We start from the raw sequence: 46,366 nt of genomic DNA on the forward strand, positions 1-46,366 counted from the left end.
AATTGGTCTAGCGCGACGAACATCGCTAACATTGCAAGTTTCTAACCAGTGAATTTTTGTACTTCACTGGGCTGGGGGAAGTATACTCTCCTCACAATTAGAACTATCAATATTTTACGTATCACCTACTTGACTTCTGACCACAAGTCTTGAAAAGCTTTTAATGTCACCTCAAGAATACCACGGAAACGTTTTCAGCTGTCCGATTATGATCATAATCCAGAAGTTGCTTCATTGTGCGTTACAATTAAATCAACACTATTTTTGGAAAGAAGTCATTATATGCCAGCAAACAAGCTTCCCGATCACATTGAGGTGGTTGGCGGAAAAGTGAACAATTTGAAGAATATTAACGTCAATATTCCGTTACATAAATTTGTCGCCATCTCAGGCTTATCGGGTTCCGGTAAATCATCATTAGCGATGGGTATTTTGTATTCAGAAGGGGCCCGGCGTTACCTGGATTCTCTTGCCACGTACACCCGGCGACGGATTAGCCAGGTTGGACGCGCCAACGTGGATTCTGTGACCCACATTCCCTCGGCGTTGGCATTACGACAGCGGCCAACGGTTCCTGGTGCCAGATCAACTGTTGGGACCATGACCGAAATTTTCAACGTGTTGCGGTTAATGTATTCGCGTTTGGGGTCACCAAAGTGTCCCACCGGTCACCAAGTCCCGCCAACCATTAAGATTGCTGAAGCGATGGACGTCATGGGTGACCAAATGGGCGTGATTACCTGTCCAACCTGTGGGGTGAAATTTCACGCGTTTGGTGCGGAAGACTTTGCTTTTAACTCCGATGGTGCTTGTCCGCAATGTGAGGGCTTGGGCATTACTAAGTAGCTTGACCCGAATCAGTTGATTGGCGATGAGTCCAAAACCATTCGGGACGGCGCGGTGGCTGCTTGGCGGATCCCTGGACGGAACTTCATGCCAATTGTTGCCCAGGCAGCTGGTGTTCGAATTGATGTTCCTTATAACCAGTTGACCGATCATGAGAAGGAAATGGTCCTCCATGGGGAACAAAAGCACTATGCCATTGATATTCCCAGTAAAAACGGCCGTGTCTTTCACATGGATAATGCCCTTTACGAGAACGCTTATAATGCCGTCGAAGATAGTATGAGTACCACCAAAAGTGAAATTGCGCTTAAGCGGCTCAATCGATTTTACCGGTTCTTCACTTGCCCGATGTGCCATGGTACGCGAATGAACCCCAACCGGTTAAGTCAATTAATTGATGGGTTAAACATCGCTCAGGCCAGTCAGCTGCCGATTGGGAAATTGCCGGCCTTTGTTAAGCGAATCAAGAAATGGCTTCCTGATAATATGCAGAAGTTGGCCAATAATTTGACCACTGAATTGTTGAATCAAACCCAGCCGTTACTTGATCTTGGCTTGGATTATTTAACCATGGACCGGGCGGGGGCTTCCCTATCGACCGGTGAGCTTCAGAGAATCCAACTGGGTCGGACATTGCGAACACAAACGACAGGTGTTCTCTATGTTTTGGATGAGCCATCGGTTGGACTGCACCCCGATAATGTGTCCGGCTTGATCAAAATTTTTCACCAGCTTGTCGATCAGGGCAATTCCCTGGTGGTGGTTGATCACGAAACATCCATCATTAATGCGGCAGATTATATCATTGAAATTGGACCTGGGTCCGGCGTCAACGGCGGGCAGGTCATTGATCAAGGGTCCCCAGCCCAAATTCGCCAGAGTAAACAGTCATTGATTGGGCCATTTTTAACTGGGAAAGCGCAATTAATCACGCGTCAGGTTTCTGCCGGCGATGTATTTGCCAAAGGGGCGGTAAGGTTGACAATTAATCGCCGCTTTAATTTGAAACACGTCACCGCTGATTTTCCGGTCAATCGATTGATTGCGGTCACCGGCTTTTCAGGAGCGGGTAAAACAACGCTGGTGCTTGACGGTCTTTTAGATGCTTTTGAAGCTCAGCTACACCATCGTTCGCTGCCAACCTATATTGATCAATTCAATCCTGGTAAGATAAAACACATTGTCAGCGTTGATGCGACACCTGTCGGTAAGAACGCCCGCTCAACTGTAGCCACCTATACCAATATCATGGACAATCTTCGTAAAAAGTTTGCCCAGCTGCCCGAGGCCAAGCAACATCACTATACGCCGAGTTATTTTTCCTACAATAATAAACAGGGCGCCTGCCCAACTTGTGGTGGCACCGGTGAGATTTCCCTTGATATCCAATACTTGCCGGACATGGTCGAGACTTGCCCAACCTGTCAGGGTAAACGGTTCAATCAGGCTATTTTGAAGATTAAGTGGCAGGGGATGTCGATTGCGGATGTCTTGGAGGATGATGTTGATCATGCAATCAGCCTTTTTCAAGACGACGAGTCAATTTTAAAAACTCTTCAGGTCTTGCAGCAAATGGGGTTAGGATACCTGCACCTCGGTGAGGCGACCCCTAGTCTGTCTGGTGGTGAGGCTCAGCGTCTGAAACTGACTTCTCATATGAAGAGCCGGCAAAATGATACCCTGTTTATCTTTGATGAACCAACCGTGGGACTTCATCCACTTGATGTACACGTGCTGCTCAAAGTTTTCTCACAGTTGATTGACCAAGGGGCCACCGTTTTGATGATTACTCATGACTTAGACTTAATGGCGAATGGCGATTACTTGATTGATATGGGACCGCGTGGCGGCGATCAGGGTGGCAGGATTGTTGCTAAAGGGCGACCACAGGATTTAATTAAGTTGCCACAAAGTCTGACAACCAAGTATTTGGCAAAACATTTTCAGAATTTTGATCCGCAGCATTAAAAGTTATGAGATGGTGGAATATGCACTGAAATGATGGAGCGAAACTAAACGATCATCAGAAATAGTGGTAAACGTTATATCAGGTAGAATATTAGGTGAAATTGATTGTTCATTCATTATTTTAGGAGGAACCAATATGACTGATTGTGTATTAGGAATCGATCTTGGAACCAGCGCCGTTAAGGTAACGGCCGTCACCGCGAAAGGCGAGATTCTTGCTCAAGAGGGGATGGATTTTCCACTAAGTCATCCCCGGCCTGGATACGCTGGACAAGATCCCGAAGACTGGGTAAGCGCAACAACGATTTCGATTGTTCGATTGATTCTAAAGGACAAGCTTGTTCCTGACCAAATTATTGGTGTGAGCTACTCTGGCCAAATGCATGGATTGGTTTTATTAGATTCCAACAATCAAGTACTGAGACCGGCCATGTTATGGAATGACACGCGTGCCACTCAACAGCGAGACGAGATTATGGCTGCCATGGGTAATCGATTTATTGAAATTACTCATAATGCACCCCTTGAAGGCGTCGTCTTACCCAAATTATTGTGGGTAAAAGAGAATCAACCGGAAATTTTTCGCCAAGCCAAGACTTTCATACTGCCAAAGGACTACCTTCGATTTAAGATGACTGGCAGACTTGCACTTGATTATTCCGACGCGACTGGGACAGTAATGGTCGATATGGACCATCAGGAATGGAGTAATGAGATTCTCAATGCGTTTGGCATACCTGAAGAAATGTGCCCTCAACTCGTTCACTCAACGTCAGAAACGGGCAATATTTCTGCTTGGTACTCAGAATATTCCGGTTTATCGACTGCTACCAGAACATTTGCTGGTGGTGCCGATAATGCCTGTGGTGCGATTGGTGCCGGGATCGACCGCGCAACGAAGGTTCTTTCCAGTATCGGAACTTCCGGCGTCGTTCTGAAGTATGAGCCGAATAGGCACACTAATTATGATGGCGTCCTTCAGTTTGAAGACCATGCTGTTTCTGATGCCTACTACTCAATGGGCGTTACGTTAGCTGCTGGGTATTCCTTAAGCCGGTTTAAAAAGATATTTGCAGACAAAGAGGATTTTGCTGAGGTTGTAAAAAGTGCCGGCAAATCCGCAGTCGGTGCCAATGGTTTGCTGTTTGCACCATACATTGTCGGCGAGCGGGCACCATATCCGGATGCTGATATTCGGGGTAGTTTTATTGGAATAGACGGCAGTCATCAGCGAGCTGATTTTGTTCGGGCAGTTCTTGAAGGAATTGTCTTTTCATTTAGGGATATTTTCGATATCTATGAACGTCACGGAAATCGCTTTGACACAGTTGTTTCAATCGGTGGGGGTGCAAAAAGTCCACTTTGGCAGCAGATTCAAGCGGACATCTTTAACGTTAAAGTTGTTTCATTAACTAACGAACAGGGGCCCGGACTTGGTGCGGCGATGCTGGCAGCAGTGGGTGTTGGTTGGTTCAAAGATATTCAAGAGTGCACCAAGCAATTCGTAAGGTTTAGAGATGTTTATTTACCCCAGCCGCAAAATGTAAAAAAGTATCAACAACTTTATCATATCTATCGAAAAATTTATCCGAGCACTAAAGAAATCACTCATGAATTAATGGACTATCGGCGAATGCAGTATCAATAATAGTCAACCAAACAGCCTGCCAAGCCATCTTAAGATGGTCTAGCAGGCTGTTTGATTTATTATGATCGGAGAAGCTAATTATTTTCAGCATCAGCTGGTTCCAAGCTGCGTTGATGCAGATAGGTGACCCCACCAAAGACAACCGTCCAGATGATGGCACCAACAGCACCGATAATATCCTCTGGAATAAAGAACAGCGTCACGAAGATAATTGCAAAGAAAGCAATCGTCAGTGGACTGGTGAGGTTGTACCAAGGCATCTTGAAACCATCGGGTAAGAAGTCACTTGATTCACGGTATTTCCGGTGCGCGATCATTGCCAGCGCATAGACTAAAATGTACATGTCGTTAGAGGATCCGGCAACGATGGTGAAGACCGATGCAGTGGCATTTGTCAGACTCATCAATGGTGTGATGAGTAGGCAAATCGCAGAAAAGGTGATTGCGGCAGCCGGGACACCATTCTTTGAAATCTTGGCAAAGTGGCGGTTCATAAAACTATCCGTTGGGGTTTCGGTTGCCAACTGGTAGAAATGCCGGCCAGCTGAAAAGATGAAACTATTAAGTGATGAAGAGGCAGACGTTAAGACAACAAAATTAATGATTGCCGCTGCGGCTGGAAAACCGGCCAGTTTGAATACTTGAACAAAGGGACTGCTGGCGGCGTTTAAATGGGTCCAAGGGATGATGCCCATAATCACGATTAGCGCACCAAAGTAGAAGATTAAAATTTTTAATAACGTTTCATTGACGGCTTTTTTGATAATCCGATGCGGAGTTTCTGCTTCGCCGATGGTAATGCTGACAAATTCGATTCCCTGAAAGGCAAAGAAGACCATTGGAAAGGCGGAGATGAAGCTCATTGCACCGTGCGGGAACATTGAGAAGTTCTGGAAAATGTTTTGAATAGAAGCGTGGCCAAGCGGTGTTGTTGAATGACTGAACATCATAAAGACGCCGGTAGCAATTAAGGCAATAATGGCAATAATTTTGATGAGGGCAAACCAGAATTCCGCTTCGCCAAAGACTTTGGCAGCGATCAGGTTGACGGCGGCTAGTGTGCCTAAGAATACTAATTGAATGAGCCAAGATGGAATGTTGGGGAACCAGAACTGAACGTATGTAGAGATAGCGGTAATTTCAGCCATGGCGCAAAACGACAGCCCCAGCCAATAGGTCCAGCCGGTAAAGTGGCCGACCACTGGCCCCAAATAGCGGGTGATGAATGCAACAAATGTATGTTGTGATGGATCTGAATAAAGCATTTCACCAAGGGCCCGCATCATTAAGAAGAAAAAGATCCCTAACACTAAATAAACTAATAAAATGGATGGACCAGTCTTGCTAATTGTGGTCCCAGAACCTAGGAATAGCCCGGTTCCGATTGTGCCTCCGATAGCGATCATCTGAACGTTGCGGTTGCTCAAAGAGCGGCGGGTGCCGTCTGCGTTTTCGGTTACTTCTGTTTTTTGCATGAATAAACTTCCTCTCTGTTGGTAATGATGAATCAAATTAGAGGCCTCTAATTAATTTGTCATTATACTAACACTGCGGTGTCTAAATCGAGTGTTTTAGAGAGAAGGTTTTCAGATAATTTTGTGATTTTGATTATTTTTTCATGAAAATAAGGTAGAAATATCGATTTGCCTATGAAAACAAAAGATTATTTCAATGAGGGGTTATTGATCATCCTCAGGGAGTTGTAGCGGCCGGGGGCCAATGTTGGTTGTGAAGGCAACGTTGGTATGACTGTAGCCAAAGTCTTTGAGGGAGGCGTTAAATTGATTTAATTCAGTCATTGTTTTGTAGAAGACTTTTAGCTGAACTGAGGCGTCACCAGTGATGTAGTTGCATTCAACAACGTTGGGAATTTTAGAAATGAAGTCGACAAACCGTGGCATTTCCGTATAACTAACATCGATTCGGACGAACGCCTTGATGAGGTAGCCTAATTTCTCATAATTGACGTTGGCGGTGTAGCCATTAATAAAGCCGTGATTTTCAAGATTCTGCAGCCGAACGGACGCCGATGGAGCAGAGATAAAGCATTTCTCAGCAATGCTCTTAATCGATGTACGACCGTCTTCTTGGATGATATTTAAAATTTTCCGATCTAACTTGTCCATTCGAATTCTCCCCTAGAAATCTTTTCGTACATTATACCATTGTGGACTGACTGAAAATGAAATGAGTCTTTGATTATAATTGCCACATACAACAATAATCGCTATAATGAATTTTGTATCTAAAATTCGAATTTAGTAAGGATCTTGAAAAATCATGACAAACTCTGCAACACCACAATGGAAGAAAAACATGTGGGCACTTTGGTTCGGCAACTTTGCCACCGGTGCCGGAGCCAGCATGTCAATGCCATTTCTGCCGCTATTTATTAATACAATGGGGAACTTTCCGAAGTGGGAGTTGACGTTATACGCCGGGCTCGCATTTTCCGGCGTCTTTCTCAGTCAAGCCATCGTTTCACCCATGTGGGGAAATTTGGCTGATAAGACCGGTCGAAAACCGATGCTGCTGCGGGCAGCCATTGGGATGACGATTAGTGCCACCTTAACAGGATTGTCATCCAACGTTTGGTTTCTAATCATTATTCGATTCATTCAGGGAACTTTCTCTGGCTACATTAATAACGCTTACGCCTTGATTGCCAGTGAGGTGCCGACTGAAGACAGCGGGAAGACGATGGGGACTTTGACCACCGGAAATGTTGGTGGTCAATTGATCGGGCCGATCATTGGCGGTTACCTATCAGGTGTTTTTGGCTATCGGCTGCCGTTTTATATGTTCGGATTCATGATGTTTCTGGCTTCACTGTCCACTTGGTTCTTCGTCAAAGAAGACTTCACGCCAGTTAAGAAGGGTGCCAAGACTGGCATTAGGGATGCATTTAAGGGCATCGTTCACAAACGAGTGGTTTGGGCGATGATTATTTCATCAATGCTGGTCATGGCGGCAACAACGTCAATCAACCCAATTATTAGTTTGTTTGTTAAAGAGTTAATGCACAGTCACGGCAACATTGCCTTTACCAGTGGGGTGATCGCAGCTTTACCAGGAATTGCGACTATCTTTGCGGCGTCTTATCTGGGACGGTTAGGTGATCACATTGGACCAGAAAAGATTCTCCTGGCCGGATTGATCTTTTCTGCGGTCGTGTTCTTCCCGATGTTCTTTGTAACCACCGTTTTGATGTTAGGGGTGTTACGGTTCCTGATTGGAATTGCCAACGCGGCCCTGCTGCCGATTACCCAAACGGTGATGACACTGGAGACACCGTCACGATCGGTCAGCCGAATCTTTAGTTATAATCAGTCATTTCAAGCAATGGGTGCTGTAGTTGGTCCGATGCTGGCATCTGGGGTAGCTGGGATTTTGGATTATCGGTATGTATTTTTGATGACAACTTTGATTGTGATTGTGAATATTATTGTCGTTGTGGTTGCTTATAAAAAAGATCATGTGAGCGTGATTGACGTTTCTAATTCATAAATGAGTCCGCATCTCCTTGTGGGGGATGCTTTTTTTATGGAATCAATCACGAAATGGGCATAATCGGAAGGCTTTTGATATAATTGAATTGTAAATTATGCCAGTTGCGATTTGTTATATGAGGAGGGGTTTACATGATTAAAAGGTCAATTTGATTGGTTGGTATCTCCGTTTTGATGTTGTTGGCAGCGATGATTGGATTGAGATTTGGAAGCGTGCATGTGAGTGCCGATGCGATTATTTATAATGGGTCCGCGCCACGGTACACAACGCCAGCAACTTATGATTATCAACCTGGCTTGCAAAGGGGTGCTTATATTGCCATTAACGGTGAGCCATCCAACTATGGCGGCACCAGTCGCCAGACGTTAATTGATGCTAGAAAATGGAATGCAGCTGGCCGTCCAGATATTAGTGCTCACCTGTATTTGAAGAACAACAATCCGATTGGGGGTGAATCAATTTCATTAGGGCAGTTGTTACGTTTCCCAAAGGATTTTAACTCGGCTGCTCCATTTGTTCCTGATGGTGATTCAATTAATATTGCCAAGTTAACAGGGGATACTAATGGGATCAGCGTACAAAATGCATATTGGCCCAGTAACCTTCAAGTGGTTGGTAGACTGGCACCACAAAAATCCGTTGATGTTTCAGTACCACTGAAGTATGATGGGTCCGCCCCAATCACAACCGGGCAGTATTTTCAAGTTTGCGAAAATAACTGGCAGTGGAACGGAAATCAGGCAAACTATGATGGCACGTCAATCTATTTTCGTTTTGGCGTTCCAATGGACGAAAAGACATACCCCGATTTCATGAATGGGCAGTATCTCGTCACTTATAAAGATAAGGACGGATATTATCGTCAAGCAACAGATGTTCAAACATTGATGCCCCAATTTGACCTTGCCAACGATATTGAAATTGATAATGTGGACAAAGGTTTTGGAACAAATGATGGGAATACACTATACACCAATGCAACTTATCGGGTTCTAGGTGATAAGCAAACCGCCGCTAATGGACAGAAGTTTTGGGATATGCTTCAAACCAGAGGTTATGCACCAGTTTGGCGGAATAATCAATTGCTGACCTTTGAATCATTTACGGCGGGATATCCGGGTGCATCGAACCCCAGTAACCCAGATTACTTCAAGTATATGAAAGATATTTTGTCCCACAACGGCATCGGCGGCATTAACTGGCAGGTCGTAAAAGTTCTGGTCGCTGATAATGCCACCGTTAATCGTGGAGCAAAGTGGAATCCGCTTGACCACGTCACCTTGTATGATCCAAAACAGGAAAATAATAGTTCGGCCGCAGAAATTCCAGTCACCAAGGATAACGTTAAGGTAACCTCTGATAATGGCCATATCAATGCGGACGGGACCTTGGACACTCGGACGCCAGGTGTCTACAACGTCACTTACACGTACCAGGCGGTCTACTCGGATTCAGTTAAGCGGACGATTAGTAAGACCATCCAAGTAACCGTTCCTGGAAACGCCAATAACGGTGGCGGTTCATCTTCAAACGGCTCCTCAGGTAATAACGGGTCAAACGCCGGCAATGGGAACAGTTCTTGGAATCCGTCCACACCGACCAAGGGTGATGGTACTGGGCTGCCAAACTATGCCGCTATCAAGGGCTCTGCCGTCTATGCGACCAAAAAGATTTACCTATATAAGCATGCGACCTTCAAGAAATCACAAAGAACTGCTGTGTATCCAAAAGCCAAACGGACGCAGCGACCAATGTTTGTCGTGATCGGTCATGATCGTTCCAATGGCGGTGCCTTGAGGTATAAAGTTCGCGATGTTAATCACGGAAAGAAGACTGCCGGTAAAGTTGGTTACATTACTGCTAATCGGAAATACGTTGTGAATGTGTATTACAAAGCATCCAAGAAGAATCAGACTGTTACAGTGATCAATAAAAATGGGGTTCACGTTTATAAGACTAAAGATCTAACTGGCAAAGTTAAAACATATAAAAAGGGTGCTCATTTCAAAGCGAAACGTCTGGTTCGCCACAACCTGACCACCCGTTATGAATTAAAGAATGGCAACTACGTGACTGCCAATAAGAAATTGGTTATTCAGGGGAACTATTAATCAATCCTTTTGTATGATCTCAAGTAAGATGGTGCGATAAAAGAATTAGCGGCTCAGCTGTACTTTATCGTTTCAAATCTTACCTTGTTGAAGCGTGGGAAATAAAGCAGTTTCCAGAATATAAGCGCTTTATTTCCCACTGATTGAAATGTGCTCCACAAACCAGCTTTTTCCGCTTTATCCAATAATGGCGTTTAATGCAAAACCAGCATTAAACGCCATTATTAAATAAATGCTCGAAAACTGCCCAGTTTGTTCCGCACTCAGGTTCCTTTGCACGAGACAGCTATCACATTTACCCTGAAAATGGTAATATTTACTTAATGCAATGGAATCAATGGAAAATAATGAGGAGTGTGAAAACTATTATTGACAATATGCTCGAAAGTGTTCCGATGTGATATAATGTATACGAGGTGAGTATACATGAAACCAAAAGAACTGGCTGAACGGTTAGGGGTGTCGGTTAAAACCCTGCAAAAATGGGATCGTCAAGGAAAACTCCCCGCTAAGCGCACCGTCACGAATCGTCGGTACTACACTGAAACTGATTATTTAAAAGCAATTGGCAAACCCACAGCCAACCGTCAAAATGTTATTTATGCCCGGGTATCAACTGCCGCCCAAAAAGATGATTTACAGGATCAAGTCGAATTCCTGCGACAATATGTCAATGCAAAAGGAATCATCGTTGATCAAGTCATCACCGATATTGGCAGCGGTATGAATTATAAACGCAAAAAGTGGAACCGACTGCTTGATGAGGTCATGCAATCGGAAATTAATCAGATCTATATTGCCTACCCAGACCGATTTATCAGATTTGGCTTTGATTGGTTCCAGCAACTTTGTGCAAAATTCGGCACGGAAATCGTGGTGGTCAATAATGAGCAACTTTCCCCCGAAGCGGAAGTTGTTCAAGACTTAATTTCAATTATTCAGGTGTTTTCCAGTCGGGTATCCGAACTGCGAAAATACAAAAAGAAAGTGAGTGATGATCATGACCTTGATCACTTACAAAATTGAGATTAAACCGACCAGGAAGCAAGCATATCTAATTGATCGTCACTTGGGAGTTAGTCGCTGGGCTTACAATTTCTTCTTAGAAATGAATCAGCAACGGTACCAAGACGGTTATTGGTATATGGGAGCTTATGAGTTCTCGAAGTGGTTTAACAATGAATATTTACCCGCCAATCCCGATGACTTGTGGATCAAAGATTATTACGCTAAATCAACTAAACAGGCATTCATTGATGCCGATACGGCAATGAAGCGTTTCTTTAAGCAACAAAGCGGGTATCCCAAATGGCGATCCTATAAACGTCATCAAGGATCGTATTATTTTGTGAAAAACGGTGCCAAACAAGTCATTGCTTGTGAACGTCACCGAATTAAACTCCCGAAACTTGGTTGGGTTCGGTTCAAGGAGTATGGGTACCTTCCAACGGATACTAAATATTATGTGATTAAGTCCGGCAGGATCAAAGAGCAAGCGGGACGCTATTACCTAACGTGTTTAGTTGAACAACCCGAACAGCTTCATGAACTATTGTTAGGTGTCCCAATTGGGGTTGATCTCGGGTTAAAGAATTTTGCCGTTTCAGATAATGGCATCATTTACTCCAACCGAAATAAGGATTATCAAGTTAAACGTATTCGGAAACAATTAAGACGAACGCAAAGAAAGTTGTCCCGTCAGTATGTTGCATATAAAGCTCGCAAAATGAAAGAAGGGGAATCTGCTACTGATCTTAACCTAGCCAAAACAGAGCGGAAAGTGCAACGCCTGTATCAACGACTACACAACATTCAAGCCGATTATCAAAATCAAATTGTCGCTAACTTGGTGAGAACCAAACCGAATTGGGTGTCAATTGAGGATTTGAATGTTAAAGGTATGATTAAGAATCGCCATTTAGCTAAAGCTGTTAACCAACAGGGATTCTACACATTCAGAACCAAATTAGTCAATAAGTGCCAACAATTAGGAATCCCCGTTCACCTGGTCAATCGCTTTGAACCCACGTCTAAGATTTGCCATCAATGTGGGTATAAAAAAGTCGACTTATCGCTGGGTGAGCGCATTTATAAATGCCCGAATTGTGGCAATGTGGTTGATCGCGATATTAATGCCGCGTTGAATATTAGAGATACTGACAACTTTGTTTTAGCCTACTAACCAGGCAACAAAGGATGTACCGGTGGCTAGCCGGGAATTTACGCTTGTGGACTATCATATCAACCATAGTAGAGTACTTGTGTCGAGGTGGGATAGGATGAAGCAAGAAAAATCTGGATATACATTCAGGTATATTTTCAGTAGCAGTGAATCACATGATTTTAAATCTGCAAAAATCATTATCGTTTGGGCTTGCGACTATCGCCGCTGTTGCAACCATCGCGCTGGCAACCAACCATGTTTCAGCCAAATCATACGCCAGGATCACATCCAATCAAGTTTTGCGAACGGCACCACAGAACCGCAATGTGACCACCAACGGAACAAATGCTTTATATACCAAGGCGGGCACCGTCCGTGGTGCTCGAATCATTGCCTTTAAATACACACTCCAAAGATATGGTACGTCAAAAGAGTCAAGCCAGTATTTCCGTGCCTATCGGGTTGCCACGACTAATCGTGGTGCGGTGTATTATAAGGTGGTATCGTTTAATGGCATCTACCGTGGTTGGGTTTACGGTGGTCGAACATCAGGTACCTTTGCCGGCGGCCTGAATCCTGCCAACACCATGGCTAACACCAACTTGCCACTACAAAAGACGGGATACACATTAACCAATTCCCAAAAGTATACGCTCTGGGTGGATCCCAAATGGTCACAGTACAAGGCCAAACAAGTTGATATGAGCAGCTACAGCCCTAATGATACGTTTACAATTACGGATGCAGCTGTGAAGACTCGAGAGCAGTATACCTACTACAAAGTGGTCGATGATAAAAACTCAGCAATTGTTGGCTGGGTCTATTCAGGGGGGCTTGCTGCGCCAAATTCGCAAGCAGCCACTAAAGATAACAGCGTTAAGATCAACTATGTCAATCCTGACGGTCAATCCGTCGGGTCATATACGTGGGTCATTCAAAAAGCTGATTTAAAGGCTGGGGCAACGATGAACAATGGCGATAAGCTAGGTGATATTTTGCAAAATGGCACTCAGCTGACCGATGTGGTTACTAAAAATGTTCCCACCGGATTCAAGCTCAGCACTACCCAAAGTCCAACCAATCAACCTGAGAATGTCACAGTGGGATCAGATGATTATTTGATTTATGTGGATCCGGTTAAAGCTAACTTCGTATCACCAGTCGCCTACTATTTGACTAACACCGGCCAGCAGATTAGTCCGGCCCAACTGTCGGGAAATACGTATCCGATTTTGACAGATGCCCAAATGACGATTTTCTCGAGTCAAACTCAGGGAATAGTGCCGGCAAAAGTCTTCGACAATGCACTGTTCTCAGATCCCAATAAGCTGTCTGCACTAACCGGTGTCTCAGTGACAAATGCCGATGGGACGGTTACGACACCCACCTATTACTTTAATAAACAAGCAACGATCGCTGCTAATTCAGCTGCTAGGTATGGTGATACCTTGAAGCTGTATTATACGTTGCCGCAGAGATAAACAAACTAAAATGGTGCTCAAAGTTAACTTTGAACGCCATTTTAGTTTGTAAACCCATAAAAGTTGTTAAGTAACAAACAAATATAGGATATTTGTAGAAGATTAACTAGACTAAAGAAGCAGATATTTTGGTATTTCCACGTGTGATAAGTTAGATACAACATCCACGGAATTGAGCAGATTTCAGGAACTGAAATTAATGCAATACTGACAACAGAGAAGTGGCTAACATCGGTTGCAAGAATTCCTATAATTATCAACCCAACTAATATAAATGTTATCCAGACCTCAAGTGAGCTATCAATTTGGGTGTTGATAAATTTTCTATAGGCCGGCCTCCAAATTACCAAGTAGTTCATTAATAGCAATAGGAAAATGTTCCACGCAAAATTAAAAATGAGCGTTTTAGTGCCCGCAAATGATCCAGAAGGGACGGTGCGGTTGAATACTCGGTAAAAGGTTAGGCTGTTAATTAGAATCACAAGGAGGGGACTGGCAAGAAAAAATGTCCAATTCAGAATGATGGTTAACAAATGGCTGTTCTTCATATATATCACCTTTGGTTTAGAATAAATCAAAATTCGATATTCTTCAATGCTGGACTGAATCCGTTATTGATATTAACTACCCAACTATTTGGTTGGATTTTAAAGCACTTCGCTTACTTTTTCCGTCCAATTAGCCCATAATATAATTACTCGCAAAAGCAAAGGAGGCATTTTCAATGTCGATTCTAACTGATACCTATGAACTTCATAATGGCATTCAAATCCCCAAGGTGGGCTTTGGCACCTGGCAGATTCCCGGGGGTAAAGACACGTACGACGCTGTCAGCATGGCGCTTCAAGCCGGGTACCGACATATTGATACTGCCAAGGCGTATCGCAATGAAAAGAGTGTTGGTGAGGCAATCCTTGATTCCAACGTGGACCGGGAGAACGTCTTTGTGACCTCTAAGCTACCCGCTGCCACTAAATCGTATGACGGCGCGATTGCCGACTTTCGGTCAACTATGAAGGCCTTGAACCTCTCGTATTTGGATTTATATTTGATTCACGCTCCCTGGCCATGGGGTGAACGGGGATCCACCAACTATGACGCTGCCAATGTCGAAGTCTGGAAGGCAATGCAGGATATTTATGCCAGCGGTGAGGTTAAGGCAATTGGGGTGTCAAACTTTAATGATCACGATCTACAGAATATTCTGGATCATGCGGATGTTAAGCCCATGGTCGATCAGATCCGCTACTTTGTTGGTTACACCGAACCCCAGACAACCAAATTCGCTAAGGATAACGGTATCTTGGTGGAGGCTTATTCACCGTTAGCCACCGGCGGTATCTTGGAGAACCTGGATATTAAAAAAATAGCTGACAAGTATGGCGTAAGTGTTGCTCAGTTGGCACTGCGGTTTGTCCTTCAAAACGGCGTGCTCCCATTGCCAAAGGCAACTCATGAAGCTCATATTGCCGATAACACTAAATTAGATTTTGAAATCAGTGAGGCCGATATGGATATTTTGAATCACCTGACTTCAACTGATATTTAAACATTATGCGGATTGCCAAGCATTGGCGACCCGTTTTTTTGTTATTTTTGTTACAGTGGAGATAGCTACTAATGAAAAGGGGTATCTGTGTAATGGCAAATGTATTAATTTTAGGGGCTAACGGCAAGATCGCTCAGTTGGCTGAACAGCAGCTTTTGAGTGAAACCAAGCATCATTTAACGTTATTCTTGAGAAATGCCAGCCGATTGAAAGTGACTGACCCGAGCCGTGAAACGGTGATTGAAGGCGATGCGACCAACCAACAAGCACTCATAAAGGCACTTGATGGAATCGACATTGTCTATGCTAACTTGAGTGGTAAAAACATTGAAGATCAAGCCAAGGCAGTTGTGGGTGCCATCGATCGGACGAACATCCAACGCCTCATTTGGATCTCAACTTTGGGAATCTATGATGAAGTTCCAGGAAAGTTTGGTCAATGGAACCATCAGCAATTAGACGGCGGATATCTGCAGACCTACGCGGAGGCCGCAAAAGTCATTGAAGGTTCTGATTTGGATTACACCATCATCCGCCCAGCTTGGCTGTCGAATAAAGATATTGTCAGCTACGAAACCACACAAAAGGGTGAACCGTTTAAGGGCACCGAGGTTTCTCGAAAGAGTATTGCCGATTTTGTAGTTAAATTGATTAACGATCCAAGCCAAGAAATTGATCATTCGGTTGGGGTTAACCAGCCCAATACGGACGGGGATAGGCCGAGTTGGTATTAGTGAAGCAGAGCGCGACGGGCCCAGAACATAAGCGAAAGTTTCCAATGATGAACGTTTTTTTGTTCATCGTTGGAAGCTTTTGTTTATGTGGCCGGGCCCTGGGTCGTCGGAGCGTATTTTCAAGACAGAAGGGAACTCAAAATGGCATAACAAACGCGCCCGCGACGAGACCCAGTTAGGGTCCACCAAGTAGGCTAGGCCGTTTTCATACGGCCGTCGGAGCGTTTCAAAGCCGAAGGGAACTCAAAAGAATCTAACAAGCGTGCTTTCAAGGCAGAAGGCAGCTCAAAAGAGCATAACAAACGCACCAGAGCGCGAACAAGCTGGCTTGAGGAACACGTTTCAACCAGTAAAACGTAAAAGAGGTCGAGACATAACTGACAAATGGTTATGCCCCGGCCTCTTTTACGTGCAAATTTTGCGTTTTGATAAAAAGGTTTGCGATTTTGTTAAGGAAAGTGCGGTTTTGTGTCTTGGTTTCCGATTTTAAGTTGCGTTTAAGATGACGACGATAATCTAGTGACATTCAATAACGAAGGGAGCGATGCCAATGTCACATCAACCGTTCAAACGCAGGTGAATCATCAAGCACCATTTTAGCAAACATTTCAACTTAACAAAATCGAGTCAATCAAAAATAAAACTAAAAAGGAGATCATCAATATGAACTTAAAAACAATCTTATACGCAACCGGTGCCGCAATGGGAATCTTCGCAACCAGCGCAACAGCAGGGACAACTGCAAACGCAGCTGTCAGCCCAACACCACAATCTCAACAAGCCAACAAGACAAATACTGGCAATCAAACAGCTAATTCCAGTAAGAATCAGCAAACCAGCCAATCAAAGTCTAACACCGACAAAGCTGCTAAAGACAGTGCCGCAGCTAAAGGAGCAGATCAGAGCAAAGCTGCAACGACTACCCCGGCGAAGACGCAAACCACAGCTGGCAACAAAGCCACAACCCCAGCAAAGACCACTACAAACAACAATCAGCAGTCTAACAATTCTACCCCTAGCAAAGCAGCCGATAAAGCGGCCACAACAAGCACCACTTTTGATCGGCGGGCCCCAAGATTGACCGGCTCAGCCTACAAGAGTGAGAATGCCGGTTATAAGCCAACCGTTCAAAATACACATGCCAGCAAGAATGTGACTGTCAAATATTCAATCAACACCTATGAATCTGATGGTTCAGCCAGCTCCAAGCCGTTCCAAATCAAGATTTATAAGGATGGTAGCCTCTATAAGACAATCAACGCATCTTCAGGTACCGCAACCGGGTCATTCAGCGCTCCTAAGGGCACCTTTACCCTGCGCGTCTACACAAGCCAATCAACTCATTACACTGGCGGTTTATCAGTCGAATAAAAAAATCAAATTAATTTTCGCCATTTAAGCTTCGTTTAAGTTGGCTGAGGTAATCTATAGACAATCAAATAAGAGAGGAGGCAAACACCAAGCAAGCACATCAAACCAAGCCCCTAATATGATTTTTAATTCAGCTCTTAGATAACTGTCTATGCGAAAGGAAGGATTTACTGTACATGTCGAAACAAACTCATTCAAAACCCAAGTTTAAATACGCAAGTTACGGTTCCAACCAGCATCAAAGATTTGTGGTCTGGAGCTGCTACTAAAACCTTGTACCGAGTTAATTTAAGACCGTGCGCTGAAACTCACTAATCCATTGAAAGGACTGATGCCATGGAGAATAAGCGGACTCACAAATGTACCACAAAATATAATATTCACCCCTCAAATAATTACTAAGAAATACCCAACAAGATTGACAAGATTCTTAACTTCATGAAATACCCCTCAATATGAAATGAACAAGAATTACCCCTCAATATGAAATATAAAATTCCCTTAGAAAGTCCTGTATGCGAGCAGGGCTTTCTTTTTTTGATTTTTTACAAGCAATTAATTGTGACGAGCAGGGAAGTTGCGTACAATTAATTTGGATGTTTTCATTTAACCCAATTGGTGGTGAAAAAATTGGAATCAACGACTAAATGGTCGACTCGCTGGCCGGAGCGAATTAGTTATGGACTAAGTGATGCCGCCGATAATTTAATTTTCCAGATGATGACGACTTACCTGCTGTTCTTTTATACGGATGTGTATGGGCTGACACCAAGTGTCGTGGCCATTCTGTTTGTGGTTGCCAGGGTGGCTGATGTGGTAGAGAGCTTTGTTATTGGGGTGATGATCGACCATACGCACTCACGATTTGGAAAAAGCCGGCCGTTTTTCCTCTGGTATTCGGTTCCCTATGTCGTCTTTGCGATATTAACCTTTGTGACGCCCAACTTTTCTGCCGGCGGGAAGCTCGTTTGGGCGTATGTCACCTACCTTGGTTTGGGGTTCTTGTACACGGCGGTTAATTTACCGATTACCTCAATTTTGCCGACAATGTCTCAAAATACCCAGGAATTGACGCTGCTGGGTGTTATTCGGCAGTTCTTTGGTAGTTTTCTTTGGTAGTTCTGTTCAGATCGTTGTGGCCGTGTTCACGCTGCCGTTGGTTTGGCTGTTTGGTCATGGTGACCAGCAGAAAGGCTTTCTGGGGACGATCATTGTTTTCGGCGTCATCTCGTTATTTTTGATTCTAAACACGTTTATCCATGTCCGCGAACGGTTTTCGAATCCGCATATTGCCCACCAGCCATTCAAAGTGGTTCTGTCCATGCTGAGGCATAATCAGCCATGGATTGTCATGTCAATTGTCATTTTTATGTATTGGCTGGTGACGGCGATTAAAAATCAGACCACCATTTATTATTTCAAATACACCTTAGGTAATGAGGGACTGGTTCCTTTGGCGAACGGCTTTACATTGGCTGCCTTAACTGGGGTTTTGATGATTATTCGATTGACTGACCATCAAAGCAAGAAGCGGACCATGCTTCATGGAATCCTCATTGCACTTTTCGGTCAGGCAGTTATTGCAGCCGGGGTGTACGGAAAGTGGCTCTACCTTTTATTTGCCGGTGTCTTCATCAATTCAATCGGTAATGGGATTATTATTGGTTTGGTTTCGATTATGATTGCCGACACAATTCGTTACGGTGCCAGCATGGGTATCCAAGCAGAAGGCATCTTGGCCTCAACTGATGACTTTGGCGTTAACTTTGGCCTGGGGATCGGCGGATTGATTACGGCTGGTTTGTTTCATTTATCCGGATACGTGGCCAACCATTCCCAGAACGCCGCAACTTTGACGATGATCAATTGGAATTACGTTTGGATTCCGTTGATAATTTATGCGGGGATGTATTTTGTTTTGAGATTATATGATGAGAAACGGATATTGGATGCAGTAGAAAAGTGAAAGAGCCCGTTAGAAACGACCTTAATCAGTTTCTAACGGGCTCTTTTAAAATTCTGCGATAACTTGTTTATTCTTTAGCGCCAGCCATTTCAAACAATTGAGCCATCTTGGCTGAACCATCGGCGTGGAAGCTGAAAGCGACTTCGCTATAAGTTGCCCAGTTGTTTAATTCCGTGTCGCGGTGTTCAGCATCACAAGTTAATAATTCATGACTGGCGGTTTGAGCAGTTTTTTTATAAGAAACGTAACCATTTGGGTTATAAACAATCGTTGCGCCCTGGCCAGAATTATAAGTTGAGATTCCATACGAGGTGAAATAGGTTGGCAGAACAGCCATGACTTCAGCGTAGCCGCTGTTAAAAGCGTTGTACGATTGGCCATTTGGCCGAATATGGCTGAGCTTGGTCCAGAGTTCTTTGGATCGGACAACGGTTTTTGCTTTAAGTGACTGGTTGTGCTTGAATGCCTTTAGTCCTTTGGTTAGTCGATAGGCATTAATCTGTTTAAGATATTGTGTGTCCACTTTGCGCGCCAACGTTGATTCTTTTATGTACTTCACGGTTAATGTTGTTGGCATACTAGCGTAGGTGTAATTCTGTTGAATTTTGTGGGGCACATAACCCTTGATGGTCTTGACGTAACCCGATTGAGTGCTTGGATAACTATTTGTCGTATAGGTGTAACTATTTCCAAAAGCATTGATGCCGTTCACACTTCGCGTATAGGTGATTGGCGACCGCAGTTGTTGTCCGGTAGTCGAGACATAATTGACGGTCATCGTCTTGGCAGCTGATGCGTTGGGTGACAGCAATCCCGCTCCCAACAAGCCAATTGCCAGACTCAGAATGTTGATCAATTTATTTCTTAACTTCATTGAGATTCCCCCCCGTCCAGAAATGAAATTATTAAGAATTTCTTAAGCGTTTGCAAATTCATTATAGCAAATTATTTCGGCGGGGTTCATCAAAATTCAAATTATTTTTGGGTCTTACGGCTTTGTATCCGGTTGATCGCACGTGCCACTTGAGTGACGGCAGTTCTCAGCGCCAAGCCAATCCAAATGACAATTAAAAAATACTTTGGGGTGAAGTAAGCAAAAATTAAATAGATGATACTGACCCCCAGCATAACTTGAGCAGAACGATATTCCTCTCGGTCGTGGGCGGACATGTGCATGCCATCTTCTTCACCAATTTCGACGACTTCATGGAACATGATTGCTTGGGTAAAGTTCACCAGAATAATGATAATTGAGTAGGCCATTGACGGCAGCCGCTGCATAAAGGCATCGTTTAACCAGCCAGTCGCAAAGGGGGTCAGGCTGATGAAGACCAGATAGTAAATATTGGTAATCGTTAAAAGCGGGGTTGTCCGTTTGATGCCGCTTAGTAATTCCTGATGATAAACCCAGTATTCAGAGACGATGCCAAAACTAATAAAGTAGATCAATAAGTGCTTGATTAATTCAATCATTGGCCCCCGCGCCATGCTGATGGGTGATTTGATGTCCAATACCATAATTGTCAAAACAACGGCAAAAACGCCGTCCGAGATCCCGATTAGACGTGACTTTGAATAATGAAACATTGCGTTCATTTCCCCTTGTGTTAGTTAACTGGTTTGCTTATGGGTTTATTTTACTGCTGTTGGGGTGAGGGCGGATAAAAAAATTAAGTCTTTCTCGTCATATTGTTAATTGCACCATTTCGTCACCATGAAAGAATCCGCCAATTAAATTGAGAGGCTTCAAGCGTTGAAAATGAAAGCGCTTTAATTATCTGGTAGAATAATACTGTTAAGTAATCAATTTCTAAAGAGATATAGAAACTTTAGGGGGGCCTCTAATATGAAAACATATATAAAAGAGCACAGCCATTTAGGAACCATTACGCTTTGGCTGGTAATTATGTTCGTCACAATGATGACTGGTTTAGCCGGAGAATATCAAGGAGCTAAACAAAGTCAGGCCGTTTTAGCCCAATCTGAAGAGATCCCGTTTATTGATAGTATGGACATGGTCTACCAAGCAGGCCCCTATAACACCTATGAATTCGGTGTTTATTGGGACCCAGTAACATTTGGGCCCTCTACCGATATTGGGACACAGGGCCCAATTAAACATGGTACAATCGATCATCCTGTTGAAGTTCAGATGTCAAAAGATCAAGAAGACTTTCGTTATGTCATTACCGTCGCAAGTGTAAGCAGTGGGTTGAATCCACTTCCTATAAGCGTTGATAGTAAGTATGGATTATCAGTTTCCAAAAGTGACGAAGATGGGACAAGCAACTACACCGTAACCGGATTCGAAAAGTTAACATCTGCCACAGTGATTCCTTTTAAGGTGACATATGAGGATGGAAATTACAGTTTAATTTATATTCAATTTACACCACAAGATTCACCAGTAACCTCCAGTACAATCAACGTCAACTATGTAGATGATGACAATAATGGCGTAATTGTTAAAACAGATACAATCAAAGGAAATGTCAATGACACTGGCAGTTATGCTGTTACAGCCCCAGATAAGTATCAGTTGGCAAGCAGACAAGCAGATTCGATTAATTACAAGATTCAAAATACCAATCCTGATTTAACAGTTCATTTGAAACACCAAACTGAATCTGCTGAAACACTTACTAAAGTCATCATTAATTATGAAGGGGCTGGCAATTTAACGCCTAGTGCCAAATCAGTCGATATGCACTGGACTGGCACCAAGGATAAAGTTACCAATCAAACGACTAACTGGTCAACCAGTCATTTGCCCGTTACCATTAATACACCATCGGTCAACGGATATACGGCTGACCACAATAGCGTGATAATTGAGAAGGTAACCGGTCAGGCCACAGCGCCAACTGATAAGAATATCACGGTGAAGTTCACATCGGCCTCGGTTACACCATCCAACCCTGATGGCGGGACATTTACCGTCAACCCAGGAACACCAATCAGTAAAGGTGGAAATAGTGGTGCCAGCTGGAACCCAATGAGACCAATCGATCCAAATGGAACTGGTCTACCAAACTATGCAGTGGTTAAAGGTTCGGTAGTCTACGCAACTAAGAAGATTTATCTCTATCGGAATGCCAACTTCAAGTCATCTGAACGGATTGCCGCCTATTCCAAAGTTAAGCGGATTAATCGGCCGATGTTCGTTGTGATCGGTTATGAACGTTCCAGTGCCGGTGCTTTAAGGTATAAAGTTCGTGATGTCAATCATGGCAAGAAGACTGCAGGTAAGGGTGGTTACCTGACGGCCAACAAAAAATACGTCGTAAATGGCTACTATAAGACGCTGCCAAGTAACCACCGAATGACCGTGATTTCTACGAATGGAATTCACGCTTACAAGAATGCCAACCTAACTGGAAAAGCTAAGACCTATAAACGTGGTACACATATACGCGTCAAACGAATTGTTAAGCACAATTTAACAACCCGATATCAATTGACAAATGGCTACTATGTCACTGCAAATAAGAAACTGATTATTCAAGGCAATTACTAAAGAATATTAAAAAAGTTCCAGAGATGAAAGTATCTCTGGGACTTTTTTTGAGGAGGGACTTATTATTGTTGATTTGAATGCAAAGATAACTGTTAGGTTTTTTGGATTTCACTGTTAAACGATCGACCAGAAGCTAATCACTTATCGATCGACATTCCCTGAATGATCATCCTTTTCATGACCGTCTTGGGTAGAGTCGCTATTACCTGTTTCGGATTGGTGGTTCTGATTGGATTCTTGGGCTTTCGCCTGGAGCTTCTGTTGTTTAGCCTGGTGCTTGGCATCCCGCCGCTCAGTTCGTTGCTGGGTCTTTTGTTGGTGCTCACGGATTTTATCTTCCTCGTGAGCTGCTCGGCGCTTGGCTTTGGCTTGGCGCTCAATATCCTTGGCCGCTTGACGCGCTGATTCTTTGTTAGTTTCTTGTTGGCGTTCAGCTTCCTTTGCAGCTTGTTTTGATGCCTTTTCACGAGATTCACGTTGAACCTCAGCTTCTTTCGCTGCTACTTCAGCATCGTGCTTTCGCTGCTCCTGTTGCTGTTCGGCTTGACGGGATGCTTGTTTTACAGCATCCCGGTCAGCATTTCGCTGTTGCTTACGAATCTGTGCAGCGGCATCCCGGTACTTCTTGGAACCGTCGCGGATTTGTTTGGCAAATTCTTCCCATTGTGCTTGACGTTCTTTTCTAACTTCCACGCTATTGGGGTTATTGCTGGGATTGTGGGGATTTACCAGGTGTCCTGCGCTATCGGCTTCTACCGGTTGATCGAGCCAGCCGGTAAAGCCTCGTTGGAGATGATGGGCGTTAGCTGTATTCCCATCAGTTCCAGTTGCAGCTTGGTCTTGGACCATTTCTCTGAACTGATTAATGGCATTTTTGGGCAGCTGCAGGTATTCCTGTCGCTGGGCAGTTGTTAACTGGGAAGCATCGTACATCTGTTGGCGATCGCGGCTGCTTAAAACTAAATAGATCAATGGGTATGGTAAATAGAACCACAGCACAATTTGTGGGAAGAAATAGGCCAGGACAATCAAAATTGCGTTGAAGATTAAATAGTATTGATTGTGGCGTCCGTAAATTTTCCGATACAGCTGACGCATTTTGGATTTATCGGTATATTCAAAGTGCATGACCGACCGTGCCAATAGGCGAAATGATGCTGAAACTAGGAACAAGAGCAGTCCATAAGCCATCACCGGGATCCGAGTAGTATTGCTGGCCATCATGTTGGTTGCCAGTGGTGTTAGTGATAGCGGGATTAAGAATAAAAAATCATACAGCATGATTCGATAGCTCATGTCGTCAATATCATTAAATAGGGTGGCGTGCTGGTACCACATGTTGGCGACAAAGGCGAAACTAATAATGTAGATACCAACTTGTTTGCTTAAAAATAAATAATCATGCAGATTATCCCGTAGAACCGGTGTTAAATCCAGTACCATAATAGTCAAAATGATGGCGATTACCGCGTCGCTAAACGCGTCCAGCCGCGTCTTTAACTTTTTCATTTTCATTGCCCCCGGAATCGATTTTTAAATATGTATTCTAAATTAAATGTAGCACAGTGGCCGCCAATAAGGTGATAAATTGTTTAAGAATTTTACGGAATCTCACAAAGTTTGGCCTTGGCGATATAATAGTTTTAAAAATGATTTTGAAACGAGGTGTTTTCATGTTTCCCTATCTCGGACTAAAGGCAAGTACCAACTTGGCTCAAATTGACGAGCGACTTCGGTATCATCCGCAGGTCTTTGAATTTTTCACAACGGCAGATGATGTGACGACTCGCGGTTTGCAGCATCTGCATGACATGATCGATTATGTCAAAGCTGCAGGAGTCGACAAAATCGTCATGCATCATCCAATGAAGTTCGAAGGCCAACATAATGAGGTCGCAGTTGATCGAAACAGCAATCCTGACGGCTACCACTTTTTGATGACCAGTTCCGAAGACCTGATCAAGCTGGCCATTCAAACCAACACACAGGTTTTGATCCATGGTGCTTACAATTCGCCAGTCAGCGAGATTCTGAAAAAGAATGCTTCACTTCAAAGCGCCCGCCAAGTGGTGTTTGACCGTCTCGATCAGTTCAAAGCGCTCGGCGGCGATCACGTCATGTTTGAAAACTCAATCTCACCCTTGTTTGATTTTGGCGATCCGGCAATTGAGGATTTGGTGATTGAGCACGATTATCGACTCTGTTATGACACCAGTCATGGCTTTATTGTCTTACATGGGGATAATCGCCAGTTGCGGGCCAGCATGGCACATCTCCGCAACCAAATTGTGCATTATCATTTTGTCGACTCAATGGGCCAGTTTCATGATAGCTTGGAACTTGGTAAGGGTGCCATCGACTGGCGGGAATTACAATCCGTGGTCAATCCCAATGCGACAAATATTTTTGAAATTAACCTAAAAGATCAGATGGACAGCCGAGAAATGCGGGCTAGTTATCGGTATTTACAAATGGCTTGGCGAACAACACACTGATTTTGTTGTATGATAGAAGTAGTCGGGGTGAGGGGAATAACATGGTGAAATTTAAAAATGTTTTTGCGTTTATCATTGCTTCAGTCTTTATTATCATGGCTTTAGCGGCAGCTCAGCACTCATTTGCAGTCCGTAAGGCCACAGTGTCGACTAACAGTCAGTCGTCGCAGACTGACTACTGGCGGGCACCGTCAGAGGATAAAGCCTATCCAAAATGGTCCGAGATGAGCCATCCTTGGATTTACGTGAGTGTGAAGCAGCAGAAAGTCTTCATTCACGGTAATGGCAAGGTTCAATATATCATGAATTGCTCAACTGGAACGCCAAGCAGCCCCACACCACGGGGCACATTTCACATTCAAAAGGAACGGGGCTATTCGTTCTATAATAAGCGGTCCCACGAAGGCGCCCATTATTGGGTTTCCTGGTTGGATCATGGGGTCTATCTCTTCCACAGTGTACCGACAAATGCTCAAGGCAAGTATGTCGTTTCAGAGGCTGACAAGCTAGGCACACCGGCTTCACATGGCTGTGTCCGGCTATCGATTTCGGACGCCAAATGGATGTATCAAACAGTCCCATTTGGAACGAAAGTCGTGATTCACTAAAAATTAGCTAAGTCCCTTTTGATTGAGGGGCTTTTTTACTAGCTTGAAGTTTGGTCGCCAAGTCTTTAACCATTAAGGAAAAGAGGAATTTCATATGACACTACATACGATTCTCACACCGGAGTGGATCCATGAAGCTAAGTTAATATCGGCTGAAAATCCGCGTCTGGAAGGCTTCGTTCCCAGTGAGGGCGGGGAGGATCCCCGAATTTTGCTTCTTGGCGAGGCTCCCGGTGACAAAGAGGTCAAGATTGGCCGGCCGTTTATGGGGCCTTCTGGCAAAGAGCTGGACCGTTGGCTGGCATCGTTGGGGCTCACTCGTGAAGACATTTATATCACTGGAGTGGTTAATTCCCGGCCGTTTTCAATTGGTAAGACTGGGCGTAAGCGTGACCGGCGGCCAAATCAGGCTGAGGTGAAGCGATCAGCCCCAATGTTTGACTGGGAGTTAGCCCATTTTCCGGATGTGTTGTTGGTCCCAATGGGGAATGCCAGCCTCCAGCGTTTATTGGGCAATCATGCAAAAATTGGCGATTTACACGGTCAATTGTTGGAACAACCAATCCAGCAATATGATCAAGCGACGGATTCATTTGTACTGACCAAAAAGTCATATCGCATCTTCCCCCTGTATCATCCTTCCTACTCGAAACGGTTTAAGAACATGAAGGCCGTCGTCGATGCCGATTCGCAAAAACTAAAAGAGCTATTAACACGATAAACTGACAGTCGTTGGACCCCATTTAGCAATCAAATCGTGGTACGCTGAAGCCATAATCCTGAGGAGGGTGATAGTGATGGCAAAACCGTTAAATGGTGTTGATTTGTATCATTCTTTGTTTGGAACAGAAATCCATGATCCGCGAATCTTGTTTGAAATGCTGACAGTGAACGTTTTTCAGCCTGGTTTGAACTGGCGGGTGGCTGCCAGTAAAATTCCGGTATTTGACAAGGTGTTTAAGCACTTTGATGTTAACCAAATTGCTCAATTCGATGAATTAGATCTCGAAGCACTAGAAGAAGATCCAGAGATGATTCGCAATCCACGTAAGATTCGGGCGGTCGTTCAAAATGCCCAAGCAACTGTAAACCTGTCGCCTGAATTTAAGGACTTGGCGGATTATTTGTGGTCGTTTAAACCAAAGGATGACGTTGTTCATGGATCACTCCAACAAGACTCCCATGGATTGGGAGCCGTGTTAGCCAAGGACATGAAGCAACGGGGGTTCACGTTTGTCGGACCGACGACGATGGAGTTACTGCTGATTGGCAGTGGGATTTTGAAGCATGAATACAATTAAATAATTATGTAGGGGGAGACTGGGACAGTAGGCGTTTAGATCCCAGAGTTTAACGAGAAAATGCAATCATTCCTGGGTTTGGAATGGTTGTATTTTCTCGTTAAACGGCCGGGATCTGCCGTTTGTCGCAGCTTTTTGCAATATTAAAGTGGTCATCAAAGTCGCATTACAAATACAGAAAGAACTCAGTCCCAGCCTCTTTTTGGAACCAAATAATCTGATCCCGACTTAATATAATTCGACAATCCAGTCTTTGTCGTGGTCGGCATCATCTAGATATTCCGGATGGTCAAGCAAATCCGTGTTAATTTTAGCGACCTTACCAGCCTTGGGTGAATGGACTTCAGTAACCGCTTTAGCGCCCTCAAACGACAGAATGACGTCGCCCTCGACTACTTCACTCAGATTTTTGGAAAAAGCCGCAAACGATATTTCACCGATTTCGCTGCGTGCCAGATCGTTTAGTCCAATTCGAGTGTGGGTATCACTCACTGGTGCTTGCCAGAGATATTTTGAATCGTCAATTTTTTGTGCCATATTAATCTTCCTTTCCATTGTTAACGTTGAAGTGTCTAGCCTTGTATAATTTGAGAATTTGTTCCGTTTTTGAAATGGCGTTGTCAAGGTGGTCATTCGGGGTCATGACTCGATCAAGCTCAGCTTTGCTTAAGTATTTTGCAATCGTGGCATCGGCGTAAAACAAATCCCTTAAGGTTACTTGTTGATGATCGGCTTTGTCCCTTAGCTTAACCAACAGTCCATGCGCATTTTCTCTTCCCATGAACTTGGCAAGGGCCATCATCAGTGATCCAGAATATATTGTGCCATCGTCAGCGGATAAATTCTGCCGCATTCGTTGTGGATTGAATTGTCCGAACTTGAGAATATTAATGGCATAATTCAGTTGCCCGGATAAGTACATCGTCATTTCTGGCAGGGCAACGTATAGATCCCGCCAAACAGTGGTGTCCTTTTCCCCGTCAACAGTCATGGTGTCATACATCAAGCCCATTTCGTTTTTGATGACGGTCGCCAAATTGACGATTGCTTCGACCATATAAGGATTACAAACGGTGGGGACAACAGTGGATCCCTGCCGGCCGGGGGCGTATGCCTCCTGAAATTCACCGACAATGGTTTGACTCATATAGAGTAAATTCTTGCCAAGTCGTCCGAGAGCCTGGGCAATCATCGTTTCAACATGACAGTATTCTGTAAATCGTTCCCGCTGAGTGTGCCAATACATTTCGGGTTTTGATAGTCCTAAATGGGCACAGAAATCTGCTTCCACCTGTTGATAGTCAGCTCCAAGCATTGAAGAAGTCCCATCTGCCCCCGCCAAGCTGCCGGCGAATGTAAATGACCCAAGTGAATCAAGGCGACGCATCAAATAGTCCAGCTCATTCAAAATGATTCCCAGCTTAAAGCCAAGGGTTGTCGGGGCGGCATATGTTTTATGTGCAATGGCAGCGGTCGGCGTCCGTTGGTATTTTTCACAGAGCTGGTAAAGAATTTTGCCCAACTGATTCAAATAAGCTTTCAACACCCGATCAGATTCTTTGAGTTGAAGGACAAACGCGGTATCTTCAACGTCCTCACTGGCAGCACCATAGTGGACGTATTGGCCACTGTCATCATCGAATAATGGCTGGGCCACCGTGACGAATCCTGCCAGAAAGTGACCCGCTCTGGCTGATTCAATTTTCAGCTGGGTTGGATCGATGTTTTCCGGAACCAGTTTGGCCTGAATTTCTTGATAAGCTTTTTCAGGGATCTTTCCATTTTTTGCCATCGCATAAGCCACGGCAACTTCCACTTGGCAGATGACTTTGATCCGGTTTTTATCCGACCAGATATTGCGCATCCTGGCAGTTGAATAACCATTCTGGTTGTACAGCGACCCTAACATTTCACCACTCACGCTAATTCACCTCCTGAAAATTGGGATTAAGCATCAATTCCGCCATTTCAGTTGGAGAAATCTGACCGATATTAGCAGAGAGATTGGCGGTTCTAAAGGCTTCTTCCAAGTTGGCCTGTTTAAACGGGGTCCCAACAAGCTGATTTTCAACTGCCTGCAGGTCACCATTGGCCTGATTAAAATCACCAAAGATTCGTGCGTGGGTGACAATGCCGTCGTTTACCGAGAAGCTGACTTCAATTGTCCCTAAACCATCGAAATGGTTGCCGTGGAAGAAATCATCGTCGCGTTTGGTTCCCATGATAAACTTGGGATCGGTGAATTTACTATGAGCGATTTGTTCAACCTCCTGCCAATCTTCCTCAGACATTGTGTACGTCCGAATATGGGCCAGGTCGGTGGTTTGAAAGACTTCCTCAAGAAACAGCTGGCGAATCTCATCAAAGGTGATCTGACGATATTGTGGTAAGAAATATTGGCGAATGTTGGTGACTCGGCTATGAACGGATTTAATGCCCTTTGACGCTAACTTGGTTTTAGGCGGCGTCAAGGCTTTTGCAGCCTGGTCCAAATCGACGTCAATCATGAGCGTTCCACCACATGAAAATCGGTTGCCAATTTTGAGTGATGACATCCCCGAAAACTTCTTCCCATCGACAGTGAGGTCATTTCTGCCAGTCATTTCGGCATCAACTCCCAGCTTGTGTAAAACATGGATGGCTGGGGTCGCATATTTTTTGAAGTTGAGGTAATTTGTGCCGTTATCATTGTCAATAAAGGCGTAAGTCAAATTTCCCGAATCAACGTAAACGGCGCCGCCACCCGCACCACGACGAGCTAAATGAATATGATGGTTCTTGATGTAATCTAAATTAACTTCCGAGTAGGCATCTTGGTTGACTCCCAGAACGACTGATGCCGAAGCTGGTTGTGAAAAATGAAAGACTGTATCGGAAAATTTGGGCGACGTGATAAAAAATGTCGAGAGACTGCCGCTGACGCCCGGATCGCGCAAATGCCGTTGTGAATTAGAATCAGATAAGTCGACAAAAATAATTGTGCTCAACTCCCTTCGTAAAAAAAGTCCCACAATCCAAGTTTTACCCCGATTATCTTCGTTCAACAGTTCGGGGTGTTCAATTAAATCCGCGTTCATTTTGGCGATCTTGCCGCTTAATGGTGAATGAATTTCAGTCACTGCTTTGGCCCCTTCAAACGAGAGGATTGGATCACCGGCACTGACTTCAGTCATTTTGTCAGGAAATTCTGCGAAGGTCACTTGACCAATCTCACTTCGAGCCAAGTCGTTCAGGCCAATTCGGGTGTGCCCTTCACTGGTTTTGTCTTCCCATAAGTACTTCGAATCATCTGCTTTATCTGCCATGATAATCATCCTTTCATTATTTGAGATCGTACTTTTCTTTCAACATTAAGTCGGCCATGTCACCAGGAGCAACTTTTCCGATGTTTGCTTCAAGGTTGGTGACGCTAAAGGCCTCTTCCAAGCTGTCCTTAGCAAATGGCACGTTGGTAATGTGATTTTCGATTGCTGCCAGATCGCCATTAGGATTATTGAAATCGCCATAGATTTTCGCATGGGTCACGATGTCGTTTTTCGTTGAGAAGCTGATTTCAACCGTTCCAACGCCGTCAAAATGGCGCCCCCGGAAGTAACCATCATTGGGCTTTTCGCCCATCACAAAGTCGCCACCGGTGTAAGCCTCATCGGCGATTTTTAGGACATCCTTCCAATCATCGTCTGTCATGGTATAGGTCGGAACATCACGAATATCGGCGACTCTAAAGACCGTTAAAAAGATCCGTTTTTCAAGTTCCTCGAAGGTGATGTTTTGATACTTGGGATCGAAGTATTGGCGAATGTTGGTGACTCTGCTGTGAACAGATTTGATGCCCTTGGATTGCAACTTTGCTTTGGGTGGGGTGAGGGCTTTGGCAGCTGCGGCTAAATCGACATCAACCATTAACGTGCCACCACACAAGAAGCGATTCCCAATTTTTAAAGCCGACATTCCAGAAACCTTTTTGCCATCCACGGTTAGATCGTTTCGGCCTTTCATTTTGGCATCAACGCCTAACTTTTTCAAAGTTGACATCACAGGTTGTGCATAACGCGTAAAGTCGCCATAATTTGAACCGTCGTCATTATCAATAAAGACGTATGTCAAGTTGCCCGGATCAACAAACACGGCACCGCCACCGGCAAACCGTCTGGACAGTTGAATCTGTTGGTTGCGAATAAAGTTCAAATTAACCTCAGAATAAACATCCTGGTTCAATCCAATGACCACAGATGCCTGTGGTGGCCGCGAAAAGTAGAAAATGGGTTCAGTAAATTTGGGACTGGTGATGAAGAACTTTGAAAGACTGTCGGTGATGATCGGTCTGTTCAAATAATCTTTACCACTAGAAATATCAACGTAACGAATAATAATCAGCTCCTTTGGTCAAAGTAAGCGGTTACAAAATTGTCTAAAAATAATGCAACCAGACCTTGACTCTGTCTAATTGCATTGTAACCCATTCATGGGGGAGTTGCTCGAAAGTTAACCGCCTTGGCTCGCACTGTGGTTGAAATGTGCTCCCAAGCCCAGCCCCTAACGTATAAGAGAGAAGGACGGACCAATCAGCCCAAACCGCTGATTAATCCGTCCTTCTCTCTTATACACCGGAGCTAACCGGGCTGGTCGGCACTCTACCTCATGTCCAATGGTTGCTTACTCGTTGGTTTAGGAAATTGCACATCCAACTGTGCCAACTCATTATCAGTCAATGTAATATTTGCTGCCAACACATTATCAACGGTATGCTTGGGGTCGCTCGATTGTGGGATGGCGAGCGTATTGCCATCTCGGATTGCCCAAGCCAAAATGATTTGCCACGCTGTTGCTGAATGATTGTCGGCAATTTGGTTAACAACTGGGTCATGAGTTAAACGTCCTCTTGCATCGCCGGCTGCGACTGGTGTGTAAGCAATCAGTGGAATATGACGTTGTCTCATCCATGGCAGTAGGCTGTATTCAATTCCCCGACTGCCAAGATTGTAGAGGTCTTCATTAGCCGCAACCTGATTGGAATGGGGTAGATCCATTAGTTCTTCCATATCAGCAATATCGAAGTTTGAGACCCCCCAATGCTTTATTTTTCCCTTTTGTTGCAATTGCTGGAGTGTTTCAATCGTTTCGCTCAAAGGAACTGCGCCACGCCAATGGTATAGGTACAAATCAAAATAATCGGTCCCAACCAATTTCAGGCTGGTATCTAGACTATGTTCCATTTTAGAGGCTGAGGCGTTTGATGGCAAAACTTTATCGATGATAAATAAATCATCACGTTGCATGCCTTTGATGGCCTCACCAACCAGGCTTTCACTGCGGCCATTACCGTACATTTCAGCGGTGTCAATGACCCTGGCACCAGCAGCAATGCCATCTTGAATTGCTTTAATTTCCTCAGCTCGAGTACTGGCACTGTCTCCCATGTGCCAAGTTCCCAAACCAATTGCGGGTACTGTTGAATCCCCGATGTTCAATTCTCTCATAGACGTTTACCTCCTAAATTCATTAACTAATAGTATACGCTGATAGTGACATGACATCAGCGGATTTTTAACCAGTCGAAGATCTGTCGACCAACTGCTTCCGGTAAATAGCGGATTTCAATCAATTGATTGCCGTTTCCATGACGGACATTGACCCTGACATGTGCTAATTTGGTATGCGTCATCCAAATTGATTGCACAAAGAGAAATGACTGGATATTTTTGTGAGGAATAACGTACTGCGATCGGGTGAAAAAATGCCCATCCTGAAGAATGAGCTGGTCGTTCACAATTTTCCAGCCGGTATTGGCCGCCGAATACCACCCCATCAAAATGGTAATGATAACGACCAGTAGGCTGAGCAATCCCCATATTTTAAAGAAATACAGGCACGGCAACACAATCACCAGGCTGATCAAAGACGCGTTGCGAATGAAATACCAATAAGACCCCCTGGCTAACCGATTCAACTCACTGAATTGAGTCGGTGCCCAACTGACAAATGGCTGCAGTGTGGCAAATACCTGGTCGTTTTTTACCACAGGCAGAATCATTAAATCATTGCTTTTTTCGTCGTCACCCGCAGAAGAAGCCGCCAGTGCCTGCACAGTTGAAATGTGACACCACTGTCGAATCACATTTTGCTTAATTCGCAAAGCTTGAATCCGCGCAATCGGAATGGTGACTGAATTGCGCTGAAATAGGCCCTGCTCAGTATTGAGCTGGGTGTTTGTCGAGTTCAGCCGAAACTTGTAGTACTTTTGGATAATGGTTAAGTAAGAGCCGGCGATACTGATTATCACGATCAACAGGCCGATGACACCCAGAATAACTGCCGATTGATGAATCAGCTTGGCGGTCAGTGAATCAATCAATTTTTGTGGAATGGCCTCTTGGATTTTGCCGTAAACCGCAAATCCGGCTCCAATAATCGGGAACACGCCCAGTGAAGTCAGCGCGAAAACGGTCAATTCGTGGGAGTTGATTTCGTACTCAGCCTGCTGAACGCTTGGCTTTAGCTGTTTGGCCAAGTGATCGGTTGAATCGGCTGCGGGCGCGGAATCCCCGTTGCGCTGGTATTCAATTTCTGTTCGGATTCGTTCATTGACAATTGGCAAAACGGCTTCAGGGCTGTGGTCATCGTGACCAGCAGTTTCAATTTGAAGTTTTTCCAGATGAAACGGCACCAAAAAGAACCATTGGGTGTGTTGAATCGTTTGAATTCGGGTGTAAAGGATGTGGGAATGCCTTTTGACAAGAATGCCGCTGTTAATTGTCAGCATGTCTTTGCCAATTTCAAACGTAAGACATAGGTAGCGAATGGTGTGCCAGAGAATAATGAGCACGGCTAGAGCGCTAAAGCCAATAACTGGGTCAATCCCAATTGCGGTTGACCAACGGGTAATCGGGCCTGACCCGATAATCAGCAGCAGAATCGTATCCCAAAAATGACGGAAAATAAAATAAACGATCGACAGGGGGTTCAGGTGTTGCGGCTTAGACGTCATTGTTTCTCACCTCCACCGCCAATTTCATTATTTGTTTACGGAGCTGTTCGCCGACTTCAGGTTGTACGCCGTCAATTTTGTGGGAAGTGGACGCCGTGGTAATTCGGACCTCTTGAAGCTTTTGTGACTGTAAGATGGGACCGGCAGAAAGGGTGACGTCTTGAACACGGGCTATCGGGATTGAAATGAGCTTGCGAAAGATAAATCCCGATCGCAGTTCAACGGCGTCATCGGACAGGGTGTACAGCCAAAATGAATAACGGTAGGGTACTAAACTCATTTCGACAGCGAAATCAATGACCGCAACGACAAAAAAGAAACCGGCGGCATACAGCAGCCATTGGTAGTTGAAAAAGTAGTGGATGATGACGGCAGCTGCCCCGAAACCAACAGCTAACAGAGTGTTCAAAATTGCCGAGATCCGCCAAACGGTTTTGATTTGTTTCGGTAAATGGTTCGACTCATTCAAGTAAAGCACCTCCTCAATTGAGAATGAAGTATGTAAGTAGGTTAAGTTTACAAAAGAATGACGATAATTACCATCCGATGACTTTCAAAGAAGGAAATCAATTCGGTAGACATAAAGCGGTTTAAAGCGTTATACTTACTTTTATGCTTTTCACGAAAAAACGAAAGGGGGGCCATCAATTGTCGAAAAAAGTTAGAAACGCAATTATTGTCCTAATATTTGGAAACTTTCTGGTCTGTATTGGGATGAGTTTGATCTTCCCGGTCATGCCATTTATTAAGAACGAACTGCATTTGTCCGCCACCGATATGGGGATCATGAACTCACTGTTTGCCATTGCCCAGTTAGTTGCCTCGCCAATTGTTGGTCAAATTTCGGATAAAATTGGCCGCAAACCGATTCTGGTTGGCGGTTTGCTATTGTATATGTTCTCAGAAATTCTCTTCGCAATGACCAACTGGTTGTGGATGTTTGACATTTCCCGGACCATTGGTGGCTTGTCTGCCGCAATGGTGGTACCGACCACCAACGCATTGGCTGCCGATTTGACGACCCCACGCCAACGAGCCCGAGTGATTGGGTTGTTGTCTGCGGCCTTTAGTGGTGGCTTGATTCTGGGACCTGGAATCGGAGGGATCCTAGCCAAGTTTGATTATAAAACACCGTTCTGGTTTGCTGCTGGGTTAGGCTTTTTGAGTATGCTGTCATTGTGGCTAATGCTTCCTAATGAGAAAGAGATCGAGAAGATTGCGGCTAACCACCCAGTTCCCGCGCAAAGCAGACCACCCAAGCGGGCATCATGGACCCAGGCAAAGAAGTTGTTTGCTGGACCAATGGGATTGTTATTCCTGTTGATCCTAATTTCTTCGTTTGGGTTAGTCGGTTTTGAAAGTATCTATAGTTTGTATGTCAATGAAGTTTTTGGCTTCACAATGGGCAATATCGCCTTGGTGTTGACGTTAAACGGACTGACATCACTGACATTTCAAGCCTTGTTATTCGATAGGCTGGTTGTCTGGCTGACTGAAAAGCGTCTGATTCGCTACTGCTTCCTACTTTCATTTCTTGGAACCGGTTGAATTATCCTTGCCCATTCCAAACTAGAAGTAATCATTGCAACGTTGATTGTGTTCACGGCGTATGACTTGATTCGCCCGGCGATTACCACGTTGTTGACCAAGGCAAGTGCAACCAAGCAGGGACTGATTAATGGCGTCAACATGTCGCTCACCAGCGTGGGTAACATTGTTGGGCCAATTGTGTCGGGGGCGCTGCTGGATACCAGTTATCATCTGCCATACTTGGTAGTAATTGTCCTCTTGTTCATCTCATGGATCATGACGTATTGGATTCGTGATCATTTCTCAGTTGATTTGACGGAAACTAGCTAGGCTTTTCCTGCTGCGGTGGGAGAGGCCTTTTTGAAACTTTCATCACATTTTCCTATCATCGTTTTCAATAATCAGGTACAATGAACGCGTATACCAGATATATAAATGATGTTGCAAAAATGGAGGTAACAATTATGGCAAAGCAAGTTGCATTAGTTACTGGAGCAGGTCAAGGAATTGGTGAAGCCATCGCTACTCGTCTTCACGATGATGGGTTCAAAGTGGCCGTTGTTGATTTAAACATCGATAATGCCAACAAAGTAGCCAAGAAGCTGTCGCCGGATGGATCTGAAGCCATTGGCATCAAGGCTGACGTTTCTGATCGTGATTCAGTAATCGCTGCTGTCAATAAAGCCGTAGATGAATTCGGCGACTTCAATGTAATCGTTAATAACGCTGGTCTGGGGCCAACGACACCAATCGATACGATTACCCCCGATCAATTCAAACTCGTATATGGTGTCAACGTAGGTGGTGTTCTGTGGGGCATCCAAGCAGCACACCAGGCATTTAAGAAATTAGGTCATGGCGGCAAGATTATTAACGCAACTTCGCAAGCCGGCGTTGTCGGTAACCCGAACTTGGCATTATACTCAGGCACTAAGTTTGCGGTTCGAGGCATCACCCAAGTCGCTGCACGTGACCTGGCAGAGGAAGGCATTACAGCAAACGCCTATGCACCAGGAATCGTGAAGACCCCAATGATGTTTGATATCGCTCACCAGGTTGGTAAGAATGCCGGCAAGGACGATGAGTGGGGCATGCAGACATTCGCAAAGGATATTGCCCTCAAACGTTTGTCGGAGCCAGAAGATGTCGCAGCTGCTGTCTCATTCTTGGCAGGTAAGGATTCTAACTATGTTACTGGCCAAACATTGATTGTCGACGGGGGAATGCAATTTCAATAAGATCGCGACGAGCCCCGGGTGACCCCGGAGCGTATTTACGAGGCAGAAGGGAGCTGTGAATAAAATAAGAGCAACTCAATCAGTGGCCGTTTCGCCAAAAGATCAATGCAACTCAAAAACGGCCAATGATGAACGGCTTTTTCATCGTTGGCCGTTTTTTCTTGTACATTAGGTCCCTGGGTCGTTACACAGGTTGAGGTATTCTTCTAACCCTGCATCAAACGACCTGATTGATCATTGTAATTTTCCGTCAACAAATCATTTTCATTAGCCGAGAACGTTATGTTAAGCTAAAGAGGTACCAACATTAAAGATTGGAGATGTTTTTTCTTGGACGGATTACAATCAACGATTAAATTAAATAACGGTGTTGAGATGCCGCGTCTTGGCCTTGGGGTTTGGAAGACCAGTAATAATGATTCACGTGATGCCGTTGTAACGGCAATCAAGCATGGTTATCGCGCAATTGATACGGCGCGAGAATATGGTAACGAACCCGGAACTGGTGTTGGGATTCGTGAAGGCATGCAGCAAGAAGGCTTAAAGCGTGAGGACATATTTGTCACCACCAAGCTTTATAATGGTGAACAGGGAGACTACGATAAAGTTTCTAAAGTATTGGACAAGCAGCTGTCCGATCTAGGTCTTGACTATATTGACTTATACCTGATTCACTGGCCGGTTGATGCGACGTACTTGGAAAGCTACCACGCACTGGAACGCCTTTATAAAGAAGGCAAAGTTCGGGCAATCGGAGTCTCCAATTTCGATAACGATCGGATGAGCAAGTTGTTGGAAGAATCAGAAATCGTCCCAGCAATCAATCAAATGGAATTTAATCCGACTCAGCAAGAAAAAGAAATTTTGAGTTTCGACAGTAGTCATGGGATTCAACTTGAAGCATGGTCTCCGCTTGGCGCTGGTAAATCATTGAACAATCCGGTGATCGAAGCGCTTGCCAAGAAATATAGCCGCTCAGCTGCCCAAATTATTTTGCGTTGGGAATGGCAAAGAGACATTGTCACGGTTGTGAAGTCGGTTCATGAGAAGCGGATTGTTGAAAATAGTGATATTTTTGACTTTGAGATTAGCGATGAAGACATGCAACGGATCAACCAGCTTGATGAAAACAAACGTGATTTATGGTATGACGATTTCACTTGGCACAATCCAAATGGTCGTTATGGTAATGAAATTGAGAAAGTTCCAGACATTAAAAAGTAAGACAAAGAACCAGTTATCAGGAGTTTTCAGCTCCTGATTTTTTATTTGCCAATAATGACTGCATGGTTATTGACTACTCAGTCATTTATGCTATACTCAAGTCGAAATTGAGAAGTCAGTAAGGTAACTGCTCGAAGGGAGTGGGCATCATGACAGATAAAATGATATTGGATGTTTCAGGACTCAAAAAATCATTTGGTAAGGTTGAGGCATTAAAGGACGTTAATCTGCAGCTTCACGGAGGTGAGGTGCTGGGCTTCATCGGGCCAAATGGAGCCGGTAAATCAACGACAATCCGGGTGATTCTTGGCCTGATTAAGGAGTCTGGTGGTTCAGCAACGGTATTTGATGAAGACGCCTGGAAGGACTCAGTCAAAATTCACAAGGATCTGGCATATGTGCCGGGTGATGTTTATCTGTGGCCAAATCTAACCGGCGGGCAGACCATTGATATGATGCTGCACATGTCTGGGCAAAAGCACACTGCCAAAACGGATCAATTGATCTCAGAATTTAAGTTGGACACCAGCAAGAAAAATCGAACCTATTCAAAAGGAAACCGACAAAAGGTGGCCTTAATTGCAGCCTTTTCAACCGATGTGGATCTCTATATCTTTGATGAACCCACCTCTGGACTAGATCCGCTCAACGAACTGATTTTCCAGCAGCGGGTGGCTGAGTTGAAGGCTCATGGCAAGAGTGTCCTGCTTTCAAGTCATATCTTGTCCGAAGTAGAAAAAATGTGCGATACGATTTCAATTATTCGGGAAGGAAAAGTCATCGAGACCGGCTCATTGGAATCGATGCAGCACTTAACTCGTAACGTGGTGGCAATCACTACTGCTTCACCAATGGACGGGTTGGATAAAGCGAAAGGGATCCACCAATTGAACTTTAAGAACGACCAGCACACGATCGCTGAATTTACGGTGGATTCCGATGAAATTGGCGCGGTGATGGACCTGTTAACTCAGAGCACCATCGTTCAGTTAAAGACGACACCGCCGACTTTGGAGGATTTGTTCCTGCGGTACTATCATTCAGATGAAAGTCAAAAAGTAGGTGAGTAAGATGGCACAATACACACAGACTTTAACGTTATTAAAGGCTAACTTGAAGCGGGACTGGCTTAAAATCACCATTTGGCTCGCGGCTTTAGTCGGCGTGTTCGTGGCAGTGGCCGCTAAATTTGAAGGCATCTATGGGACCAGTAGACAAATTGCCGCCATTGGTTCCACATTACGTTCCAAAGCAATGGTCGCATTGATCGGCAGTGTCCCGGATGGCCGGTTAACAACAGCGCTAATCTTCGCGTCGGAAATGGCAGTGTTCTGGGGACTGTTTATCATCATTTTCAACTATTCATTAGCCGTGAGTGCCAGCCGGGGCCAAGAAGAATCAGGGTTAGTTGAAATGGTCCTGGGCGGTCACCCAGTTGGCCGCTTGGCACCATTAATGGCAGCAGCTTTGGAATTGCTGATTGCCAATGGCTTATTCGCACTGATTACCGGCCTCGGCACAATGATTGCCAACATGCCCGGCAGTGATACTAATGGAACTTGGCTGTCCGCGGTGGCAATTGCCGCTGTTGGCTGGGCATTTGGGATGATCGCACTGATCTTTTCTCAGTTGGTTGCTGACAGTCATAATGTTTCAATGTACAATTACGCTTTCTTAGGAATTGCTTACCTCATTAGAATGATGGCCGACGTTTCCAACCCGGATTACACGTGGCTTTCACCATTAGGTTGGCTGGAAAAAACGGAGATTTACACCCATAATAATTGGTGGCCGGTCGTGATGCTTCTGGTACTGGGAATTCTGGCATTCCTTGTCGCAGTTGTCTTAAACAGCAACCGGGATATTGATGCCGGCGTTATTCACGTCAATCCGGGTAGTCGGAAGAGCAATTTTCTTCGTGGGCCGGCAACTTTACTCTTCTGGAACCAAAAAGTACTCACAGTATTTTGGATTATTGGCATGGCAGTTCTGGGAGCCAGTTATGGATCCGTGTTTGATAGTATCAGCAAAATTTTCAACACCTCCCCGACCATCCAAAAAGTCCTCGGGCAAAGTGGTGTTCAACACATTGAACAAACACAGGTATTGTCGTTTGTCGGCTTGCTGGGAATCATCTTTAGTTTGTTGGCAGTGATTGCCGGCGTGATGATTGTGAACCATTTGATAACTGAGGAACGTCACGGCTACCTGCAAATGGTCATGACCAAGCCACAGAGCAGAAGTTACCTGTTGACGGTTTATATTGTCTTCGGCTTAATTTTAGCTGCAGTCCTGCTTTTGGTGGCCTTAATGAGTGCAATGGCGGTCGGAAATGTTGTGATGACCCATCCAATTGCGTTTAAATATTTCTGGCGGACATTCGTTGCCAATTTACCGTCAATTGTGTTGTTTATGGCGTTGATGGTTGGACTGGTCGGCCTGTATCCACGACTACGGACGATGGTCTGGGCTTATCTGGGAGTGTCATTTCTCATTACCTACTTTGGCAGTCTCATGAATCTGCCAAAGTGGGCGCTGAAGATTTCACCCTTTTATTGGACGAAAAAAGTGCCGGTTGACGCAATTAATACGACCCCGCTGATGTGGATGTTGGTCGTCGCTGTCATTTTGATTGTGATTGGGTTCGTCGGGTACAAGAACCGCGATTTGGAAGGCTAAGGAGGATTAGTATGGCAAAAAGACTGCCGCGTGATCCAAAGAAAGAACAGGCAATTTTGGAAGCTGCCGTGGTTCAATTCGGCAAAGATGGGTTTAATGCCAGCACCGATAAGATAGCTGAGCAGGCGAATGTTTCCAAAGGCTCAGTTTTTAGGTATTTTGATAATAAAAAGGAGTTATATGTAGCGGCCGTTAAGCAAGCAATGGCGACCTTGGTAGCGGTTGTCGATCTAAGCGTTTGGACGGATTCCGATGACTTGGTCACGATGATTATTAACGCAACCAAATATAAAACTGAGCTTTCGCATCAGTTTCCAAATGAATTTGCCCTGTTGACGCGCGTGTATGCTCAGGATAACCTAATTCCACAAAAGGTTCGCCAACAAGTGTTTGGCATGTTTACCAAGTGGCAGGCAGAGGTTGAAAATACAGTTGTTACCCGGGTGGTTGATAAGATGGCAATCCGGAAAGATCTGGATAAAGGTCAGGTGAAGAAATATTTGACACTGGTTCTCGGGACAATCTCTGCCGAAGTCCAAAAAGACCTTGAAGAACATCCTGAAATGAAGCGGATAGAGGACATGGGCGCGCTCATTTCGACCGTTAAGAATTATTTGAAAATGGCAGAATTTGGTATTGTGGAATCTAGATGAAATTGAATTGCTTTAAGAGACAATTTCATTCACGCAAGACACGGTAGCAAACGTGCGTCAAGTGATCAGAAGATGACATGTGCTTACTTTGGTGATTTCAACGTTGTCTGCCAGACACTCACCACGACCCAGCAGGCAAATGGCATAGCACTGAGGAACAGTCCAATAAATATCAGGCCAGGAGCGTCGCCGGATTTAGCCCAAATGTACGCAAACGTCAGGCTCATGGTGGCGATGATCACCGTTATTATACCCAGCAGCCATCGAAGACGGTGGACGGCAAGAGATACTTGCTGGGGCCGTTGAATGAGTCGCCAGAGAATCACGAGGCCGGCGCCAATGCAGAAAAGGACAGCCCAACCGCCACCTAGGACAAGGATTAACGCCACACTGATCTTGGTGGTTAAGACTAATAGGATCGTTGCCCAGATGCCCACGGCGAAGAGTGTCAGTCCCAGCAGCGCCAGACTGGCCCGCAGTACTTGATGGTGTTGGTTAACTTGGTTAGATTTTACTGTCAATTTGAAGACCTCCTATATGTGTTGAGTTTAGCTCATTTCTTGTTGCTGAGGTTGACTGTTGGAGGGATCTTTGGAGAAATGTAAGAAGCATATGTATGAAAAATACCAGCAGGGCTCCTTTGGGGATGCTCTGCTGGTATTTGTTTGGTTGTTGTTTTGTTGAAACGTGCTCCACAAGCCAGCTTTCTCCGATTAGTTCAATAAAATAATCCAAGATTAGAATCAGGGTGGGAAAAGTAACTACATTCTCACACGTACTGATAATTTTGAATATTACCTTGCTGAAACGTGGGAAATAAAGCAGTTTCCGGCCATATAAGCACGCAATCCAAATATCCAAGCCCTGGATATTCGGATTGCGTGCTTATATTCTGGAAACTAACCGCTTTATTGCCCACTCTACGGCATTACCAAGTCATAATGATTTCCCACGATCGCCGTACCGCGGTCATGGACCACGCCTTCGCCAAGTGGTGTTTGGACATGGGTGCCAAATGGGACATCTGATGGGGCTGCCACAATTAAGTAGCCGTCTGCATCATAGCCGCCATGGTTAGTGGTGCCGTCGGCAAACGCTGCACCTGTGTAGTACGTCCACTTCTTACCATCTTGGTAAATTACCCCTTGAGACTGAAAAGCTTCCGGGGTTGTGGTTGCACTGCTGGTGGCGTCATTAGTCGAATCGTCCGACCCTGATTGGGAAGTGACGACAGCTGCGTGAGCCGAACCCTTTTTGATTGAAGTTGATGTCTTAAAGTGTTGTTTGTTCACTTTTTTAGTAGTCGTTTTTTTAGACGCTTTGCCAATTTCGAGCTTTTGGCCGACCATAATTAAATTCTTGTCCGCAATGTTATTTTGCTTAACGAGATTGTCGATGCTGGCATGATGCGTGGCAGCAATTTCAGCCAACGTATCGCCGGATTTCACGGTATAAGTACTTGCACTGGCAGCGACTCCGGTAAACCCTAAGACACCGGCGACGACGGATAATGTTAATAAACTCTTTTCGATTGTAATAACCACCTTTTAGATTACTGTGTCTAGAATTACGTTCACGATTGAAGCGATAACTTGACTTCCAAAACCAATGAAATGATTGCTTGACGTTTAATGTGTGTTCCGGAACACAATTTAGAAATGGTAACTGGATTTTGGAAGATGATTGATTAGAAATGTGAACGCGGAACAATCAACCACGCAGATATAATATCAGATCTGAACTGGGCGTCAACCGAGTTTACAAATAAGACAAAAGTGTGACAATGAACGTCGGTGATAATTCAATAAAAGCTGAGGCATGTTACAAACACGTTAAAGTTAAAGAAGACCATTTCCCATTAAATGAGTGCTATGGCTGTGTAAATGGCGATTGAATACCTGTATATGCCAATTAATATGTCTAGAGTGGTAGGCAATCTCAAATTTTGATCAAAAGAGAGTGGGAAATAAAATGGTTCGTTTCCAGAATATAAGCCAGTAATCTAGATATCCTGGGCTTGGATATTTGGATTGCTGGCTTATATTCTGGAAATTGCTTTATTTCCCACGTTTTTGCAAGATAATAGTCAAATACAGGTGAGACGACAACTGCTGTCTCACATTCACTCGCTACATGACGATTTTGAGTGGGATATTATTCATCTTTATCGTAATCGTCGACTTTATGATCCATAACATTAGTTTTCATTTTGTATGCTGATCCAGACTTTTGGATGATTGAATTATATTCAAAAATTTGAACATGATCATGATCCTCATCGTCAAATTTATATTTCACATCATAAGTGACCATCGTTTGCCCCGTGTCATAAGGAACAACTTTTTTGATTGAAGGAGTCATTTCGTAATCAATAATGTTGTCGTCTTTTTGATAACCATCAACCATTTTTATCATTTGCTGATAAATATTTGATGCGCTTCCACCAACAAAATAGGTATCGTAATCATCATCGTTTGCAGAATCACTATCAGTAACCGTTCCGTCGCTTAAATCGCCCCAAACAGAATTAATCAAGTCTTCAGCATCACTATTTGTAGCGAATCCTGGATACTGTGGTGTAATTGTTGTATCATTCATCGACATATCAACTTTTGTATTTTCAGAACTAACAACTTTTCCTGACTGCGTCTTCATTGATAATTGGATCGTCATGTTCTGGCTGAAGGGGTAATCTTTAATATCATAGAAGCCACTTTTATCAATTTTACCAATTTTCTTGCTGCTTAAATAGACCGTCGAATTAGGCTGTCCTTTAATTGTATACGAAATGGTTTGCAGAATTGACTGAACGTCCAGGTCATAACCAGAGGGGTCTATCCATGAATAGTCGCCATTATTGACTAATTTATGACCATGAACAGTGGCAGCGGTTTGAATCTGGTAGTCACCTGGCATGTAAGGACCAAATTTCTTGGGATTAGTGGTGTTCATCTTATTTGCAACTGTCTTGCCATTAATCTTCAAGGTCGCATTCTTTTGATTCGTTTGAACCTTGGGGTAGATTGGCTTTATTTCTAATTTGTAATTATTAAAGATCAAGAATTTATGGCCCGAGTTAACAAACTTTAAGTGACCATTAACATATCCCGATGAGACAAGGGCGCTTTTCAACCCGGCCAGTTTATCTTTATTTCGGCTATAATATGTCACCATAGGTTCAACGTTTGATGAAGAAGGTTTGAAGCTGGGATCGTTTGAGGTGATCAAGGAGGCCAGCTCTTTTCCTTGGTCTTGCTTAATTGCAGTAATCAACCGATCAGCAGTTGCTTTTTTACCGTAATAGTTATTGAAGAACAAATACCCACCGATTAATACAATGAGAATCACAAAAGTGGTAATGATTTTCCACTTTTTAATTGGCTTTCGAGGTGGCTTTCGCAGTGATTGAGCGGGTGTGGCCGACTGCGCCTCACGTTTTTTATTGGTCGAAGATTTTGACTGCGGAGAGGGCTTTTCTTCTGAATTAGACGGACTTGAATTTTGTTTATTGGATTGATTCTGCAGATTGCTCAAGTATTTTTGGATGTTAAAACCACATTCAGGGCAAAAAGCGTTGTTTCGACTAATTTCTGTTCCACAGTTTGGACAGAAAAATTGATGGCTTTCCATATTTTTGTCCCCCATCTGTTACTGGATGCCCAGGCTGCTGATCCAACTGGCAAGATTACCATAAACATTTTGAATATACACTGAGGTTGCCCAGGTGATAATAATGGTCGGAACAATTTCTGCGATCAAGATAGAATAGAAGTTGTTGAAACGTCCTTTAATATCCTTGAGTGTCATGACGACTGCGTAATTGAGGACGGCTTGGCTTAATGAGAATATCAAAACAATTGTGATCATCAATGTGGAAGAAGTAACGCTCACGAATAAAGATAAAATTAAACATAATAATAGCAAAACAGAGCTAATATTGACATAAACGCCAAACATATCGGTAAAATCAAGGAAAGTAATGTTATCATTTAGAAGTGATCGTCGAACCGCAAAGGCAACTAGGATATATGCCAGGGCAGAAACAATTAAAATTCCAGAGAATTGCATGATGGCTGATTTGATCGGAGCAAAGATGTTGACTGTCAGCTCATTTGGATTCTGGGCGACAATTAGGTCGACAATTCGTTTTGCACCCAGGCCAAAGATGACGAGCATGAGAATGATGTAAAGGGCAATTGACATCAAACCACCATACTTGGGTGCTTCAATGTTATTGTGAGGATTAGTTAGCGAACTTTTTAAATAGTTCATGAATTGATTGAATAGATTGTCTGGCGCATAGTTGGTACTATAAGTGGTACTTTCTGTGTCAGCATTTGTTGATTGTTGCTGGTTTTCACTGTGATTCTCTGTTGCCGCGCTTGGGGTGACTTCAACTGTTTCTGAATGATTGTGGGCATTGGAACCTGCCTGATCGTTCGCCGCATTTGAACTCGCAACGGGTGCAACACTGGTTAAGTTAAAGCCGCAATATACGCAAAACTTAGCATTTTCCAAATTTTCCTTGTGGCACTGTGGACATATTTTCATGATGAATCTCCCTTTCTTATGCAATCATTAATAAAAGCATATGTTTCATTATAACAAAAGTCGTTATTTATGGTTAACTAAATTTCCTCGATTTAAAATTGAAGTGCAACACCTGCTCTACTAGACCAGTTCTTTATTCAGACTAGTCAAAAAGGCCATGAAGACCTATTCTTAATTCACCACAAACAAGAAAGAGGTATCTTCATGACCCGAATTAAGAATATCATATCTAAT

Annotated in this window: 35 protein-coding genes and 3 pseudogenes; 22 read left to right on the plus strand and 16 right to left on the minus strand. The window is 44.1% G+C overall.

Features of this window, described 5'->3' with window-relative positions; all coding sequences use genetic code 11:
* Window positions 1–282: 282 nt before the first annotated feature.
* Both LPKJCM_RS02760 and xylB read left to right on the plus strand, forming a co-directional pair.
* Window positions 283–2,814: pseudogene (locus tag LPKJCM_RS02760) on the plus strand (ATP-binding cassette domain-containing protein).
* Between the two features lie 136 nt (window positions 2,815–2,950).
* Complete coding sequence (xylB, locus tag LPKJCM_RS02765) at window positions 2,951–4,462, plus strand: xylulokinase (protein WP_057961413.1); 1,512 nt, start codon at window positions 2,951–2,953, stop codon at window positions 4,460–4,462.
* A gap of 74 nt (window positions 4,463–4,536) precedes the next feature.
* Here xylB and LPKJCM_RS02770 read toward each other — a convergent pair whose 3' ends face one another.
* Complete coding sequence (locus tag LPKJCM_RS02770; protein ID WP_057961412.1) at window positions 4,537–5,937, minus strand: amino acid permease; 1,401 nt, start codon at window positions 5,935–5,937, stop codon at window positions 4,537–4,539.
* Window positions 5,938–6,141: 204 nt separating this feature from the next.
* Window positions 6,142–6,588: an Lrp/AsnC family transcriptional regulator gene (locus LPKJCM_RS02775; RefSeq protein ID WP_057961411.1), complete on the minus strand. Its 447-nt coding sequence runs from the start codon at window positions 6,586–6,588 to the stop codon at window positions 6,142–6,144.
* Between the two features lie 154 nt (window positions 6,589–6,742).
* On the opposite strand from LPKJCM_RS02775, the gene LPKJCM_RS02780 reads away from it, so the two are divergent.
* From LPKJCM_RS02780 to LPKJCM_RS02825, 9 genes and pseudogenes are all read left to right on the plus strand, one after another.
* A complete protein-coding gene (locus LPKJCM_RS02780; protein WP_057961410.1) occupies window positions 6,743–7,969 on the plus strand; it encodes an MFS transporter in 1,227 nt (408 codons plus the stop codon).
* A gap of 155 nt (window positions 7,970–8,124) precedes the next feature.
* Entirely contained in the window at window positions 8,125–10,083 is a 1,959-nt protein-coding gene (locus LPKJCM_RS02785) for a DUF5776 domain-containing protein (protein ID WP_057961409.1), read from the plus strand.
* A 426-nt stretch (window positions 10,084–10,509) separates the two neighbouring features.
* Window positions 10,510–11,109, plus strand: a complete 600-nt coding sequence (locus LPKJCM_RS02790; RefSeq protein WP_057961408.1) for an IS607 family transposase — start codon at window positions 10,510–10,512, stop codon at window positions 11,107–11,109.
* On the plus strand, window positions 11,084–12,265 hold the full coding sequence (locus LPKJCM_RS02795) for an RNA-guided endonuclease InsQ/TnpB family protein (protein WP_057961417.1): 1,182 nt from the start codon (window positions 11,084–11,086) through the stop codon (window positions 12,263–12,265). Before LPKJCM_RS02790 ends, LPKJCM_RS02795 begins: the two co-directional genes overlap by 26 nt.
* Window positions 12,266–12,420: 155 nt before the next feature.
* A complete protein-coding gene (locus LPKJCM_RS02800; protein WP_057961407.1) occupies window positions 12,421–13,728 on the plus strand; it encodes a hypothetical protein in 1,308 nt (435 codons plus the stop codon).
* A gap of 724 nt (window positions 13,729–14,452) precedes the next feature.
* On the plus strand, window positions 14,453–15,277 hold the full coding sequence (locus tag LPKJCM_RS02810; RefSeq protein WP_057961405.1) for an aldo/keto reductase: 825 nt from the start codon (window positions 14,453–14,455) through the stop codon (window positions 15,275–15,277).
* A 92-nt stretch (window positions 15,278–15,369) separates the two neighbouring features.
* The gene (locus LPKJCM_RS02815) at window positions 15,370–16,011 is read left to right on the plus strand and encodes an SDR family oxidoreductase (protein WP_057961404.1); all 642 of its coding nucleotides are present in this window, start codon (window positions 15,370–15,372) and stop codon (window positions 16,009–16,011) included.
* Window positions 16,012–16,674: 663 nt separating this feature from the next.
* A complete protein-coding gene (locus LPKJCM_RS02820) occupies window positions 16,675–17,382 on the plus strand; it encodes a hypothetical protein (RefSeq protein WP_057961403.1) in 708 nt (235 codons plus the stop codon).
* A gap of 630 nt (window positions 17,383–18,012) precedes the next feature.
* Window positions 18,013–19,348: pseudogene (locus tag LPKJCM_RS02825) on the plus strand (MFS transporter).
* Window positions 19,349–19,415: 67 nt separating this feature from the next.
* Here the strand turns inward: LPKJCM_RS02825 and LPKJCM_RS02830 are convergent.
* Both LPKJCM_RS02830 and LPKJCM_RS02835 read right to left on the minus strand, forming a co-directional pair.
* Entirely contained in the window at window positions 19,416–20,222 is an 807-nt protein-coding gene (locus tag LPKJCM_RS02830) for a CAP domain-containing protein (protein ID WP_057961402.1), read from the minus strand.
* 101 nt (window positions 20,223–20,323) lie between these two features.
* Window positions 20,324–20,935, minus strand: coding sequence for a TMEM175 family protein (locus LPKJCM_RS02835; protein ID WP_057961401.1), 612 nt, complete (start codon window positions 20,933–20,935; stop codon window positions 20,324–20,326).
* A gap of 259 nt (window positions 20,936–21,194) precedes the next feature.
* Between LPKJCM_RS02835 and LPKJCM_RS13140 the strand changes: the two genes are divergently transcribed.
* Entirely contained in the window at window positions 21,195–22,865 is a 1,671-nt protein-coding gene (locus tag LPKJCM_RS13140) for a DUF5776 domain-containing protein (RefSeq protein ID WP_165758562.1), read from the plus strand.
* A gap of 141 nt (window positions 22,866–23,006) precedes the next feature.
* Here the strand turns inward: LPKJCM_RS13140 and LPKJCM_RS02845 are convergent, their stop codons facing one another.
* Entirely contained in the window at window positions 23,007–24,374 is a 1,368-nt protein-coding gene (locus tag LPKJCM_RS02845; protein WP_057961400.1) for a TMEM175 family protein, read from the minus strand.
* A 164-nt stretch (window positions 24,375–24,538) separates the two neighbouring features.
* Here LPKJCM_RS02845 and LPKJCM_RS02850 point away from each other — a divergent pair, with 164 nt between their 5' ends.
* From LPKJCM_RS02850 to LPKJCM_RS02865, 4 genes are all read left to right on the plus strand, one after another.
* Window positions 24,539–25,360 carry a sugar phosphate isomerase/epimerase gene (locus tag LPKJCM_RS02850; RefSeq protein WP_057961399.1) on the plus strand — a complete coding sequence of 274 codons (822 nt, stop codon included), beginning with the start codon at window positions 24,539–24,541 and terminating at the stop codon, window positions 25,358–25,360.
* Between the two features lie 41 nt (window positions 25,361–25,401).
* On the plus strand, window positions 25,402–25,968 hold the full coding sequence (locus LPKJCM_RS02855) for a L,D-transpeptidase (RefSeq protein ID WP_057961398.1): 567 nt from the start codon (window positions 25,402–25,404) through the stop codon (window positions 25,966–25,968).
* A 94-nt stretch (window positions 25,969–26,062) separates the two neighbouring features.
* Complete coding sequence (locus tag LPKJCM_RS02860) at window positions 26,063–26,689, plus strand: uracil-DNA glycosylase (RefSeq protein WP_057961397.1); 627 nt, start codon at window positions 26,063–26,065, stop codon at window positions 26,687–26,689.
* Window positions 26,690–26,765: 76 nt separating this feature from the next.
* Window positions 26,766–27,269 carry a DNA-3-methyladenine glycosylase I gene (locus LPKJCM_RS02865; protein WP_094193567.1) on the plus strand — a complete coding sequence of 168 codons (504 nt, stop codon included), beginning with the start codon at window positions 26,766–26,768 and terminating at the stop codon, window positions 27,267–27,269.
* A 228-nt stretch (window positions 27,270–27,497) separates the two neighbouring features.
* Here the strand turns inward: LPKJCM_RS02865 and LPKJCM_RS02870 are convergent, their stop codons facing one another.
* The 7 genes from LPKJCM_RS02870 to LPKJCM_RS02900 all read right to left on the minus strand — a co-directional run bounded on the left by LPKJCM_RS02870 (window position 27,498) and on the right by LPKJCM_RS02900 (window position 34,726).
* A complete protein-coding gene (locus LPKJCM_RS02870) occupies window positions 27,498–27,806 on the minus strand; it encodes a glycine cleavage system H family protein (RefSeq protein WP_057961395.1) in 309 nt (102 codons plus the stop codon).
* A 1-nt stretch (window position 27,807) separates the two neighbouring features.
* Complete coding sequence (locus tag LPKJCM_RS02875; protein ID WP_057961394.1) at window positions 27,808–29,190, minus strand: lyase family protein; 1,383 nt, start codon at window positions 29,188–29,190, stop codon at window positions 27,808–27,810.
* A 1-nt stretch (window position 29,191) separates the two neighbouring features.
* Window positions 29,192–30,574 carry a lipoate--protein ligase gene (lplA, locus tag LPKJCM_RS02880; RefSeq protein WP_225364098.1) on the minus strand — a complete coding sequence of 461 codons (1,383 nt, stop codon included), beginning with the start codon at window positions 30,572–30,574 and terminating at the stop codon, window positions 29,192–29,194.
* Between the two features lie 16 nt (window positions 30,575–30,590).
* Entirely contained in the window at window positions 30,591–31,601 is a 1,011-nt protein-coding gene (gene lplA / locus LPKJCM_RS02885) for a lipoate--protein ligase (RefSeq protein WP_225364099.1), read from the minus strand.
* Between the two features lie 302 nt (window positions 31,602–31,903).
* Entirely contained in the window at window positions 31,904–32,749 is an 846-nt protein-coding gene (locus tag LPKJCM_RS02890; protein ID WP_057961392.1) for an aldo/keto reductase, read from the minus strand.
* A 56-nt stretch (window positions 32,750–32,805) separates the two neighbouring features.
* Window positions 32,806–34,257, minus strand: coding sequence for a PH domain-containing protein (locus LPKJCM_RS02895; protein WP_057961391.1), 1,452 nt, complete (start codon window positions 34,255–34,257; stop codon window positions 32,806–32,808).
* The gene (locus tag LPKJCM_RS02900; RefSeq protein WP_057961390.1) at window positions 34,247–34,726 is read right to left on the minus strand and encodes a PH domain-containing protein; all 480 of its coding nucleotides are present in this window, start codon (window positions 34,724–34,726) and stop codon (window positions 34,247–34,249) included. The genes LPKJCM_RS02895 and LPKJCM_RS02900 overlap by 11 nt, the downstream gene beginning before the upstream one ends.
* Window positions 34,727–34,905: 179 nt before the next feature.
* On the opposite strand from LPKJCM_RS02900, the pseudogene LPKJCM_RS02905 reads away from it, so the two are divergent.
* The 6 genes and pseudogenes from LPKJCM_RS02905 to LPKJCM_RS02930 all read left to right on the plus strand — a co-directional run bounded on the left by LPKJCM_RS02905 (window position 34,906) and on the right by LPKJCM_RS02930 (window position 41,581).
* A pseudogene (locus LPKJCM_RS02905) lies at window positions 34,906–36,117 on the plus strand (MFS transporter).
* A 134-nt stretch (window positions 36,118–36,251) separates the two neighbouring features.
* A complete protein-coding gene (locus LPKJCM_RS02910) occupies window positions 36,252–37,025 on the plus strand; it encodes a (S)-acetoin forming diacetyl reductase (protein ID WP_057961389.1) in 774 nt (257 codons plus the stop codon).
* Between the two features lie 375 nt (window positions 37,026–37,400).
* Entirely contained in the window at window positions 37,401–38,249 is an 849-nt protein-coding gene (locus LPKJCM_RS02915; RefSeq protein ID WP_057961414.1) for an aldo/keto reductase, read from the plus strand.
* Window positions 38,250–38,398: 149 nt separating this feature from the next.
* Window positions 38,399–39,319: an ABC transporter ATP-binding protein gene (locus LPKJCM_RS02920; protein ID WP_057961388.1), complete on the plus strand. Its 921-nt coding sequence runs from the start codon at window positions 38,399–38,401 to the stop codon at window positions 39,317–39,319.
* A gap of 1 nt (window position 39,320) precedes the next feature.
* Window positions 39,321–40,928 (plus strand): ABC transporter permease, encoded by a 1,608-nt coding sequence (locus LPKJCM_RS02925; RefSeq protein ID WP_057961387.1) that lies wholly within the window; start codon window positions 39,321–39,323, stop codon window positions 40,926–40,928.
* Between the two features lie 11 nt (window positions 40,929–40,939).
* Window positions 40,940–41,581: a TetR/AcrR family transcriptional regulator gene (locus LPKJCM_RS02930; RefSeq protein WP_057961386.1), complete on the plus strand. Its 642-nt coding sequence runs from the start codon at window positions 40,940–40,942 to the stop codon at window positions 41,579–41,581.
* A gap of 83 nt (window positions 41,582–41,664) precedes the next feature.
* Here LPKJCM_RS02930 and LPKJCM_RS02935 read toward each other — a convergent pair whose 3' ends face one another.
* From LPKJCM_RS02935 to LPKJCM_RS02950, 4 genes are all read right to left on the minus strand, one after another.
* Complete coding sequence (locus LPKJCM_RS02935) at window positions 41,665–42,102, minus strand: hypothetical protein (protein ID WP_057961385.1); 438 nt, start codon at window positions 42,100–42,102, stop codon at window positions 41,665–41,667.
* 399 nt (window positions 42,103–42,501) lie between these two features.
* The gene (locus tag LPKJCM_RS02940) at window positions 42,502–43,125 is read right to left on the minus strand and encodes a LysM peptidoglycan-binding domain-containing protein (RefSeq protein ID WP_057961384.1); all 624 of its coding nucleotides are present in this window, start codon (window positions 43,123–43,125) and stop codon (window positions 42,502–42,504) included.
* A gap of 610 nt (window positions 43,126–43,735) precedes the next feature.
* Window positions 43,736–45,211, minus strand: a complete 1,476-nt coding sequence (locus LPKJCM_RS02945) for a zinc ribbon domain-containing protein (protein ID WP_057961383.1) — start codon at window positions 45,209–45,211, stop codon at window positions 43,736–43,738.
* An 18-nt stretch (window positions 45,212–45,229) separates the two neighbouring features.
* A complete protein-coding gene (locus LPKJCM_RS02950) occupies window positions 45,230–46,132 on the minus strand; it encodes a zinc-ribbon domain-containing protein (protein WP_057961382.1) in 903 nt (300 codons plus the stop codon).
* Between the last annotated feature and the right edge of the window lie 234 nt (window positions 46,133–46,366).

Source organism: Lentilactobacillus parakefiri, from assembly GCF_002157585.1.
In the GTDB taxonomy this organism is placed as follows: domain Bacteria; phylum Bacillota; class Bacilli; order Lactobacillales; family Lactobacillaceae; genus Lentilactobacillus; species Lentilactobacillus parakefiri.

What these genes read in the sequence shown, in the direction of transcription:
- xylB (WP_057961413.1), top strand. Translation starts at nt 2,951, where the DNA reads ATGACTGATTGTGTATTAGGAATCGATCTTGGAACCAGCGCCGTTAAG.
- LPKJCM_RS02770 (WP_057961412.1), bottom strand. Translation starts at nt 5,937, where the DNA reads ATGCAAAAAACAGAAGTAACCGAAAACGCAGACGGCACCCGCCGCTCT.
- LPKJCM_RS02775 (WP_057961411.1), bottom strand. Translation starts at nt 6,588, where the DNA reads ATGGACAAGTTAGATCGGAAAATTTTAAATATCATCCAAGAAGACGGT.
- LPKJCM_RS02780 (WP_057961410.1), top strand. Translation starts at nt 6,743, where the DNA reads ATGACAAACTCTGCAACACCACAATGGAAGAAAAACATGTGGGCACTT.
- LPKJCM_RS02790 (WP_057961408.1), top strand. Translation starts at nt 10,510, where the DNA reads ATGAAACCAAAAGAACTGGCTGAACGGTTAGGGGTGTCGGTTAAAACC.
- LPKJCM_RS02795 (WP_057961417.1), top strand. Translation starts at nt 11,084, where the DNA reads ATGACCTTGATCACTTACAAAATTGAGATTAAACCGACCAGGAAGCAA.
- LPKJCM_RS02800 (WP_057961407.1), top strand. Translation starts at nt 12,421, where the DNA reads ATGATTTTAAATCTGCAAAAATCATTATCGTTTGGGCTTGCGACTATC.
- LPKJCM_RS02810 (WP_057961405.1), top strand. Translation starts at nt 14,453, where the DNA reads ATGTCGATTCTAACTGATACCTATGAACTTCATAATGGCATTCAAATC.
- LPKJCM_RS02815 (WP_057961404.1), top strand. Translation starts at nt 15,370, where the DNA reads ATGGCAAATGTATTAATTTTAGGGGCTAACGGCAAGATCGCTCAGTTG.
- LPKJCM_RS02820 (WP_057961403.1), top strand. Translation starts at nt 16,675, where the DNA reads ATGAACTTAAAAACAATCTTATACGCAACCGGTGCCGCAATGGGAATC.
- LPKJCM_RS02830 (WP_057961402.1), bottom strand. Translation starts at nt 20,222, where the DNA reads ATGAAGTTAAGAAATAAATTGATCAACATTCTGAGTCTGGCAATTGGC.
- LPKJCM_RS02835 (WP_057961401.1), bottom strand. Translation starts at nt 20,935, where the DNA reads ATGTTTCATTATTCAAAGTCACGTCTAATCGGGATCTCGGACGGCGTT.
- LPKJCM_RS13140 (WP_165758562.1), top strand. Translation starts at nt 21,195, where the DNA reads ATGAAAACATATATAAAAGAGCACAGCCATTTAGGAACCATTACGCTT.
- LPKJCM_RS02845 (WP_057961400.1), bottom strand. Translation starts at nt 24,374, where the DNA reads ATGAAAAAGTTAAAGACGCGGCTGGACGCGTTTAGCGACGCGGTAATC.
- LPKJCM_RS02850 (WP_057961399.1), top strand. Translation starts at nt 24,539, where the DNA reads ATGTTTCCCTATCTCGGACTAAAGGCAAGTACCAACTTGGCTCAAATT.
- LPKJCM_RS02855 (WP_057961398.1), top strand. Translation starts at nt 25,402, where the DNA reads ATGGTGAAATTTAAAAATGTTTTTGCGTTTATCATTGCTTCAGTCTTT.
- LPKJCM_RS02860 (WP_057961397.1), top strand. Translation starts at nt 26,063, where the DNA reads ATGACACTACATACGATTCTCACACCGGAGTGGATCCATGAAGCTAAG.
- LPKJCM_RS02865 (WP_094193567.1), top strand. Translation starts at nt 26,766, where the DNA reads ATGGCAAAACCGTTAAATGGTGTTGATTTGTATCATTCTTTGTTTGGA.
- LPKJCM_RS02870 (WP_057961395.1), bottom strand. Translation starts at nt 27,806, where the DNA reads ATGGCACAAAAAATTGACGATTCAAAATATCTCTGGCAAGCACCAGTG.
- lplA (WP_225364098.1), bottom strand. Translation starts at nt 30,574, where the DNA reads ATGGCAGATAAAGCAGATGATTCGAAGTACTTATGGGAAGACAAAACC.
- LPKJCM_RS02890 (WP_057961392.1), bottom strand. Translation starts at nt 32,749, where the DNA reads ATGAGAGAATTGAACATCGGGGATTCAACAGTACCCGCAATTGGTTTG.
- LPKJCM_RS02895 (WP_057961391.1), bottom strand. Translation starts at nt 34,257, where the DNA reads ATGACGTCTAAGCCGCAACACCTGAACCCCCTGTCGATCGTTTATTTT.
- LPKJCM_RS02910 (WP_057961389.1), top strand. Translation starts at nt 36,252, where the DNA reads ATGGCAAAGCAAGTTGCATTAGTTACTGGAGCAGGTCAAGGAATTGGT.
- LPKJCM_RS02915 (WP_057961414.1), top strand. Translation starts at nt 37,401, where the DNA reads ATGCCGCGTCTTGGCCTTGGGGTTTGGAAGACCAGTAATAATGATTCA.
- LPKJCM_RS02920 (WP_057961388.1), top strand. Translation starts at nt 38,399, where the DNA reads ATGACAGATAAAATGATATTGGATGTTTCAGGACTCAAAAAATCATTT.
- LPKJCM_RS02925 (WP_057961387.1), top strand. Translation starts at nt 39,321, where the DNA reads ATGGCACAATACACACAGACTTTAACGTTATTAAAGGCTAACTTGAAG.
- LPKJCM_RS02930 (WP_057961386.1), top strand. Translation starts at nt 40,940, where the DNA reads ATGGCAAAAAGACTGCCGCGTGATCCAAAGAAAGAACAGGCAATTTTG.
- LPKJCM_RS02945 (WP_057961383.1), bottom strand. Translation starts at nt 45,211, where the DNA reads ATGGAAAGCCATCAATTTTTCTGTCCAAACTGTGGAACAGAAATTAGT.
- LPKJCM_RS02950 (WP_057961382.1), bottom strand. Translation starts at nt 46,132, where the DNA reads ATGAAAATATGTCCACAGTGCCACAAGGAAAATTTGGAAAATGCTAAG.